A 56,749-nucleotide genomic window follows, 5' to 3' on the forward strand; every position below is an offset into this window, starting at 1 on the left:
GCGTCCAGGTCTCGGTGCCCGAGGGCGCCGGGCTCTCCCAGATCGCGTCCGCGCTGGTGCGCAACGGGGTGGTGGCCAGCTCGACCGCCTTCACCCGGGCGGCCAAGGGCAGCGCCGCGGCCGCCGGGCGGATCCAGCCCGGCACGTACACCCTGAAGCAGAAGATGTCGGCCGCGGCCGCGCTCGCCATCCTGATCGACCCGGCCAACGCCAACGGGCTGACCATTCCCGAGGGCTGGCGCGGCTACCAGATCTACGCGGCCATCGACAAGAAGCTCAACCTGCCCGAGGGCACCACCCAGCGCACCGCCAAGGACCAGGGCGCCGAGCTGGGCCTGCCGGACTTCGCCAACGGCAGCCCCGAGGGCTACCTCTTCCCCGCGACGTACAGCGTCACCGACGGCACCACCGCGGTCGACCTGCTGAAGCAGATGGTCGAACGGGCCGGCAAGGAGTTCAGCCGGGACGACGCGGACGTCGTCGCGCAGACCCTCGGACAGAGCCTCTACGGGCTGGTCACCGTGGCCAGCATGGTCCAGGGCGAGGCCGACAACACCGAGGACATGGGCAAGGTGGCCCGGGTGATCTACAACCGGCTGGCCAAGGGCATGCCGCTGCAGCTGGACTCCACGATCAACTACGCGCTCGGCCGCTCCACCCTGAACACCACGGTCACCGACACCCGCCTGGACTCCCCGTACAACACCTACCTGCACCCCGGACTGCCGCCCACCCCCATCTCCAACCCGGGGCGGCAGGCGATCATGGCCGCGCTGGACCCGGCGCAGGGGGACTGGCTCTACTTCGTGACCGTGAAGCCTGGCGACACCCGCTTCACCGACAGCTTCGACGTGCAGCAGCGCAACGTCGCGGAGTTCAACGCCTACCGCGCGACGGCGAAACCGAGCGCCTCGGCCACGTCCCCGGGCGGCCCGTCGGGCGCCGCCTCCGGCCCGGCGGCGGCCACGCCGGGCGGTGCGCCGGGCAGCGCGCCGGCGGGCGAGGTCGGGCACTGACGCCACGTCCGCCCTGCCGGGGGCGCGTCTGCGGTACGGTAACGTCTCCTCCCAGGCGCTGCGCTAGCACGCCGGTTCGAGAATCATCCGGGACGGCGTCCCGGACGGCCGGTCCGATCCTCCGGCCGTCTTCGTCGGTTAAGGGGATCAATGACCGATCTGGGTCGGGGCTACGGCCCCCAGGGCTCCGAGCCGTGGCACCCCGGTGATCCCGGGTACGGCGGTCAGCAGCCGGTCCCCGGCCAGCAGGACGGCCAGTGGCAGCAGTACCCGCAGGGCCAGCAGGCCTACGGGGACGCGCAGCAGGGGTACCAGCAGCAGCCGATGGACCAGCAGCATCCGGGCCAGCAGGGATACCCACAGGGGTACCAGCAGCAGATGGGGCAGCAGGGGTACCCGCAGCAGCAGATGCCGCAGCAGGGCTACGGCCAGCAGCAGATGGGGCAGCAGGGGTACCCGCAGCAGCAGATGCCGCAGCAGGGCTACGGCCAGCAGCAGTACCCGCAGCAGCAGATGGGGCAGCAGGGGTACCCGCAGCAGCAGATGCCGCCGCAGATGCAGCAGCCGATGGGCCAGCAGCAGATGCCGCAGCAGCAGATGTCGCAGCAGGGGTACGCCCAGCAGCCGGGCATGCCGCAGCAGGCCGACATGCAGCAGCAGGGCGTGCAGCAGCCCGGCATGCCGCAGCAGGGCGCCCAGCCCGGGCAGCCGGGCCAGCCGCAGGGCCGGCGCCGGGCACCCCAGCCGGCCGCCCCCGCCCCGGCCTCCGGGCCCGGTCCGGACGGCATCGACTGGGAGGCCGAGGCCGCCGCGCTGGAGGCGGGCGCCGCCCCGGCCGGGCCCGAACCGGAGACCGACGAGTGGGACGGCCACGAGGACGGCCACCACGAGGACGGCGCGTACGCGGAGGAGGAGGCCGAGGCCGGGCAGTCCGGCTTCCTCGGCGACGAGGACAACTCCCGCGACGCGCAGAAGAAGCGCAAGGAGAAGGGCAAGAAGTCCGGGCGCCGCAACGGCGGGGCCTGCCTGCTGGTCGCGCTGGTGCTGCTCGGCGCCATGGGCGGCGCCGGCTGGTGGGGCTACGGCTTCTACCAGGACCACTTCGGTCCGCCGCCGGACTTCACCGGCGAGGGCACCGGCTCCGTCCAGGTCGAGGTCAAGTCGGGCGCCGTCGGCGGGCAGATCGGCCTGGTGCTGAAGAACGCCGGTGTGGTGAAGAGCGTCGACGCCTTCAGCGCGGCGTGCAACGCCGAACCCAAGTGCGGCACCGTCCAGCCCGGCTTCTACGGGCTGAAGAAGGAGATGCCGGCCGCCGACGCGCTCAAGGAACTGCTCGCGCAGGCGGGCGGCGCGGCGATCGTGATCCCCGAGGGCAAGAACTCCAGCGAGATCTACGCCATGATCGACACCAAGCTGAAGCTCGCCAAGGGCACCACCGCGGGCGTCGCCACGGCCCAGGTCAACGACCTCGGCCTGCCCGCGAACGCCCAGGGCAAGGTCGAGGGCTTCCTCTGGCCGACCCGCTACAACATCGCCGACGGCATGAAGCCCGAGGACCTGCTCAAGGCGATGGTGAAGAACGCCACCGACAAGTACGCGAACCTGGACGCCCAGGCCGCCTCGGTGGGCCTCAAGAACGGCTACGAGGTGCTCATCGAGGCGAGCATCCTGCAGCGCGAGGGCAACAACACCGCCGACTTCGCCAAGATGGCCAAGACCATCCAGAACCGGCTGGCCAACGAGCCCGAGACCCACCACCGCCTCGGCATGGACACCACGCTGCAGTACTCGCTGGGCCGCAAGGAGCTCACCAAGAAGGACATGGACGACGCGTCCAACAAGTACAACACCTACATCAACCAGGGCCTCCCGCCGACGCCGATCTCCAACCCCGGCGACGACGCGATCAACGCGGTGCTGCACCCGGCCGACGGCAAGTGGCTGTACTTCATCGCGATGTCCCCGACCGAGACCCGCTTCGCCGAGACGAGTAAGGAGCACTACGCCAACGTCAAGGAGTACTGCCAGGCGGCCGGGCAGGGCTTCGACGAGGCGCGCGGCCACTGCACCGCGAAGTAGCCCGGGCCGGACGACAGTTCACGGAGACGAAGCGTTGACCAGCAAGCACCGGGCCGCGGTACTCGGTTCCCCGATCGCCCACTCGCTCTCGCCGGACCTGCACCGGGCCGCCTTCGCGGCGCTCGGTCTGGACGGCTGGCGCTACGACCGCTTCGAGGTGGACGAGGCCGGCCTGCCCGGCTTCCTCGCCGGACTGGACGAGGCCGAGTGGGCCGGGCTGTCGCTGACCATGCCGCTGAAGCGGGCGGTCATCCCGCTGCTCGACGAGGTCAGCGCCGCGGCCCGCGCGGTGGACGCGGTGAACACCGTGGTGTTCACCGCGGACGGCCGGCGCACCGGGGACAACACCGACGTCCCCGGCCTCGTCAACGCGCTGCGCGAGCGCGGCATCACCTCGGTGCCGGAGGCGGCCGTGCTGGGCGCCGGGGCCACCGCCTCCTCGGCGCTGGCGGCGCTCGCCCAGGTCTGCACCGGCGAGGTGACCGTCTACGTGCGCAGCCCGGAGCGCGCCCGCGAGATGGCCGAGCTGGGCGAACGGCTCGGCGTGGCCGTGCGCACCGCGGACTGGGAGCGCGGCGCCGAGGCGCTGGCCAGGCCGCTGACCGTCTCCACCACGCCGGCCGGCGCGACCGACGGCTTCGCCGCGGAGCTGCCGGCCGGGCCGGGGGCGCTGTTCGACGTGCTCTACCACCCGTGGCCGACCGCGCTGGCCGCCGCGTGCGCGGCGCGCGGGGCGACCGTCCTCGGCGGGCTGGACCTCCTGGTGCACCAGGCGGTGCTGCAGAGCGAGGCCTTCACCGGGCGCGGCCCGGGTCCGCTGGCCGCGATGCGGGCGGCGGGCGAGCGGGCCCTCGCCGGGCGCTGACGCCGCGGCTGCCCGGTGCCGACGCGGTGCGGGCCGGGTGCCGACGCGGTGCTGCAGGGCGGTGAACCGGTGCGAGCCGGGAGCGGCCGGAGCCCGCTCCTGGCCGGAACCCGTCGTGTACCGTCCCGTCGGTTGGCCGGTTGCCGTCCGGCACGCGGACTGTGCCCACGGGTGCTGCCGGGGCATGAAAGGATTCAGGCACAAGGCACGCCCGGGCGGGCCCCGGCGGTGCCGTGGCCGGTCCGCTGATGAAGGAGCTCCGTTGGGTACGTTGCGCTGGCTGACGGCGGGGGAGTCGCACGGCCCCGCACTCGTCGCGACGCTGGAGGGCCTGCCCGCCGGTGTACCGGTCACCACCGCGGTGGTGGCCGACGCGCTGGCGCGCCGCCGGCTCGGTTACGGTCGCGGCGCACGGATGAAGTTCGAGCAGGACGAGGTGACCTTCCTCGGCGGCGTCCGGCACGGCGAGACCATGGGCAGCCCCGTCGCGATCATGGTCGGCAACACCGAGTGGCCCAAGTGGGACCAGGTCATGTCGGCCGACCCGGTCGACCCGGAGGTGCTGGCCGGACTGGCCCGCAACGAGGCGCTCACCCGCCCCCGGCCCGGCCACGCGGACCTCGCCGGCATGCAGAAGTACTCGATCGACGAGGCCCGCCCGATCCTCGAGCGCGCCAGCGCCCGCGAGACGGCCGCCCGGGTCGCGCTCGGCGCCGTCGCCCGCGCATACCTGAAGGAGACCTGCGGGATCGAGATCGTCAGCCACGTGGTCGAGCTGGCCGCCGCCAAGGCCCCGGCCGGCGTCGTCCCGCAGCCCGCCGACGAGGCCCGGCTGGACGCCGACCCGGTCCGCTGCCTGGACGAGGACGCCTCGAAGGCGATGGTCGCCGAGATCGACCAGGCCCACAAGGACGGCGACACCCTCGGCGGCGTCGTCGAGGTGCTCGCCTACGGCGTGCCGGTGGGCCTCGGCTCGCACGTCCACTGGGACCGCCGGCTGGACGCGCGGCTGGCCGCCGCGCTGATGGGCATCCAGGCGATCAAGGGCGTCGAGGTCGGCGACGGCTTCGAGCTGGCCCGGGTGCCCGGCTCCCAGGCGCACGACGAGATCGTCCCCACCCCCGAGGGCGTCCGGCGCACCTCCGGCCGCTCCGGCGGCACCGAGGGCGGCCTGTCCACCGGCGAGGTCCTGCGGGTGCGCGCCGCGATGAAGCCGATCGCCACCGTGCCGCGCGCCCTGCAGACCCTGGACGTGCGCACCGGCGAGCCGGCCAAGGCGCACCACCAGCGCTCGGACGTCTGCGCCGTGCCGGCCGCCGGCATCGTCGCCGAGGCGATGGTCGCGCTGGTGCTGGCCGACGCGGTCAACGAGAAGTTCGGCGGCGACCACGTCACCGAGACCCGCCGCAACGTGCAGAACTACCTCGACCACCTGATCGTCCGGTAATGGGCACCCCGATCGTGGTGCTGGTCGGCCCGCCCGGCAGTGGCAAGTCCACCGTCGGGCGGGCCCTGGCCGACCGCCTCGGCGTCGCCCTCCGGGACACCGACGCCGACATCGAGGCGCTGGCCGGCAAGCCGATCCCGGAGATCTTCATCGACGAGGGCGAGCCGCACTTCCGCGAGCTGGAGGTCCGGGCCGTGCGCGCCGGCGCCGAGGAGCACGACGGCGTCCTCGCGCTCGGCGGCGGTGCGGTGCTGGCCGAGGCCACCCGCGCCCTGCTGCGCGAACTGCCGGTGGTCTTCCTGGAGGTCCCGCTGGCGGACGCGGTCAAGCGGGTCGGCCTGGACGCGCCGCGCCCGCTGCTGGCCGTCAACCCGCGGGCCCGCTGGCGCGAGCTGATGGAGGCCCGCCGCCCCCTCTACCTGGAGGTGGCCACCGCCGTCGTCGACACCGCCGGCCGCACCCCCGAGCAGGTCGCGGACGCCGTACTGGAAGCACTGGAGCTGAAGACCCCCCATGACTGACCCCATCGTCAGGATTCACGTCGGCGGCAGCGCCGGCCACGACCCGTACGACGTGCTGATCGGGCACCAGCTGCTCGGCGAGCTGGCGCCGCTCATCGGCACCCGCGCCAAGCGGGTCGCGCTCATCCACCCCGAGGCGCTGGCCGCCACCGCCGACGCCATCCGCGAGGACCTGCTCGGCGAGGGCTACGAGGCCATCGCGCTGCAGGTGCCCAACGCGGAGGACGCCAAGAGCGCCGAGGTCGCCGCGTACTGCTGGTCGGTGCTCGGCCAGACCGGCTTCACCCGCAGCGACGTCGTCGTCGGCCTCGGTGGCGGCGCCACCACCGACCTGGCCGGCTTCGTCGCCGCCACCTGGCTGCGCGGCGTCCGCTGGATCTCCATGCCCACCACGCTGCTCGGCATGGTCGACGCGGCCGTCGGCGGCAAGACCGGCATCAACATCGCCGAGGGCAAGAACATGGTCGGCGCCTTCCACCCGCCGGTGGGCGTGCTCGCCGACCTCGACACCCTGGCCACCGTGCCCCGGCACGACTACGTGTCCGGCCTCGCCGAGGTCATCAAGTGCGGCTTCATCGCCGACCCGGCCATCCTCGACCTGATCGAGGCCGACCCGGAGGGCGCCAAGACCCCGGACGGCCCGCACACCGTCGAACTGATCCGCCGCGCCATCCAGGTCAAGGCCGACGTCGTCTCCGGGGACCTCAAGGAGTCCGGCCGCCGCGAGATCCTCAACTACGGCCACACCCTCGGCCACGCCATCGAGCGCAACGAGCGCTACAAGTGGCGGCACGGCGCCGCGATCTCCATCGGCATGGTCTTCGCCGCCGAACTCGGCCGCCTGGCCGGCCGGCTGGACGACGAGACCGCCGACCGGCACCGCACCGTGCTGGCCTCCGTCGGCCTGCCGCTGACCTACCAGGCCGCGGCCTGGCCGAAGCTGCTGGACGCCATGAAGATCGACAAGAAGTCGCGCGGCGACCTGATCCGCTTCATCGTCCTGGACGGCCTCGGCAAGACCTCCGTCCTGGAGGGCCCCGACCCGTCCCTGCTGGTCGCCGCCTACGCGGAGGTCTCGGCGTGACCCGGGTCATGGTGCTCAACGGCCCCAACCTCGGCCGGCTCGGCAGCCGCGAGCCCGACGTCTACGGGGCCACCTCCTACGCCGGGCTGGTCGAGCGCTGCACGGCGCTCGGCGGGGAGCTCGGCTTCGAGGTCGAGGTGCACGAGACCAACTCCGAGCAGCAGATGGTCGAGTGGCTGCACGAGGCGGCCGACGGCAAGGTGCCGGTGGTGATCAACCCGGGCGCGTTCACGCACTACTCGTACGCGATGCGGGACGCCGCCGCCCAGCGCACCGCGCCGCTGATCGAGGTGCACATCTCCAACCCGTACGCCCGGGAGACCTTCCGGCACACCTCGGTGATCGCCGCCGTCGCCTCCGGCACCATCGCCGGATTCGGGCTCGGCTCCTACGAGCTGGCCCTGCGGGCGCTGGCCGAACGGCTCACCACGCGCTGACACCCCGTTGACGGCCGGTCAGCGGCCCGGCGGCGGACTGTGCCCGCCGCCGGGCCGACGTGTATCGTCCCCGCTGAGAGGTGTCGGAGGTGACCGTGACGCAGTACGCCGGGAGTGGGCAGGTCCCGCCGCGACCCGTCGCTCCGCCGGTGCCGCCGGGGCCCGCCGGGCCCGGGGCCGGGCCGTCGCTCCCACCGGGAGCGCAGCCGGCGGGGACGGGCCCGATGAGCCCGACGAACCCCGTGGGTCCGATCGGTCCGACGAGCCCCGCAGGTGCGGCCGGACCGCCGCCGATGCCCCCGGCACCCGTGCCGACGCCCGCGCCGGCCCCGGTGCCCGCCGCGCCGGCCCCGCCGGTGTCCGTACCCGGCGCGCCCCCCGTGGCGAGCGCACCGAGCGCGCCCGTCCCCGCCGGGGCCACCGGCCACTTCGTGCTGCCCTCCGGCATGCCCGTCCAGCTGCCCGCCCACCCGCCGCAGCGGCACGCGCCCACCGGGCCGATCGCCGTCCTGCTGATCGGCCCGGCCGGCGCCGGAAAGACCACCGTCGCCCGGTACTGGGCCGAGCGGCGGCCCACCCCGACCGCGCACATCAGCCTGGACGACGTCCGCGAATGGGTGCAGTCCGGCTTCGCCAACCCGCAGTCCGGCTGGAACAACGCCTCCGAGGCGCAGTACCGGCTCGCCCGCCGCACCTGCGGCTTCGCCTGCCGCAACTACCTCGCCAACGGCATCTCCTGCATCATCGACGACGCCGTCTTCCCGGACCGCCCGGCCATCGGACTCGGCGGCTGGAAGCGCCACATCGGACCGGGCATGATCCCCGTCGTGCTGCTGCCCAGCCTCGACTCGGTGCTGCGCCGCAACGCCCGGCGCAACGGCAACCGGCGGCTCGGCGACGAGGAAGTGGCCCGGATCCACGGCCGGATGGCCGGCTGGTACAACTCCGGGCTGCCGATCATCGACAACTCCTACCTGGACGTGGCCGGCACCGCCGCCGAACTGGACCGGGTGATCCTCGCCCGGCTGATGGGCATGCCGGTCCGCTGACCTCCCCGGCCGGGCCCGGCCGTCGGTGGCGGCTGCGATGATGGACCGGTCCCGTCGGAGCACCGGACCGCCGGGCCACCAGCCCGCCGGAGCACCGGACCGCCGGGGCCCACCAGCCTGTCGAACCACCCGGGGGAGCTGACGCCCGTGCCCGAAGGCCACATCATCCACCGCCTCGCCGCCGAGAACCTGCGCGCCTTCGGCGGCCGACCGGTCGAGGTCTCCAGCCCGCAGGGCCGGTTCGCCGACGAGGCCAAGAGCATCGACGGGCAGCTGCTCACCGCGGCCGAGGCGACGGGCAAGCACCTCTTCCTCGGCTTCGAGGAGGGCGCCTGGGTGCACGTCCACCTCGGCCTCTACGGCGGCTTCACCTTCGCCACCGGCCCCGCCCCCGAACCCGTCGGCCTGGTGAGGCTCCGGCTGGCCAACGACGAGGGCTACGCAGACCTGCGCGGCCCCAACACCTGCGCCCTGGTCACCGGCGCCGAGAAGGCCGGCGTCGCCGCCCGCCTCGGCCCCGACCCGCTGCGCGCCGACGCCGACCCGGAGGCCGCCTGGCGCCGGGTGTCGGCCAGCCGGACGACCGTCGCCGCCCTGCTGATGGACCAGAAGGTGCTGGCCGGGGTCGGCAACGTCTACCGGGCCGAGGTGCTGTTCCGCCACGGCATCAACCCCCACCGGGCCGGCCGCGACCTCACCCGCGCCGAATGGGACGCCGTCTGGGCCGACCTGGTCGCCCTGATGCGCGAGGGCGTCGGCGCCGGCCGGATCGACACCGTCCGCCCCGAGCACACCCCCGAGGCGATGGGCCGCCCGCCGCGCGTCGACGACCACGGCGGCGAGGTTTACGTGTACCGCCGCGCCGCGATGCCCTGCCTGGTCTGCGGCACCGACGTCCGCACCGAGCAGCACGCCTCCCGCAACCTCTTCTGGTGCCCCACCTGCCAGACGACCTGACCGGCCGATCACGCCCCGGCCGGGAGCCCAGCCCGTAGGCTGGGGCCGACCGGCCGGAGGGAGCAGGCGGATGGAGCGGCGGGAGGTGGCCAACACCGTCTCGGGGACGGTGGGGGGCCACGTGGTGCAGGCCCAGAGCATCGGGGCGGTGCACCTGCACCAGGGCCCGCCGCCGCCCGGTACGCCCCGTCAGGTCCGCAGACCGCGGCCCACCTTCGTCAACCGGGAGGGTGAACTCGCCGCCCTGGTCCGGGCGCTCGGCCGGCTCGACGAGAACGGTCCGGCGGTGGTGGCGTTCACCGGCCTCGGCGGCGTGGGGAAGACGGAACTGATCTCCCAGTTCGTCGCGGCGCACCGCGCGCACCTCCCGGACGGCGACCTCTACGCGGACCTCGCGGCCTACCGCCACCTCGGCGGGGTCGACCTCGGTGAGGTGCTGGCCGGGTTCCTGCGCGCCTTCGGGGCCGAGGTGCCGGCCACCCTGGCCGAGCGGGCCGCGGCGTACCGGACGGTGACGACCGGCAAGCGCGTCCTGGTGTTCCTGGACAACGTCGAGCAGGCGGGGGAGGTCCGCACGCTGCTGCCGTCCGACGGGCTCGTCGTGGTCGCGGGGCGGCGACGCCTGCCCGGTCTGGTCCTCGACGGCGCCGAGGTGCGGCGGCTGGACCCGCTGAGCGCCCCGGCCGGTGCGGAGCTGGTGCGCCGCTGGCTCGGGCCCGACCGGGGCACCGACCGGGAGCTGGACGAGCTGGTCGGACTCTGCGGCGGACTGCCGCTGGCACTGAACGCCGTGGGCTTCCAGCTGGTCGACCACGACGAGCTCGACGTCGACCAGGTGGTGGCCGAACTCGCGGACTCGGAGCGGAGGTTGGCCTCGCTGAGCAACGAGGAGGGCGGGGTCGACCGGATGCTCGACCAGGTGTACGGGCGGCTCTCCGGTCCGGCCCGGGCGCTGTACCGGCTGGTCGGTACCGCCCCCGGGCCGTTCGTCTCCGCCGAGCTGGCGGAGGCGGCCGGCGTCGAGCGCGTCCGGGACGGGCTGAGCGAACTGCGCGCGGCCCACCTGCTGGACGAGGTGGTGGACCCGGGGCCGGGGCAGCGGTTCCGCGCACACGACCTGGTGCGCCTGCACGCCCGCCGCACGGCCGGTGAACTCCCCGGCCGCACCGGCCTGCTGGCCCGCGCGGTCGCCTACTACCGGGCCCGGGCCGCCGCGGCCGACGCGCTGGTGCTCGGGGAGCGGTTCCGGCTCCAGGAGCCCCCCGACGCCCCGGGGCGGGAGTTCGCCTCCAAGGCGGAGGCGCTGGAGTGGCTCCGGGCCGAACGGGCCGACCTCCGGGAGGCGGTGCGGGCGGCGGCCGAACAGGGCTGGCACGGTGAGGTGTGGCGGCTGTGCGAATCGCTCTGGGCGCTCTACCACAGCGGCAAGAACTACGGGGACTGGATCGAGACGCACCGGCTCGGCGTCGAGTCGGCGCAGTGGGACAACCGCCCGGACGCGGTGATCCGGATGCGCAACCAGCTGGCCCGCGCCCACTACGAGCTCGGGGACTTCCCCCGCGCGGCCGAGCAGCTGGCGCTGGCCTCGGAGCAGCTGCCGCTGGTCGGGGAGCCGCAGCTGAGCGGTGTGCTGCACGAGACGCACGGGCTGCTCTGCCTGGCCGACGGGCGCCCGGAGCAGGCGGTGGAGCTGTTCCGGCTGGCCCTGGAGGACAACCGCACCGATCCGCACGGCGTGGTGGTGCAGAGCTACAACGTCGCCCAGGCGCTGGTCGCGGCCGGGCGCGCGGCGGAGGCGCTGGACGTCCTGGACGAGGCGACGGCGCGGGCGGAGGAGACCGGCGACCCGATGCTGATGCGGCTGCCGCTGGTCCGGGCCCGGGCCCAGCGCGCGCTGGGGCGGCTTGACCTCGCCGCCCGGGCCGCCGAGGACTGCGCGGGGCGGGCTCGCGAACTCGGCCAGCGGGCCAAGGAGGCCGAGGCCTTCACCCTGCTCGCCGCGCTCGCGGAGGAGCTGGGCGACGCGGCACTCGCCGAGCGGGCGCGGGGCCGGCTGGAGGAGCTGAAGGGCTGAAACCGTCACCGTGCCGGGGGAAAGGCCTCAGGGCGGCGGGGTGAAGGCCACCCGGGTGCGGTGGCGGCCGGTGCGGATGGTGAGGCCGTGGTCGGGCAGGGTGCCGGGGGCGCCGCCCTCGGCGAGCCAGAGCGCGACGGCCGCGCCGAGCAGCAGCGGGTCGAGCCGGGGCTCGGCGCCGGCCCACGGGGCCTCGGCGCGTGCCTCCAGGAGCTCGCCGGTGCGCAGCCGGAGCGCGCAGCGGTCCCGGGCGAGGGCGGCCACCGTCACGGCGAGGCCGGGGATCCCGTCGGCGGCCTCGACGATCCAGCGCCCGGCCGGCTCCTCGGCGTCGACCTCCGTCCTGGCCAGGACCTCGGCCACGGAGCGCAGTTCCACCGTGGTCTCGGCGGCGTCCAGGGCGAAGAAGCCCCGGGGGTGGCCCTGCGGGTCGATCGGGTACCGGCGTACCGAGACCTCGCCGTCCGCGCACTCGCCCTCGACGTCGTAGGCGGTCGGCCGCTCCGCCGGGAGCGGTACCGGGGCCGGGTAGGGCGGCAGGGCGGTGGGGGTGGTGAGGTCGTCGACCTTGTCCGCCAGGAAGCCGAACAGGACGGGGGCCAGGGCCGGGACGGCCCGGTCGCGCTGGCCGAGGGAGCGGTCGGTGACGGGGCGCAGCAGCTCCGGGTCGTACGTCGCGACGGCCGCTTCGAGCTGGGCGTGCAGGTCGCCGTCCGGGTCGAGCGCGGGCGCCGCCTGGCCGAAGGCGTAGGTGGGGGACCCCGGGTCGAGTTCGGCGGCGCCGGTGGCCACCAGCAGGGTGGGGCGGTCCAGTGCCGCGCCGTAGAAGGAGACCGATCCGTGGTCGCCGATCAGCAGGTCGGCGGCGACCAGGGCGGTCTGCCAGCCCTGGTGCGGGGGGATCAGCCTGAGGCCGGAGCCCCGGGCCGTGGCCAGCAGCAGTTCGGGGTCGTGCCGGTCCCAGACGTTGGGGTGCAGGACCACGGCCACGGCGTACTCGTCGGCGGGGAGCGCGGTGACCAGCCGGCGCGGCAGGTCGAGGCAGTGCGCCGCCAGGGAGTGCCTGCTCCAGGTGGAGGTGACGACGACGAGGCGCCGGCCGTCGACGGCCCCGAGGGCGGCGCGGTAGGCGTCCCGCCGGCCGCGGCTGGCCAGCATCCTGGAGAAGGTGAGGTCGCCGACCTCCCGTGCGTGCGGCAGCGCCTCGGGGCAGGTGGCCGCCAGCCGCTCGAACTGCTCCTCGTGGGACAGCCCGATGACCGCGGGGAAGACCCGCCCCCGGTGGGTGAGCTCCTGACGGGACAGGCCGGCGGCACTGACCCCGTCCCCGGTGGACTCGGCGACCAGGCGGTTGTAGCCGGCGCCGTGGGGGAGGACGACGAGCGGGGCGCGCAGCCGGTGCATGGAGGCGTGGACCGCGCAGGACACCGCGAGGTCGAACTCGTACCGGACGGCCTCCTCCCACGGGATGACCGTGACGGCGGGTTGCTGGTCGGCCAGGTAGGGGCCGAGGCCCGCCGTGAACGCCGAGCCCGGGTTGACGGTGAGGTAGCACCGGACGCCGAGCTGCGGGCGGACGAGCAGGGTGAGCACGTCGAGCACCCGGGTGGCCGAGGTGAGCGTGCGGGCGACCGCGAGGACGCGGGCCCGGACGGGCCAGGTCTCCCAGCGGTCTTCGTCGGGCCAGGGCCGGGGCCGGCGCCGCAGGCGGTTCAGCACACGAAGATCGTACTCATCCGGCCCCGCTCCGGCGGGTCCGTCCGGGGCGGGTCAGCCGGTGGCAGCGGTGGGTTCGTGGTGGTCGGCGGCGGCGCAGGGGTCGAGGAGGGGGCGCAGGGCGTCGTCGACGAGCCGGTAGCGCACGACGCGTCCGTCGCGGTCGCCGGTGACCACGCCGGCGGTGCGGAGCAGTCGGAGGGCCTGGGAGACGGCGGGGTCGCGCATACCGGTGGCGACGGCGAGGTCGGTCACGGCGAGCGGGCCGGCGCGGTGCAGGGCGAGCAGGAGGGCGAGCCGGCCCGGGTCGGCGAGCAGGGAGAACCGCTCGGCCCAGGTGCGGACGTGCGCGGTGTCGCCGATGGCGGCGATGGCCTCGCAGACCCGGTGTCCGTCGATGGTGCGGTGGTCCGCGCGGTCGGCCGGTACGAGATGCATGCGGACATTCTCGCAGGCCGGGGCCTGTGATCCTGGACACCTGCGCAGGTGCGCAGCCTTGCATGGGTGGAGCCGGGCCCCCTACGGTGTTGCCCGCCGTGGTGCTCGGGAAGACCGGTGACGGACCCTCAGGGGTCCCAGTCCGGAGCGGCCCTCGCCACTGTGATCGGGGGGAGTCGTCCGTATCCACGACGCCACTGGGCGCTTCGCGCGTCTGGGAAGGCGGGTACGGGTGCCCCGTAAGCCAGGAGACCGGCCACGGCATCTCACGAAGTCTTTCCACGAGGTGCTGGAGCGTGATCCGCGTATGACCCTGCCCGAAACCGCCGCCCCCGGGGCGCCGGCGGCGCCGTCCGCACTGCCGACGTTCCGCTGGAAGCGCGAGGACACCGTCCGCACGGCCGGACTGATGGGCGTGATCCTGGCCATGCACGTGGTCGCGTTCGGGACGCTGTTCTTCCTGGTCGCGCCCCACAACTACGCGGTCGGCACCCAGGTCTTCGGGGTGGGCCTGGGCATCACCGCGTACACCCTCGGCATGCGGCACGCCTTCGACGCCGACCACATCGCGGTGATCGACAACACCACCCGCAAGCTGATGGCGGACGGCAAGCGCCCGGTGTCGGTGGGCTTCTGGTTCGCCCTCGGGCACTCCTCGATGGTGGTCATCATGGCCGCCCTGGTGGCGGGCGGCGCCCAGCTGGCCAACACCCTGATGGACGACGAGTCGACGACCCACCAGTGGCTGGGGATGGTCGGCACGACGGCCTCCGGCGCGTTCCTGTACCTGATCGGCGCGCTCAACCTGGCGGCGCTGGTGGGCATCCTCAAGGTGTTCCGGGCGATGCGGGCCGGGAAGTACGACGAGGCGCAGCTGGAGGAGCACCTGAACTCGCGCGGCTTCCTGGCGAGGGTGCTGAACCGGGCGACGCGGTCGATCACCCGGCCGGGGCAGATGTTCCCGGTGGGCATGGTGCTGGGCCTGGGCTTCGACACCGCGACCGAGGTCACCCTGATGGTGATGGCGGGCTCGGGCGCGGCGGCCGGGCTGCCCTGGTACGCGATCGTCTGCCTGCCGCTGCTCTTCGCGGCCGGGATGAGCCTGTTCGACACGCTGGACGGGACGTTCATGAACTTCGCGTACCAGTGGGCCTTCTCCAACCCGGTGCGCAAGGTGTACTACAACCTGACGATCACGGGGCTGTCGATCGCGGTGGCCTTCGTCATCGGCACGATCGAACTGGTCGGCGTGCTGCACGAGAAGCTCGACCTGACCGACCCGGTGAGCGGCTGGATCGCGGACATCTCGCTGGACAACGTCGGGTACGCGATCGCCGGGCTCTTCGTGGTGGTCTGGGCCGCGGCGATCGGCTACTGGAAGCTGGCCGGGGTCGAGAAGCGCTGGCAGCCGACCGGGCAGTGACAGCCCCGAACCGGTCGGCCCGGGGTGCGAGCCGGGGCGTGCGGGCAGCGGCGACGTGCCCCCTCGGGAGTGCTCGGCGGGCGGAACGGGGTGCGGCTTCGTAGGCTCGACGCATGTCTGATGCGTACGCGGGTCGGCGGGAGCGGGTGAGGGAGCACTGCAGTGCGGCCGGGGCCGATGCGGCGCTGATCACCCGGGCGGCGAACGTGCGGTATCTGACCGGCTGCGCGCCCTGCGGGGCGACGCTGCTGCTCACCAGGGACCGCGCACTGCTGGCGCTGCCGGACGACCTGCCGCCGGACGACACCGGGGAGCACCTGATCGCCCCGGACGTCACCCAGGTGCCGGTGCCGGCCGGGGCGGACACCGCCCTGGCGGCGGCCGAGGCCGCGGCGCGGCTCAGGCTGGCGGCGCTGGCGGTGGAGGAGCACGACCTGACCGTCAGCCGGCACCGGTCGGTGGCCGGCCTGTCCGGCGGTGCCCGGCTGGCCGACCTGGACCGGCTGGTGGAGCGGCTGCGGGTGGTCAAGGACGAGCACGAGATCGCCGACCTGCGGATCGCCGCCGAGATCGCCGACCAGGCGCTCGGCGAGCTCCTGGAGTCGATCCTGGTCGGGCGGACGGAGCGGCACCTGGCGATGGAGCTGGAACGCCGGATGATCGACCACGGTGCGGACCGGGCGGCCTTCCCGGTGTCCGTCGGCACCGGCAGCCACTCCGGGCAGCCCGCCCACCAGCCGACCGACCGCCGGGTGGAGGAGGGTGACTTCCTGACCGTGGTGATGGGCGCCCAGTACCGCGGCTACGGCATCTCGACCGCCCGGACCTTCGTGATCGGCGCCGCCCCCGCGCCCTGGCAGGTCGAGCTGCACCGGCTGGTGTTCCGCGCCCAGCGGGCCGCCCGGGAGGCGCTCGGACCAGGCGTGGAGCAGTACGTGCCCGACCGGGCCGCGCGGCAGATCCTGGAGGCGGCCGGCCACACCGAGGCGTCCCCGCACCCGGTGGGGCACGGCATCGGGCTGGAGATCCGGGAGGCGCCGCGCCTCGGCCCTTCGGACATGGGTAAACTGGACAGCCGCGTACCGGTCACCGTCGGTCCTGGGGTCCACCTCCCGGGCAGGGGCGGTGTCCGGATCGAGGACACGCTCGTGGTGCGCCCCCTCGAGGAGGGCGGGCCCGAGCTGCTCACCATCACCACCAAGGAGCTCCTCGCCCTGTGACCGCGGCCCCCGGGCCGTCGGCGGCAGGACGCACCCCTTGGTTCCTTGACAGCTATATCCAGGAGTAAGTGCGCCCGTGGCTTCCACGAACGATCTCAAGAACGGCATGGTCCTCAAGCTGGAGGGCGGCAAGCTCTGGTCCGTCGTCGAGTTCCAGCACGTCAAGCCCGGCAAGGGCCCGGCCTTCGTGCGTACCAAGCTCAAGGAGGTCCTGACGGGCAAGGTCGTCGACAAGACCTTCAACGCGGGCACCAAGGTCGAGACCGCCAACGTCGACAAGCGCGGCATGCAGTTCTCGTACAAGGACGGCGAGAACTTCGTGTTCATGGACATGGACACCTACGACCAGCTGACCATCGAGCCCGCCGTCGTCGGCGACGCCGCCAAGTACCTGCTGGAGGGCTTCGAGGCCCTGGTCGCGCAGAACGAGGGCGCGGTGCTCTACATCGAGCTCCCGGCCGCCGTCGAGCTGACCATCGCCGAGACCGAGCCGGGCGTCCAGGGCGACCGCTCCACCGGTGGCACCAAGCCGGCGACCCTGGAGACCGGCGCCGAGATCCAGGTGCCGCTCTTCATCACCACCGGTGAGAAGGTCAAGGTCGACACCCGCGACGGCAGCTACCTCGGCCGGGTGAAGTAAGTCCGTGTCGGCCGCACGCAGCAAGGCCCGTACCCGGGCCTTCCAGATCCTCTTCGAGGCCGACCACCGCGGGGTCGACCCGCAGCAGGTCCTCGCCGACTGGGTGGCCCGCGCCCGCGAGCCCAAGCCGGAGGAGGGCACCCCGCAGGTCGGTGAGTACACCATGGAACTCATCGAGGGGTACGTCCAGCACGCCCGTCGGATCGACGACCTGATCTCCCAGTACGCGGTGGGCTGGACGCTCGACCGGATGCCGATAGTGGACCGCAACGTCCTGCGGCTCGGTGCGTACGAGTTGATCTGGGAGGACGGCGTCCCGGACGCGGTCGTCCTGGACGAGGCGGTCGAGATCGCCAAGGAGTTCTCCACGGACGACTCCCCGGCCTTCGTCAACGGCCTGCTCGCGCGCTTCCTGGAGCTGAAGCCGAGCATCCGCCGGTAGGCGGTGGCGCCCCGCAGACGGCCGTCGGACCCGGATCCCGGGTGCGACGGCCGTCGCGCGTTTCACCCGGGCGGCGTAAGGTGGTGATCTACTCGCCAGTAACTTGGCGGGCGCAGCCGCACACGTCCCCGCAGTGAAGGGCAGGCCACCCCCATGACCACCGCGACCCGCAGCGAGTTCGACCGGGGCATCGCCCTGACCAGACACGCCGACGAGCCCGGCCGCTACGAGGCCGAACTCGGCCCCGGCTGGCAGATCGGCGGCGGGGTCAACGGCGGGATGCTGCTCGCCGTCGCCGGACACGCGCTGTCGCTGGAGCACGCCGACCACCCGGACCCGGTGTCGATCAGCGGTTACTACCTGTCCGCCTCCACGCCCGGCCCGGCCACCGTCCGCACCGAGGTGCTGCGCAGCGGCCGCGGCCTCTCCACCGGCACCGCCTCGCTGAGCCAGGACGGCGTCGAACGCCTGCGCGTGGTGGCCAGCCACGGCGACCTCTCCACCGTCGAGGGCGACGTGCGCACCACCGCGCAGCCGCCGCAGCTGCCGCCGCCGGACCAGTGCATCGGCGTCGAGCACGCCCCGCCGCAGCTGATCGAGCAGGCGGCGCTGCTGGAGCGCTTCGACCTGCGGCTCGACCCGTCCACCGTGGGCTGGGCGCTCGGTCAGCCCTCCGGCAACGGGCGGATCCAGGGCTGGTTCCGGCTCGCCGACGGGCGCGAGCCCGACCCGCTGCTGCTCCTGCTGGTCGCCGACGCGCTGCCGCCCGTCACCTTCGACCTGGGCCTGCCCGGCTGGGCCCCGACCGTGGAGCTGACCGTCCACCTGCGGGCCAGGCCGGTCCCGGGCTGGCTCCGGGTCACCCACGCCACCCGCAACGTGGCCGGCGGCTACTTCGAGGAGGACGCCGAGGTCTGGGACGAGTCCGGCCGGCTGGTCGCGCAGTCCAGGCAGCTGGCCCGGGTGCCGCGCGGGGCCTGATTTCCGCGGAGTTCACCGCGACTTACCGTCGGTTACATTCCTGTGACACGCCGTACGTGTGCGGCGCGCGGTGATGGGGAGATAGACGGTCAGCGGCGAGCCCGCCGCTGACCGTCGCCCGGCGGTCGCCGCCGATGCCAGGAGCCACCGATGAGTAGCCGCAAGGGCCGCGCCCGCCGTAACTCCGACTGCACCGCCGCCGGCCCGCGGCCCGTCGCCCGCGCGCCGCACCGCCGGCAGCGGGCCGAGGGCGGCGAGCAGGCGTTCGTCATCGGCGTGCTGACCAGTGCGGCGGACTTCGCCCGGGCCCGTGCCTGGGGGTTGTCGGACGCACCGGACTTCGAGCGCTACCTGGCCGACACGGCCGAACTGCTCGCCGACGCGGTGGAGCGCTTCGAGGTGGTGCGGGCCCGGATGTTCCACCCGCAGGACTTCGAGGAGTTCTGCGTCCTGCACGGGCTGGACCCGGCGGAGCCGGCCGCCCGCGACCGCTACCTGGTCAACCCGCCGCTGCAGACCCAGCTGCTGGCCTATCAGGGGGAGGAGCTGGCCGGGGACTTCGCGCCGCGGCTGGTCCGGGCCCGGGAGAACGGGCTGACGCTCTGCCACGCCGACCTGCTGCTGGACGGCGGTCTGGTCGGGGGCGCGGGGGAGGCCGACGAGGACCACGCCCGCTGGGTGCGCGCCGCCTACCAGCGCGGCGGCGAGGTGTTCCGCCGGATGCTGGTCGGCGCCGGTGCCGGGGTGTACGAGCTGCGGCTGCGGGTGGACGCGCCGGGCGGCCGGCTGACGGCGGCGGCCCGGGTGCTGCAGTGGGAGGACGGCGTGGTCCGGATCAACGACGAGGACCTGGAGCTGGTCTGCGCGGTGCTCTGCGCGGGGCTGGCGCTGGAGCTGCCCGGGGTGGCGGTGCTGCACGGGTCGCAGGGCTCGGCGGCCTCCTGCGGGGAGTACCTGCCGGCCTCCTGGGCCTGGTCGAGCGGCGGGCAGGACTGGGCGCCGTCGGCCCGGCCGGTGCGGCTGGACGGCGTGGCGGCGCAGCCCGGCTACAGCCTGGGGACGGTCTGCTGACCGCCGGGCGGCGGTGGTGCGGCCGGCGCCGGACGCGCGACGGCGCGGCCCCCGGGATCCGGGGAGCCGCGCCGTGACGTTTCTGCTGGTACCTGCGTGCTCGCGCTGGCGGGAGCCGGTGCGGCGAGCGTCAGCTCGCCTCCTCCTCGCGCACCGCGCGGCGCGCGTCGGGGTTGAGCACGCCCCAGGAGATCAGCTGCTCGGTGAGGATCGACGGCGACTGGTCGTAGATGACGGCCAGGGTGCGCAGGTCGTCCTGGCGGATCGAGAGGACCTTGCCGTTGTAGTCGCCGCGCTGGCTCTGGATCGTCGCCGCGTAGCGCTGCAGCGGGCCGGCCTTCTCGGACGGGACCTGGGTCAGTCTCTCCAGGTCGAGGACCAGACGCGGCGGCGGCTCGGCCGCGCCGCCGGGGGTGCCGCCGGGCAGCAGCTCCTGCACGGGCACGCCGTAGAACTCCGCCAGCTCGGCCAGCCGCTGCACGGTGACCGCACGGTCGCCGCGCTCGTACGAGCCGACGACGACTGCCTTCCAGCGCCCCTGGGACTTCTCCTCGACACCGTGCAGGGAGAGCCCCTGCTGAGTGCGGATGGCTCGGAGCTTGCCTCCGAGCTGCTTCGCGTAGTCGCTGGACATTGATCTCCCCGGACGAGATTGCTTCGCGTTCAGTGGTGGGTCACGGGCGATTGCCGACGCCGTTACCGGTGGGTTCGACGTCCGTCTCGTAACTCACTGTGAGGTTACGTAGAGTAAGGTAGCTGCGTCAAGCCGAATGGGGCAGTCGTGCGAATGGCCCGCATCGGGGGTGCGTCCGGGGCGTGAACCGCCGAAGCGGAACGACGGACGTCCGTTTGCCTCCCGGCGCGCTGATACGATGACCGGAAGCCCTCGCCCGGTCGGCGGGGGTCGTCCCAGACATCCTTTAAGGCCCGTCCAGTGAGGCGGGGAAGGAGGTCCGCTTCGGCATGACCACACAGCAGGATTCGACGCCGCGACCGCCGCACCAGGTGCTGGACGGAACGGACATCGCCCGGGTCGTCACCCGGATAGCGCACGAGATCGTCGAGCGCGCCAAGGGCGCGGAGGACGTCGTGCTGCTCGGCATCCACACCAGGGGCGTCCACCTCGCCCGCCGCCTGCACGGCCGGCTGGCCCAGATCACCGGGCGCGAGATCCCGCTGGGCACCCTGGACATCACCATGTACCGGGACGACCTGCGGCTCAAGCCCGCCCGCGCCCTGGAGCACACCGAGATCCCCTCCGGCGGCATCGACGGCAAGCTCGTCATCCTCGTCGACGACGTGCTCTTCTCCGGCCGCACCATCCGGGCCGCGCTCGACGCGCTGAGCGACATCGGCCGCCCGCGCGCCGTGCAGCTCGCCGTCCTGGTCGACCGCGGCCACCGCGAGCTCCCGATCCGGGCCGACTACGTGGGCAAGAACCTCCCCACCTCGCTGCGCGAGGCGGTCCAGGTCCGCCTGGCCGACACCGACGGCGTCGACGCCGTGCTGGTCGGCGACCGCGACCACGCCGCCCGAAGCTCGCAGGCCCTGGCCTCCCAGCCCACCGAACCGCACCTCCCGGAGTAACCCGCGTGAAGCGCCACCTCGTCTCCGCCGCCGATCTCAGCCGCGACGACGCGCTGCTGATCCTGGACACCGCCGAGGAGCTGGCCCAGCTCTCCGGGCGGGCCGTCAAGAAGCTGCCCACGCTGCGCGGCCGCACCGTCGTCAACCTCTTCTTCGAGGACTCGACCCGCACCAAGACCTCCTTCGAGGCCGCCGAGAAGCGGCTCTCCGCCGACGTCATCAACTTCTCCGCCAAGGGCTCCTCGGTCTCCAAGGGCGAGAGCCTCAAGGACACCGCGCTCACCCTGCAGGCGATGGGCGCCGACGCTGTCGTCATCCGCCACCACGCCTCGGGCGCGCCGTCCCGGCTCGCCCAGTCGGACTGGCTGCACGGCAGCGTGATCAACGCCGGTGACGGCACCCACGAGCACCCCACCCAGGCCCTGCTCGACGCGTTCACCATGCGCCGCCACCTCAACCCGGGCCTGGGGCACGACCTGGCCGGGCGCCGGATCACCATCGTCGGCGACGTGCTGCACAGCCGGGTCGCCCGCTCCAACGTCCACCTGCTGACCACCCTCGGCGCCCACGTCACCTTCGTCGCCCCGCCGACGCTGCTGCCGATCGGCATCGAGAACTGGCCGTGCGACATCAGCTACGACCTGGAGAGCGTGCTCCCCAAGACGGACGCGCTGATGATGCTCCGGGTGCAGCGCGAGCGGATGAACGCCGCGTTCTTCCCCACCGAGCGCGAGTACAGCCGCCGCTACGGCCTCAACGGCACCCGGATGGCCCAGCTGCCCGAGCACGCCATCGTGATGCACCCCGGCCCGATGGTCCGCGGCATGGAGATCACCGCCGAGGTCGCCGACTCGCCGCGCTGCACCGTGGTCGAGCAGGTCGCCAACGGCGTCTCCGTCCGGATGGCCGTCCTGTACCTGCTGCTCGGCGGTGCCACCCCCGCCGACGCACCCCGCACCGACACCGTGGAGACCGCCCAGTGACGACCTACCTGATCCGCAACGCCCAGATCCTCGGCGGCGCCCCGCAGGACCTCCACCTGGCCGACGGCGTCATCAAGGCCATCGGCACCGGCCTGGCCGTCGAGGCCGACATCGAGATCGACGCCACCGGGCTGATCGCCCTGCCCGGCCTCGTCGACCTGCACACCCACCTGCGCGAGCCCGGCCGCGAGGACGCCGAGACCGTGCTCACCGGCACCCAGGCCGCGGCGATGGGCGGCTTCACCGCCGTGCACGCGATGGCCAACACCACCCCGGTGGCCGACACCGCGGGCGTCGTCGAGCAGGTCTGGCGGCTCGGCCAGGAGGCCGGCTACTGCGACGTGCAGCCGGTCGGCGCCGTCACCGTCGGCCTGGAGGGCAAGAAGCTCGCCGAGCTCGGTGCGATGCACGAGTCCGCGGCCGGCGTGCGGGTCTTCTCCGACGACGGCAAGTGCGTGGACGACGCGGTGCTGATGCGCCGCGCCCTGGAGTACGTCAAGGCCTTCGACGGCGTCGTCGCCCAGCACGCCCAGGAGCCGCGGCTGACCGAGGGCGCCCAGATGAACGAGGGCCAGGTCTCCGGCGAGCTCGGGCTCGGCGGCTGGCCGGCCGTCGCCGAGGAGTCGATCATCGCCCGCGACGTGCTGCTCGCCGCGCACGTCGGCTCCCGGCTGCACGTCTGCCACGTCTCCACCGCCGGCTCGGTCGAGATCATCCGCTGGGCCAAGGCCAAGGGCTGGGACGTCACCGCCGAGGTCACCCCGCACCACCTGCTGCTCACCGACGAGCTGGTCCGCTCCTACGACCCGGTGTACAAGGTGAACCCGCCGCTGCGCACCGCCGAGGACGTCCAGGCGCTGCGCAAGGCGCTCGCCGACGGCACCATCGACGCCGTCGCCACCGACCACGCGCCGCACCCGGCCGAGGACAAGGACTGCGAGTGGGCCGTCGCCGCGATGGGCATGGTCGGCCTGGAGACCGCCCTGTCGGTCGTGCAGCAGACCATGGTCGAGACCGGCCTGCTGAACTGGGAGGGCGTCGCCGACCGGATGTCGCACCGCCCGGCCCGGATCGGCCGTCTCACCGGCCAGGGCCGGTCCGTCTCGGTCGGTGAGCCGGCGAACCTGGTGCTGTTCGATCCCGCGTACCGTGGTGCCGTGAACCCGGACAGCTTCGCCACCCGCAGCCGCAACACCCCCTACAAGGGCCTTGACCTGCCCGGACGGGTGCACGCCACCTTCCTGCGCGGGCGCGCCACCGTGCTGGCCGGCGAGCTCGCCGAGCAGGGCGGCCTCGCGTGACCGCGCTGCTCCTCGCCCAGGAGCAGGCCAAGGTCACCAACTGGCCCGGGTACATCGGCTGGGCCGTCGGCCTGCTGGTGCTGATCGCCCTCGTGTACTGGCTGATGCGGCAGGGCTGGAACTGGCGGCGCACCCTCCAGTCCGGCATCCCGCCGCTGCCCGCCGTGCCGGACCGGGCCGGCCGGACCATCCTGGAGACCAGCGGCCGGTACCACGGCACCACCACCGCCGGGAACTGGCTCGACCGGGTCGTCGCGCACGGCCTGGGCAACCGCAGCCGGGCCGACCTCACCCTCGGCGAGGACGGCCTGCTGGTACGGCGCCCCGGCGACGTCGACCTCTGGATCCCGGCCGGGCACCTCACCGGTGCCCGCACGGACTCCGGGATCGCCGGGAAGGTAGTCCCGGCCGGTCTGCTCGTCGTCACCTGGACGCACGGGGAGACCGAGCTGGACTCCGGCTTCCGGGCCGACCACCCCGATGAGCACGCCGCCTGGGTCGAGGCGGTCACTCACCTCGCAACACGTACGACGACGAAGACGGAAGAGGCTTCCCGATGACCGCACCTGCCCCCACCACGCAGCGCCAACGGCGGGAACGCGTCCCCGCCGTGCTCGTCCTGGAGGACGGCCGGACCTTCCGCGGCGAGGCCTACGGCGCGACCGGCGAGACCTTCGGCGAGGCGGTCTTCAACACCGGCATGTCCGGTTACCAGGAGACCCTCACCGACCCGTCGTACCACCGCCAGGTGGTCGTGATGACCGCCCCGCAGATCGGCAACACCGGCTGGAACGACGAGGACGACGAGTCCAAGCAGATCTGGGTCGCCGGCTACGTCGTGCGCGACCCCGCCCGGGTGGCCTCCAACTGGCGCTCCACCCGCTCGCTGGACGAGGAGCTGGTCCGCCAGGGCGTCGTCGGCATCAGCGGCATCGACACCCGGGCGCTGACCCGGCACCTGCGCGAGCGCGGCGCGATGCGCTGCGGCATCTTCTCCGGTGAGGCGCTGGCCGACCAGGCCGCCCTGCTCGCCCGGGTGCAGCAGTCGCCCGAGATGAAGGGCGCCGACCTGTGCGCCGAGGTGGCCACCACCGAGGCGTACGTCGTCCCGGCGATCGGCGAGAAGCGCTTCACCGTCGCCGCGCTGGACCTCGGCATCAAGGGGATGACCCCGCACCGGATGGCCGAGCGCGGCATCGAGGTGCACGTGCTGCCGGCCAACTCGACCCTGGAGGACCTCTACGCGGTCCGGCCGGACGGCGTCTTCTTCTCCAACGGCCCGGGTGACCCGGCCACCGCCGACCACCAGGTCGCCGTGGCGCAGGGCGTGCTGGAGCGCAGGACCCCGTTCTTCGGGATCTGCTTCGGCAACCAGATCCTCGGCCGCGCGCTGGGCTTCGGCACCTACAAGCTCAAGTACGGCCACCGCGGCATCAACCAGCCGGTGCAGGACCGCACCACCGGCAAGGTCGAGGTCACCGCGCACAACCACGGCTTCGCCGTGAACGCGCCGCTGGACAAGGTGAGCGAGACCCCCTACGGGCGGGTCGAGGTCTCCCACGTCTGCCTCAACGACGACGTGGTCGAGGGCCTCCAGGCACTGGACGTCCCCGCCTTCAGCGTGCAGTACCACCCCGAAGCAGCTGCCGGCCCGCACGACGCGGCCTACCTCTTCGACCGTTTCGTGAAGCTCATGGAGGGCCAGCGTGCCTAAGCGCACTGACATCAAGTCCGTCCTGGTGATCGGCTCCGGCCCGATCGTGATCGGCCAGGCCGCCGAGTTCGACTACTCGGGCACGCAGGCCTGCCGGGTCCTCAAGGCCGAGGGCCTGCGGGTCGTGCTGGTCAACTCCAACCCGGCCACGATCATGACCGACCCGGAGATCGCCGACGCCACCTACGTCGAGCCGATCACCCCGGAGTTCGTCGAGCGGATCATCGCCAAGGAGCGCCCCGACGCGCTGCTGCCGACCCTCGGCGGGCAGACCGCGCTCAACACCGCGATCGCGCTGGACGCCAACGGCGTGCTCGCCAAGTACAACGTCGAACTCATCGGCGCCAAGGTCGACTCGATCCACAAGGGCGAGGACCGCGAGCTCTTCAAGGGCGTCGTCGAGGCCGTCAACGCCAAGATCGGCCACGGCGAGTCCGCCCGCTCGGTCATCTGCCACACCATGGACGAGGTGCTCGCCGGCGTCGACACGCTCGGCGGGTACCCGGTCGTCGTCCGCCCCTCCTTCACCATGGGCGGCGCCGGCTCCGGCTTCGCCCACGACGAGGAGGACCTGCGCCGCATCGCCGGCCAGGGCCTGGCCCTCTCGCCGACCACCGAGGTGCTCCTGGAGGAGTCCATCCTCGGCTGGAAGGAGTACGAGCTGGAGCTGATGCGCGACAAGAACGACAACGTCGTGGTCGTCTGCTCCATCGAGAACTTCGACCCGATGGGCGTGCACACCGGCGACTCGATCACCGTCGCCCCGGCGATGACGCTCACCGACCGCGAGTACCAGATCCTGCGCGACGTCGGCATCGCCGTGATCCGCGAGGTCGGCGTGGACACCGGCGGCTGCAACATCCAGTTCGCCGTCAACCCCGACGACGGCCGGGTCATCGTCATCGAGATGAACCCGCGCGTCTCCCGCTCCTCGGCGCTCGCCTCCAAGGCCACCGGCTTCCCGATCGCCAAGATCGCCGCCAAGCTGGCCGTCGGGTACACCCTGGACGAGATCCCCAACGACATCACCGAGCAGACCCCGGCCTCCTTCGAGCCGACCCTCGACTACGTCGTGGTGAAGGTCCCGCGCTTCGCGTTCGAGAAGTTCCCGAGCGCCGACGCCACGCTGACCACCACCATGAAGTCGGTCGGCGAGGCCATGGCCATGGGCCGCAACTTCCCCGAGGCGCTGCAGAAGGCGCTGCGCTCGCTGGAGAAGAAGGGCTCTCAGTTCAGCTGGGTCGGCCCGGTGGGCGACAAGGCCGAGCTGCTGACCAAGGCGGTCGTGCCGACCGACGGCCGGATCAACACCGTCATGGAGGCGATCCGGGCCGGCGCCACCCCGGAGGAGGTCTTCGAGGCCACCAGGATCGACCCGTGGTTCGTCGACCAGCTCTTCCTGCTGGACGAGATCGCCGGCGAGCTGGCCGAGGCCGAGAAGCTCAACCCCGAGCTGCTGCGCCACGCCAAGCGGCACGGCTTCTCCGACCTGCAGATCGGCGAGATCCGCGGCCTGAAGGCGGACGTGGTCCGCGAGGTGCGGCACGCGCTCGGCATCCGCCCGGTGTTCAAGACCGTCGACACCTGCGCCGCCGAGTTCGCCGCCAGGACCCCGTACTTCTACTCGTCCTACGACGAGGAGAACGAGGTCGCCCCGCGCACCAAGCCCGCCGTGATCATCCTCGGCTCCGGCCCGAACCGCATCGGCCAGGGCATCGAGTTCGACTACTCCTGCGTGCACGCCTCCTTCGCGCTGGCCGACGCCGGGTACGAGACCGTGATGGTCAACTGCAACCCGGAGACCGTCTCCACCGACTACGACACCTCCGACCGGCTCTACTTCGAGCCGCTCACCCTGGAGGACGTGCTCGAGATCGTCCACGCCGAGCAGCAGGCCGGCCCGCTGGCCGGCGTGATCGTCCAGCTCGGCGGCCAGACCCCGCTCGGCCTGGCCCAGGCGCTCAAGGACAACGGCGTGCCGATCGTCGGCACCCAGCCCGAGGCGATCGACCTCGCCGAGGAGCGCGGTGCCTTCGGCCGCGTCCTGCGCGACGCCGGCCTGCCGGCCCCCAAGCACGGCACCGCCTTCTCCTTCGCGGAGGCCAAGGCGATCGCCGACGAGATCGGCTACCCGGTGCTCGCCCGCCCGTCCTACGTGCTCGGCGGCCGCGGCATGGAGATCGTCTACGACGAGGCCTCGCTCGCCTCCTACCTGGAGCGCCACGCCGGCCTGATCTCCGAGCACCCGGTGCTCATCGACCGCTTCCTCGACGACGCGGTGGAGATCGACGTCGACGCGCTCTTCGACGGCACCGAGCTCTACCTCGGCGGCGTCATGGAGCACATCGAGGAGGCCGGCATCCACTCCGGCGACTCCGCCTGCGCGCTGCCTCCGATCACCCTCGGCGGCTACGACATCAAGCGCCTGCGCACCTCCACCGAGGCCATCGCGCGCGGCGTCGGCGTCCGCGGTCTGATCAACATCCAGTTCGCGATGGCCGGCGACATCCTCTACGTGCTGGAGGCCAACCCGCGCGCCTCCCGGACCGTCCCGTTCACCTCCAAGGCGACGGCGGTGCCGCTGGCCAAGGCCGCCGCCCGGATCTCGCTCGGCGCCACCATCGCCGAGCTGCGCGCCGAGGGCCTGCTCCCGGCCGAGGGCGACGGCGGCACGCTGCCCGCCGACTGCCCGATCTCGGTCAAGGAGGCCGTGCTGCCCTGGAGCCGCTTCCGCGACGTCCACGGCCGCGGCGTGGACACCGTCCTCGGCCCGGAGATGCGCTCGACCGGTGAGGTCATGGGCATCGACAAGGTCTTCGGCACGGCCTACGCCAAGGCCCAGGCCGGCGCCTACGGCGCGCTGCCGACCAAGGGCAAGGTCTTCGTCTCGGTCGCCAACCGCGACAAGCGCAACCTGGTCTTCCCGGCCCGGGCGCTGGTCAGCCTCGGCTTCGAGGTGCTCGCCACGGCCGGCACCGCCGAGGTGCTGCAGCGCGGGGGCATCCCGTCCACGCTGGTGCGCAAGCACAGCGAGGGCGAGGGCCCGAACGGCGAGAAGACGATCGTGCAGCTGATCCACGACGGCGAGGTCGACCTGATCATCAACACGCCGTACGGCACCGGCGGCCGCCTCGACGGCTACGAGATCCGCACCGCCGCGGTCTCCCGCGGCGTGCCCTGCCTGACCACCATCCAGGCGATGGGCGCGGCCGTCCAGGGCATCGACCGGCTGCTGCGCGACGAGGTCGGCGTGATGTCGCTCCAGGAGCACGCCGAGCTGATCAACGCGGGCCGCAAGTAGCACCACCGCTGTGGGGGGCACCGACGCCAGACGGGTGCCCCCCACTTCCATGCCCTGATCCGGGTGCTCACGGCCGGATCCGGGCCCTGATCCGGGAGTTGGGTTTTGTACAAGCTGCTGTTCGACCTCGTCTTCAAGAAGATGGACCCCGAGAAGGCCCACCACCTCGCCTTCTTCTGGATCCGGCTCGCCTCCTCGGTGCCCGGCCTGCGCACGCTCGTCCGGCTGGTGCTCGCCCCGCGCGACCGCGCCCTGCACACCACCGCCCTCGGCCTCGACCTGCCGGGCCCGTTCGGCCTGGCGGCCGGCTTCGACAAGAACGGCGTCGGCATCGACGGCCTGGCCATGCTCGGTTTCGACTACGTCGAGATCGGCACCATCACCGGCGAGCCCCAGCCGGGCAACCCGACGCCCCGGCTGTTCCGCCTGGTCGAGGACCGCGCGCTGATCAACCGGATGGGCTTCAACAACCAGGGCTCGGCCCGGGTCGCCGCGCGCCTGGCCGCCCGCCCGCACACCAGCTCCACCCCGGTGATCGGCGTCAACATCGGCAAGACCAAGGTCGTCGAGGAGGCCGACGCCGTCGCCGACTACGTCAAGTCCACCGAGCGGCTCGCCAGGTACGCGGACTACCTGGTGGTCAACGTCAGCTCGCCGAACACCCCCGGCCTGCGCAACCTGCAGGCCGTGGACCACCTGCGCCCGCTGCTCGCCGCCGTCCGCGAGGCGGCCGACCGCACCACCGCGCACCACGTCCCGCTGCTGGTCAAGATCGCCCCCGACCTGGCCGACGAGGACGTCGACGCCGTCGCCGACCTCGCCCTCGAACTGGGCCTGGACGGCATCATCGCCACCAACACCACGATCGGGCGCGGGGGCCTGCGGGCCGACGCCGCCCGGGTCGAGGAGATCGGCATGGGCGGCCTCTCCGGCGCCCCGCTCAAGGCCCGCGCCCTGGAGGTCCTCCAGCGGCTGCGCGCCCGCACCGGGGGCCGGCTGACGCTGGTCTCGGTCGGCGGCGTGGAGACCGCCGAGGACGCCTGGCAGCGGATCATCCACGGCGCCGACCTCGTCCAGGGCTACAGCGCCTTCATCTACGAGGGCCCGTTCTGGTGCCGCCGGATCCACCGGGGCCTCTCCGCCCGGATCCGCGCCGCGGGCTTCCGCGACCTGGCCGCGGCCGTCGGCAGCGCCGTCGACGGCGCGAAGACCGCCTCCTGAACCCCCGTACCACCTTCGGAAAGGACGACATGACCCTCGCCCCGTTCGGCGCCCGGCTGCGCCAGGCGCTCGACACCCGCGGCCAGCTCTGCGTCGGCATCGACCCGCACGCCTCCCTGCTCGCCGCCTGGGGGCTCGGCGACGACCTCGCCGGCCTGGAGACCTTCAGCCGCACCGTCGTCGAGGCGCTCGCCGACCGGGTCGCCGTGCTCAAGCCGCAGGCGGCGTTCTTCGAGCGCTTCGGCAGCAAGGGCGTCGCGGTGCTGGAGAAGTCCGTCGAGGAGGCCCGGGCGGCCGGCGCGCTGGTCCTGATGGACGCCAAGCGCGGCGACATCGGCTCCACCATGGCCGCCTACGCGGAGGCCTTCCTGTCGCCCGCCAGCCCGCTGTTCTCGGACGCCGTCACGGTCAGCCCGTACCTGGGCTTCGGCTCGCTGCGCCCGGCGCTCGACCTGGCCCGCGCGCAGGGCTGCGGCGTGTTCGCGCTGGCGCTCACCTCCAACCCGGAGGGCGCCGAGGTGCAGCGCGCCGTCGGTGCGGACGGCGAGCCGGTCGCGGCCGCGGTGCTGCGCCAGCTGGCGGCCGAGAACGCGGGTGCCGCGCCGCTCGGCTCCTTCGGCGCCGTGGTCGGCGCCACGCTCGCCGACGCGGGCGTGGAGCTGGCCATCAACGGCCCGCTGCTGGCTCCCGGCATCGGCGCCCAGGGGGCCACCATGGCGGACCTGCCGCGGGTGTTCGGCGCCTCGGTGATCAACGTGGTGCCGAGCGTCAGCCGGGACGTGCTCAGGCACGGCCCCTCGGTGGCGGCCCTGCGGTCGGCGGCCGAGCGGTTCGTGGGCGAGTACGCGGACGCGGTGAAGTAGGCCCGGCCGGGCCCGCGGACGCGCCCCGGTAGCCGCCCGGTGACCCTGCGCAGTGTCCGCAGGACGGCGGGGCGGCGGGGCGGTTGACGTGAGCGCCGTCACATTGGCGGTGTCAAAGTTTCGCAATCGCGGTCATTTTGCCCTGGAAAGTCCTGGTCGGCCTTGGCTGACCAGGACTTTTCGTGTTCTTTTCCTGACGTGGCGCCGCAATACGGGTAGTGTCCGGCGATAGGTCATCGGAGAGCCGCGAACTCGTAGCTCCCGCAGGTCAAGGGCCCTGTGATTCCACTTGGGTTCGATCTGTGGACGGTGTCCTGGGAACCAAACCAGTCATAGCTCAATCCCTTCCTTCCACACCCTGAGGTGAACGGCGTGGCTCTTCCGCCCCTTACCCCTGAACAGCGCACCGCCGCGCTCGCCAAGGCCGCCGAGGCTCGCCGGGAGCGCGCCGAGGTCAAGAACCGGCTCAAGCACTCCGGCGCCTCCCTGCACGAGGTGATCAAGGCCGGCAAGGCCGACAACGACGTGATCGGCAAGATGAAGGTCTCGGCCCTGCTGGAGTCGCTTCCGGGCGTCGGCAAGGTCCGTGCCAAGCAGATCATGGAGCGCCTCGGCATCAGCGAGAGCCGTCGTGTCCGCGGCCTCGGCACGAACCAGATCGCCTCCCTGGAGCGGGAGTTCGGCGGCGGTGCCGCCTGACCGTGCCCCCGTGGTCCCGGGATCGTCCGCGATCCGGGATAATCGGTGCATGAGTGAGCGTCCGCGGCTGACCGTGCTCTCCGGCCCTTCGGGGGTCGGCAAGAGCACGGTCGTCGCTCATATGAGGAAGCAGCACCCCGAGGTCTGGCTCTCGGTGTCGGCGACGACCCGCCACCCGAGGCCGGGCGAGCAGAACGGGGTCCAGTACCACTTCGTCGACAACGACGAGTTCGACAAGCTGATCGCCAACGGCGAACTGCTGGAGTGGGCCGTCTTCGCCGGCAACCGCTACGGCACCCCGCGCTCGGCGGTGCTGGAGAAGCTGGAGCGCGGCGAGCCCGTCCTGCTGGAGATCGACCTGCAGGGCGCCCGTCAGGTCCGCGAGTCGATGCCCGAGGCGCAGCTGGTCTTCCTGGCCCCGCCGAGCTGGGACGAGCTGGTCCGCCGGCTGACCGGCCGGGGCACCGAGCCGCAGGACGTGATCGAGAAGCGGCTGGAGGCGGCGAAGGTCGAGCTCGCGGCCGAGCCCGAGTTCGACACGACCCTTGTCAACACCTCGGTCGAGCAGGTAGCGGCCGAACTGCTAGCCTTGCTCGGTGTAGCCTGACCTGTCTGTCTTTTCCACCCTTTCGGAAGGTTTTAGCGTGTCCTCTTCCATGACCGCGCCCGAGGGCATCATCAACCCGCCGATCGACGAGCTGCTCGAGGCCACCGACTCCAAGTACAGCCTCGTGATCTACGCCGCCAAGCGCGCGCGCCAGATCAACGCGTACTACTCCCAGCTCGGTGAGGGCCTGCTGGAGTACGTCGGCCCGCTGGTCGACACCCACGTCCACGAGAAGCCGCTGTCGATCGCGCTGCGCGAGATCAACGCGGGCATGCTGACCGCCGAGGCGATCGAGGCCGCCTGAGGCGGGTTCCGGAGCTCTCTGCTCGAAGGGTCCGGCGGAATCGTTTCCGCCGGGCCCTTCGGCGTGTCCGGGGGGCCGTCGGTGCCGTGCCCGCGGGGGCCGGGGCCCGGTGCCGCCGGGGGTGCGGCGGGGTGCCGTGGAGTGTCGTGGGGGTGCCGGCGGGCTGTGCCGGGCACCACAGTGCGCGTCGCAGCTGAGGGGTCGTAGGGTGTGCACGTCCCAGGAGTGGAGGAGAGCGGGAGCATGAGCGCGACTTCGGATCCGGCCGGGGTGGAGGCGCCGCGCGTCGTCCTCGGCGTCAGCGGCGGCATCGCCGCCTACAAGGCGTGCGAGCTGCTCCGCAGGTTCACCGAGTCCGGCCACCAGGTCACCGTGGTGCCCACCGCGGCCGCGCTGCACTTCGTCGGCGAGGCCACCTGGGCCGCGCTGTCCGGCCGCCCGGCCGCCACCGAGACCTGGGAGCGCGTGCACGAGGTGCCGCACGTGCGGATCGGCCAGCAGGCCGACCTGGTCGTCGTCGCCCCCGCCACCGCGGACCTGATCGCCAAGGCCGCCCACGGCCTGGCCGACGACCTCCTCACCAACACCCTGCTCACCGCCCGCTGCCCGGTCGTGGTCGCGCCCGCCATGCACACCGAGATGTGGGAGCACCCGGCCACCCGGGAGAACGTCGCCACGCTGCGGCGCCGCGGCGTGATCGTGCTGGAGCCGGCCGTCGGGCGGCTCACCGGCAAGGACACCGGCAAGGGGCGGCTGCCCGAGCCGTCCGCGATCTTCGACGCCTGCCGGTCGGTGCTGCGCCGCGGCGGCGCGGTGCCGACCGACCTGGCCGGCCGGCACGTGGTGGTCTCGGCCGGTGGCACCCGCGAGCCGCTGGACCCGGTGCGCTTCCTCGGCAACCGCTCCTCCGGCAAGCAGGGGTACGCGCTCGCCGTGACGGCAGCGGCGCGCGGGGCGCGCGTGACGTTGGTCTCGGCCAACGCGGAGCTGCCCGACCCGGCTGGGGTCGACGTGGTGCACGTGTCGACCGCGCTGGAGCTGCGGGAGGCGGCGCTGAAGGCGGCCGGGGACGCGGACGCCGTGGTCATGGCCGCGGCCGTGGCGGACTTCCGGCCCGCCGAGTACGCCACCGGCAAGATCAAGAAGGTCGAGGGGGTCGAGCCGGCGCCCGTCGCCCTCGTCCGCAACCCCGACGTCCTGGCCGAGCTGTCGGCGCACCGCCCCCGTTCGGGCCAACTGGTCGTGGGTTTCGCGGCGGAGACCGACGACGTGCTCGCGAACGGCCGCGCGAAGCTCGCCCGCAAGGGCTGCGACCTCCTCGTCGTCAACGAGGTGGGCAACGGCAAGGCCTTCGGCACGGACGTCAACGAGGCCGTGGTTCTGGGCTCGGACGGCAGCGAGACCCCCGTTCCGGTCGGTCCGAAGGAGGCCCTCGCGGACGTCGTCTGGGACCTCGTCGCGCGGCGGCTGGAAACCGGCGGGAGCCGATTGAGCCCTGCTTGAGAACGGTCTTGATTTGTGGAAGCGGGTGACGTTCCGCAGAACCGGCCCGTTACACTCCAGGAATCAAGTCTTTCCGGAAGTCCCCGGTCACCGGGGGCCTTCAGTCAGCAGCCGCTGCAACCCCAGGGAGCGCTGTGTCTCGCCGCCTGTTCACCTCGGAGTCCGTCACCGAGGGCCACCCCGACAAGATCGCTGACCAGATCAGCGACACCATCCTTGACGCTCTCCTGCGGGAGGACCCGACCTCCCGGGTCGCCGTGGAGACGCTGATCACCACCGGCCAGGTGCACGTGGCCGGCGAGGTGACCACCAAGGCGTACGCGCCGATCGCCCAGCTCGTCCGGGACAAGATCCTGGAGATCGGCTACGACAGCTCCAAGAAGGGCTTCGACGGCGCCTCCTGCGGCGTCTCGGTGTCCATCGGGGCCCAGTCGCCCGACATCGCCCAGGGCGTCGACACGGCGTACGAGGCTCGGGTCGAGGGCGACGAGGACGACCTGGACAAGCAGGGTGCCGGCGACCAGGGCCTGATGTTCGGCTACGCGTCCGACGAGACGCCCGAGCTCATGCCGCTGCCGATCACCCTGGCGCACCGCCTCTCCCGCCGGCTGACCGAGGTCCGCAAGAACGGGACCATCCCGTACCTGCGCCCCGACGGCAAGACCCAGGTCACCATCGAGTACGACGGCGACAAGGCCGTCCGCCTCGACACCGTGGTGGTCTCCACCCAGCACGCCAGTGACATCGACCTGGAGTCGCTGCTCACCCCGGACATCCGCGAGTTCGTGGTCGAGCCGGAGCTGAAGGCGCTGGCCGAGCAGGGCATCAAGCTCGTCACCGAGGGCTACCGCCTGCTGGTCAACCCGACCGGCCGCTTCGAGATCGGCGGCCCGATGGGCGACGCCGGCCTCACCGGCCGCAAGATCATCATCGACACCTACGGCGGCATGGCCCGCCACGGTGGCGGCGCCTTCTCCGGCAAGGACCCGTCCAAGGTCGACCGCTCGGCCGCGTACGCGATGCGCTGGGTGGCGAAGAACATCGTCGCCGCCGGCCTCGCCCGCCGCGCCGAGGTGCAGGTCGCGTACGCGATCGGCAAGGCCGAGCCGGTCGGTCTCTTCGTCGAGACCTTCGGCACCGAGTCCGTGCCCGTGCTGTCCATCCAGAAGGCCGTCAGCGAGGTCTTCGACCTGCGTCCCGCCGCGATCATCCGCGACCTGGACCTGCTGCGCCCGATCTACTCCCAGACCGCCGCGTACGGCCACTTCGGCCGTGAGCTGCCGGACTTCACCTGGGAGCGCACCGACCGGGTCGAGCAGCTGAAGGCCGCCGTCAAGGACTGACCCCGCGCTCCGCGAAAGGCGGCGCCCGCCCCGACCGGGGCGGGCGCCGCCTTTCGTGCGCACTGTCGGTGTGACCTGGTAGTACTTGGGAGCGATGAGCAGCACAGGGGAGAACGGGGCCGCCGAGCCGGAGCAGCTGGCGTTCATCCGGGAGACGGTCAAGCGGGCCAAGCCCCGGACGTGGCGCGGCGCCAAGCGCGCCGAGCACCTGCCGGTGGCCCGGGTCGTGGTGGACAAGGGCGTGCTCACCATCGACAAGTTCTTCGACTACGAGGTGCCGGCCGCGATGGCCGAGGAGGCCCGGCCCGGCGTCCGGGTCCGGGTGCGCTTCGGCGCGCGCGTGGTCAAGGGCCAGCGCGAGGGCGGCGAACTGCACGACGGCTTCATCGTCGCCCGGCTGGAGAAGAGCGACTTCCCCGGCCCGCTCGCGCCGCTCGCCCAGGTCCTCTCGCCCGAGCCCGTGCTCACCCCGCACCTCCTCCGGCTCTGCCGGACCGTCGCCGACCGCTACGCCGGCACCCTCGCCGACGTCCTCCAGCTGGCCGTCCCGCCCCGGCACGCCAAGGCCGAGGCCGAACCCTCGCCGCCCCCGCTGCCGCGCCCACCCGCCCCCGCCCCCGGCGGCTGGCAGCGCTACCCGGCCGGGCCCGACTTCCTCGCCTCGCTCGCCGCCGGCGGCTCGCCGCGCGCCGTCTGGGCGGCGCTGCCCGGCCCCGGCTGGCCGTACGAGATCGCCCGGGCCGTGGCGGCGACGCTCTCCGGCGGGCGCGGCGCGCTCGTCGTGCTGCCCGAGGGGCGGTCCGTCGCCCGGGTCGACCGGGCGCTGACCGAGCTGCTCGGGCCGGGCCGGCACGTCGCGCTGGAGGCCGACCTCGGCCCGCGCGAACGCTACCGGCGCTGGCTCGCGGTGAGCCGCGGCTCGGTGCACGCCGTGATCGGCACCCGCGCCACCATGTTCGCGCCGGTGCGCGACCTCGGCCTGGTCGTCGTCTGGTCCGACGGCGACAACAGCCACAGCGACCCGCGCGCCCCGCACCCGCACGTGCGCGAGGTCGCCCTGCTGCGCGCCGCGGAGGAGGGCGCGGCCGTGCTGCTCGGCGGTCACGCCGTCACGGTGGAGGGCGCGCAGCTGGTCAGCACCGGCTGGGCCCGCCCGCTCGCCGCCGACCGGGAGACCGTGCGGCGGGTCGCACCGAGGGTGCGGACCGTCACGGACCAGGACCAGCACCGCGACGCCGCCGCCCAGGCCGCCCGACTGCCCTCGGTGGCCTGGGAGGCCGCCCGGGAGGCCCTGGCCGCCGGGCACCCGGTGCTCATCCAGGTGCCCCGGCGCGGCTACGTGCCCCGGCTGGCCTGCGGCCGGTGCCGGACCCCGGCCCGCTGCCGGCGCTGCGAGGGCCCGCTGGAGGCGCCCTCCGCCGACGAGGCGCTGAGCTGCGGCTGGTGCGGGCAGGCGGAGACGGACTGGCACTGCCCCGAGTGCGGCTCGTTCCGGCTGCGGGCCCAGGTGATCGGCGCCCGGCGCACCGCGGAGGAGCTCGGCAAGGCCTTCCCACGGGTCCCGGTGCGCACCTCCGGGCGGGACGCGGTCCTGGCCACCGTCCCCGACGAGCCCTCGCTGGTGATCTCCACCCCCGGCGCGGAGCCGGTCGTCGAGGGCGGCACCGGGTACGGCGCCGCGCTGCTGCTGGACGGCTGGGCCCTGCTGAGCCGGCCCGACCTGCGCGCGGGGGAGGAGACGCTGCGGCTCTGGCTGGCGGCCGCCGCACTGGTCCGGCCGGCCGAGGAGGGCGGGACGGTCGTCGTGGTCGCCGAGCCCTCGGCCCGGCCGGTGCAGGCGCTGGTCCGCTGGGACCCGCTCGGGCACGCCGGGCTGGAGCGCGACGAACGGGCACAGCTGCACTTCCCGCCGGTGTCGCGGATGGCCTCGGTGAGCGGGAGCCCGGCGGCGGTGGCCGACCTGCTGGGGCTGATCCGGCTGCCGTCGGAGGCGGACGTCCTCGGGCCGGTGCCGGCGCCGGCGCTGCGGGGGGAGGAACAGGAACGCGCGCTGCTGCGGGTGCCGCCCGGGCAGGGGGCGGCGCTGGCGGCGGCGCTCAAGGCGGCGCAGATCGCGCGGATCGCGCTGCGGACGCCGGAGGCGGTGCGGGTGCGGGTGGACCCGACCGACATCGGGTAGCCGTGGCGGGGCCGGGGTGCCGGCCGGGGGTACGGGGGCCGGGGTGCCGGCCGGGGACGCGGTGGGGTGCGGGCCGTGGCGGGGGCGGGCGCGAGGCGCGGGAGCGAGGGGCGGGGTGAGTGGGCCACCCCGCCCCGGGTGGCCCGGGCCGGAAGGGTCAGCCGCGCAGCGGGATGCCGGTGCGGTCGACCGGGGCGCGGTCCGGCGCGGTGCGGTCCCCGGTGGTGCGCTCCAGCGCGGTGCGCTCGAGAGCGGTGCGCTCGAGAGCGGTGCGCTCGAGAGCGGTGCGCTCCAGGGCGTTGCGTTCGAGGGCGGTGCGGTCCAGCCCGCCCTGGCGGGCCGCCGGGACGGTGACGGCCAGGCCGCCGGACGGCGCCGCCGGCAGCTCCTCGGAACGGTCCGGGCGGCCCGGGCCCGGGACGGCGCCGCTGGCGGCGAGGAGTTCGCTGGTGGGGCGGCGCATCCCGTACCGGCGGTGCACCGCCTGCTTGGTGACCCCGAGGGCCGAGCCCACCGAGTCCCAGGAGAAGCCCAGCGCCCGGTCGAACTCGACCGCCGCCGCCACCAGGGTCTCCACGCTCTCCCGCAGCTCCTGCGCCAGCCGCACCGTCGGCGCGGGCGCCCGCCCGTACACCACGAAGCCGGCCGAGGTGCTCGGGCGGCGCGGCCGGTAGACGTTGCCCAGTTGGGCGGTGAGCGTCCGCAGCGCGTCGACCTGCCGCCTCACCCGCTCGATGTCCCGCACCAGCAGGTGAAGGCTCGCCCGCGCCCGGGCGTCGTGGTTGATCTGCTCGGCCATGGCCTACGTGCCACCTTCCGTACGGTTCGGCTCGGCCGGGGCGCGGTGTCCCGTGCGCCCCGACCCCGGTCAATCTCACTTGACCAACGCCGGAGCGGGGGCCGGGGTAACGCCGCGCGACAGACTCGGGATATGCCAGTAGCCGGTGCCGGGGGTGCGGGAGGGGTGCGTGGCGGGTGCGTCCGCGGGGTCGGGGGCGCGGGCGGAGGCCCCCGCGCGTTGCATAGACTTGGCGGGACCCCAATGCTGCGGATTTCTACGGACAGGAGCCCGTTCCTCGTGGCGATCCAGCCGATCCGTCTCTTCGGAGACCCCGTCCTGCGGGCCACCGCTCAGCCGGTGACCACCTTCGACAAGGAACTGCGCACCCTCGTCCGGGACCTCACCGACACCATGCTCGACGCCCCCGGCGCCGGCCTCGCCGCGCCCCAACTCGGCGTCTCCCTGAGGGTGTTCACCTACCACGTGGACGGCGTCACCGGGCACCTGATCAACCCGGACCTGTCGCTCACCGAGGAGGAGCAGGACGGCCCCGAGGGCTGCCTGTCCCTGCCCGGCCTGCGCTACGACACCAAGCGCGCGTACGGCGTCGTCGCCAAGGGCTTCACCATGTACGGCGACCCGGTCACCCTGGAGGGCACCCGGCTGCTCGCCCGCTGCATCCAGCACGAGACCGACCACCTCGACGGCATCGTCTTCATCGACCGGCTCGACCGCGAGCAGCGCAAGGCCGCCCTGAAGGCGATCCGGGACACCGACTGGGGCGGCGGCCCCGCCCCCGTCGTCAAGGTCTCCCCGCACAGCACCTTCGGCTCCGCGCGCTGACTCCGGCGTCGTCCGCTCCCCCTCTGCAGAAAGGCACTTGATGCGCCTCGTGTTCGCCGGCACCCCCGAGGTCGCCGTTCCCGCCCTGGACGCCCTGCTCGCCTCCGACCGGCACGAGGTCGTCGCGGTGGTCACCCGCCCCGACGCCCCCGCCGGCCGCGGCCGCAAGCTCGTCGCCAGCCCCGTCGCCCAGCGCGCCGAGGAGGCCGGGATCGAGGTCCTCAAGCCGGCGAAGCCGAGCGACCCGGACTTCGTCGCCCGGCTCACCGAACTCGCCCCCGACTGCTGCCCGGTGGTCGCCTACGGCGCACTGCTGCGCCCCGGCACGCTGGAGATCCCCGAGCACGGCTGGGTCAACCTGCACTTCTCGCTGCTGCCCGCCTGGCGCGGCGCGGCGCCCGTCCAGCACTCGGTGCTGGCCGGCGACGAGGTCACCGGCGCGTCCACCTTCCTGATCGAGCAGGGCCTGGACTCCGGCCCGGTCTACGGCGTGATCACCGAGGAGGTCCGCCCCACCGACACCAGCGGCGAACTCCTCACCCGGCTCTCGCTGTCCGGCGCACGGCTGCTCGCGGCCACCATGGACGGCATCGCGGACGGCTCGCTGCACGCCGTCCCGCAGCCGGCCGAGGGGATCACCCTCGCGCCGAAGATCACCGTCGAGGACGCGCGGATCGAGTGGGCCCACCCCGCGCTGCGGATCGACCGGGTGGTGCGCGGCTGCGCCCCCGCGCCGGGCGCCTGGACGGAGTTCCGCGGCGAGCGGCTGAAGGTCACCGGTCCGGTCCGGCTGCTGCCGGAGTCGGCCGACCTGGCGCCCGGCGAGCTGGCCGTGGTCGGCAAGAACAGCGTGCGGGTCGGCACCGGCAGCCACGACGTCGAGCTCGGCGAGGTCCGCCCGCAGGGCAAGAAGGCGATGCGGGCGGCGGACTGGGCGCGCGGCGCGCGGCTGGAGTCCGGCGAGCGCTTCGCAGCCGGGGCCTGATCCGGCCGGGCCGGCGCTTTGGCGTTACTGTTCGTGGACCGGACCGTTCGGTCCACGAGCACCAGGACGGCGGCAGCCCGACAGCAGCACCCCTGAACGACCAGTACCCGATAGCCACCGCAGCACCTTGAGGCACCGATGACCACTCCCAGCGCCAACCGCGCCCCCCGCCCGCACCGCCGCCCGAAGAAGGACCCGGCCCGGATCGTCGCGTTCCGCGCGCTGCGTGCCGTCGACGAGCGCGACGCCTACGCCAACCTGATCCTGCCGTCGCTGCTGCGCGAGGCCGAGCAGAAGGGCATGGACCGGCGCGACGCCGCCCTCGCCACCGAGCTCGTCTACGGCACCCTGCGCCTGCAGGGCACCTACGACGCGGTCATCGCCGCCTGCATCGACCGGCCGCTCAGCAAGGTCGACCCGCCGGTGCTGGACGTCCTCTCGCTCGGCGCCCACCAGCTGCTCACCACCCGCATCCCCAGCCACGCGGCCGTCTCGGCCACCGTCGAGCTGGCCCGGGTGGTGCTCGGTGACGGCAAGGCCAAGTTCGTCAACGCCGTCCTGCGCCGGATCAGCGCCCACGACCTGGACACCTGGATCGAGCAGGTCGCCCCGCCGTACGACCGGGACGCCGAGGACCACCTCGCCGTCGTCCACTCGCACCCGCGCTGGGTCGTCTCGGCCCTCTGGGACTCGCTCGGGCGCTGGCAGCCCGACGCGTCCGGGCGCACCGCGATCGAGGAGCTGCTGCGGGCCGACAACGAGCGGCCCGAGGTGACGCTCGTCGCCCGGCCCGGCCGGGCCACCGTCGGCGAACTGGCCGAGGCGCTGCCCGAGGCGCTGCCCGGCCGGTGGTCCCCGGTCGCGCTGCGGCTCGCCGAGGGCGGTGACCCGGGTGCGCTGACCGCCGTGCAGGAGAACCGGGCCGGCGTCCAGGACGAGGGCAGCCAGCTCGTCGCCCTCGCCCTCGCGAACGCGCCGCTGGACGGCCCCGACCGGCTCTGGCTCGACGGCTGCGCCGGCCCCGGCGGCAAGGCCGCGCTGCTCGGCGCCCTCGCCGCCGAGCGCGGCGCCGGGCTGGTCGCCAGCGAGAAGCAGCCGCACCGGGCGCGCCTGGTGGCGCGGGCCCTCGACGGCAACCCCGGGCCCTACACCGTGATCGCCGCGGACGGCACCCGCCCGGCCTGGCGCTCCGGCGGCTTCGACCGGGTGCTGGTCGACGTGCCCTGCTCCGGCCTGGGCGCGCTGCGCCGCCGGCCGGAGGCGCGCTGGCGGCGCCGGCCGGCCGACGTCGCGGCCTTCGGCCCGCTCCAGCGGGACCTGCTGCGCTCGGCGGTCGAGGCCACCCGGATCGGTGGCGTGGTCGGCTACGCGACCTGCTCGCCGCACCTCGCCGAGACCCGGGCCGTCGTCGACGACGTGCTGCGCGCCGAGGGCGGCCGTGTCGAGTGGATCGACGCCCGCCCGCTGCTGCCCGGTGTCCCGGCGCTCGGGGAGGGGCCGGACGTGCAGCTCTGGCCGCACCTGCACGGGACGGACGCGATGTACCTGGCGCTGCTGCGGCGGACCGCCTGACCCGGTAGCGGCGGCCGACCCCTCCCGGCGGGGAGGGGCGGCGTGCCGTTGCGGTGCGCGTCGGCGGCGGCGGAGCTTCCGGCGCCGCCGTCGGCGGTCGGCGGGTGGCCGACAGGTGCTCAACGGGTTGGCGGCGTCGGGGAGTTCGGCAGTCGCACCGGAGCGGTCGGCGCGGGCCGACGCGCCCGGGGCCGGCCCGGCCGCCGGTGTGTGCCGGTGGCCCTCACGGCCGGCGCGGCGGGTCGTCCCGCAGACCGGCGAGGAAGGCCCGGGCCTGGGCGCGCAGCTGGTCGACCGGCGGGTCCTCGCAGATCACCTCCAGGCCGAGCGCGGCACCGTGACCCCGGTGGTAGTAGGACTGGTAGGCGAGGTACGGGCGGTGGTCGTCGGTGGGGTCGAGCCCGACGGCGAAGGTCGCGTAGTGGGTGTGCTCGCCCTCGGAGCCGTCGGACTCCGAACGGGAGAGGTGCCATTCGCACTCGTACGGCTCGGGGTCGGCGGGCAGGTCCAGCAGGGCCTGGGCGAGCCGGCGGACCTCGTCCCGGTCCGTGAAGGGGAGCGACTCGGACCAGTGCGGTGCGGCGGCGACCAGCTCCCAGCCGTCGTCGTGATGGCTGACGGTCAGTGCCCACTCGCCGTCCTGGTCCTGCCAGAGGCAACTGAGGATCGGATCCACGGCGGTCAACCTCCCTGTGGTGCCCGGCTGTTCGGCTCCCTTCATCGTGGCACACCGGGTCGGCGGAGGGGCCGGGGCCCGGCTGCGGGCGGGCGTGCTGTGCTCGCCCCGGCGCCTGCCGGGAGCCGGCGCGGCGTCAGTCGGCGGCCGGGGCGGTGTGCCAGGGGCGGTCGGCACGGGTGGGGCGGGCGGCGGCCGTGAGGCGCAGGGCGTAGACCTCCCGGTCGGTGGCCGGGTGGGGGACCGGGCCGAGGTAGTCGTGGCCGGTCAGGTGGCACCAGGCGGGCAGGTCGAGCGGGGCGGCGGGGTCCGTGGTGTGGATGTGGACCACCGCGCCGGCCGGCAGGTCCGCGATCCGGGCGCGCAGGCGCAGCAGCAGTTGGACGCAGAGCAGGCCGGTGCCGTCGACGGTCAGGTCGGGGGTGGTGGTGTCGGGCGCCTGGGGCATGGTCCCGTCCTTCCTGGTGGTGGGGCTGCTGGGGCTGCTGGGGGTGGTGCTCGTGGTGCGGGTTCAGCCTAGGTCGGGGGGCGGCCGGGGCGTTGGTCGGGGGCGGTGCCGCCGAGGCGGGTGAGCAGGGTGGAGAGCCGGCCCAGGTCGTCGGCGCCCCACTGGTCGGCCGTGAACAGGTCGTCGGCGGTCCGGCGGGCGGTGTGCAGCATCTCGGCGAGCCGTTCGCGTCCGGTGGGCGTCAGTGCGGCGTAGGCGACCCGGGCGTCGCGCGCCGCCGCCTCCCGGGAGACCAGGCCGATCCGTTCCAGGGGTGCCAGCCCGCGGGTGACGCCGGAGGCGGTGAGGCCGAGGGCCTCGGCGAGGTCGACGCGGCGCATCCGGCCGCCGGGGGCGGCGCCGAGGTGCAGCAGCAGGGTGAAGTCGGAGAGGCTCACGCCGTGCAGGCCGCTGAGGGTGGCGTCGAAGCGCCTGATCACGGCGGCCTGGGCTCGGACGAGGCGCAGGGCGGTGTCGAGCGGGTCCGGCCGGGTGGGCTCGGACGGTACGGGGCCCGGGTCGGGCTGAGCCGGGTCGGGCCGGTCGGCCTGCGGGGTCATCATTGCTACCTCCTTGACTGCTCAAGCATATCGCCGTGCTCGGCCGTCAAGGAGGTAGCGGAGGGGGGAGGGGGTCAGTCGGCCCGGGCGGCGCGGCGCTGCCGCTTGCCGAGCGGAGCCTGGGAGAGGTCCTCCGCCAGCGAGCGCAGGTTCTTGTAGCCGTAGCCGCGCGTGGTCAGCCACTCCTGCGCCGCCAGCTCGGCGCGCTCGGTGGCCGCCAGGACGTCCTCCTCCGCCTCGCCCGAGTCCAGGAAGCGGAAGGTGAAGGCGGTGCGGGCGGCGAGGTCGTAACTGAGGTGGCCCTCGGGGGTGAAGGCGGCGCGCAGCACGTCGTGCTCGGGCGCCCGGGCGAGGAGTTCGGCACGCTGCTCGGCACTGAGGCCGTCGAAGACGCCGCGCACCGTGATGCGGAAGGTTCGAGTGGTCATCCCCCGACCATAGGCGGCCCGGCCGCCCGGCCGCCAACACGATTCCGGCGTGCGGACGTGCGCGGCCGGGCGGGCGCGACGCCCGGCGGGGCGCTGCCCGGCCGGGCGCCCGGTGCCCGGGGCGCGGCTACGAACGGGCCGCCGGGAGACGGGTGCAGACGGTGCCCGGAGCGGGCGGGGCCGGTTCGGCGTCGAGCGCGGCGAGGCTGAAGGAGGTGGTGATGGCGCTGATGTCGGCCGCCTCGCGGATCAGGTAGTGGTTGGCGCCGGGTGCCTCGTACCGGGCGAGGTCCGCGCTGACGGGCCGGGCCCGGAGGGCGTACTCGAGCGACTGGACGGCGTTGGCGGCACTGCGGTCACCGGTGCCGTGGACGATCAGGACGCGGCGGCCGGCGAGCTGTTCGACCGGGTCGCCGCTCGGCAGCCAGGGGGCGATTCCGGCGACTCCGACGACGTTGCGGTGGCCGGCGCACCAGAAGGCGGCGCGTCCGCCGAGGGAGTTGCCGACGAGGACGACGGGGACGTCGCCGTAACGGCGGGCGAGTTCGTCCAGCGCCCAGCGGGTGTCCACGGCGGTGTCGGCGTCGGCGCCGTTCCAGCCGCTGTAGCGGTAGCGCAGGAGGTGGACGGCGATCCCGTGCGGGCGGCCGCGGGCGGTGAGTTCGGCCGCGAGGTCGCGCAGTCCCAGCTCGGCGACCTTCAGGGGGCCGCGCCGGCTGCGCAGGAAGCCGCCGGGCAGGAGCAGGACGACGCCGGTGACCCGGCCGGTCGCGCCGTCGCCTCCTGGTGGCGGGGTCAGCTGGGCGGCGCGCGGCCGTCGTGCTCGGAACACTCGATCCCTCCCTGGTGCGTACCCGCGGATTCTACGGTTCCGCGGGCGGGTCGTGGTGGTCGAGCGGGGACCGCCGGACCCGGCCGGTGACGCGGGTACGGGTGAGCCGTGCGTGCGCCCGGCCGACCGGGCGACTGCCGCCCCGGCGCGGGTGGTCGGCGCGGGTGGTCGGGGCGGCCGCGGTCAGGCCCGGCCGCCCTGCTCCTGCTCGCCGTCGGCCGCCTTCCGGCCGGGGAGCAGCCGGGACAGGTTGCGGCGCTGGGCCCCGGGCGGCGGGGCGATCGCGTGCCGGGGCTCCGGGGAGGGCCCGAGCCCGGCCTTGGCGGCCGCGTCGGCGAGGAAGTCGGAGGCCTGCCGGCGGGCGTTGTCGACGCTGCGGCGCAGGCTGTCGGCGTCGGCGCGCAGCTTGTCGGTCTGACGGCGCAGCAGGTCGGTGCGCTGCTCCGCCTCGGAGAGCTGCTTGAGGCTGGCGGCGGCCCGGGCGGCGGCCTCGCGTTCGATCTCCTCGCCGCGGCGCTGCGCGTCGGCGATGATCTGCCGCGCGGTGGCCTCGCCGCGGGCCCGGACGGCGGCGATGTCCTGCTCCGCCTCGAGGCGCTGCCGGGCGATGCCGGCCTCGAACTGGAGGGCGGCCTGGGCGGCTTGGTCGCGGGTCTGCGCGAACAGCCGGTCGGCCTCCTGGCGGCGGGCCAGGACGTACGGGTCCTCCTGGGCGGCGGGGACGTCCCGGACGGTGGCGTGGTGGCCGGCCGGGGCCCGTCCGGCCTGCTCGGCGATGTGCAGCAGGCGGTCGGCGACCTGTTCGGCGTGCGGGGGGCGTCGTCCGGGGTCCTTGGCGAGCAGCTCCAGGACGAGGGCGTCGACCTCGGCGGGGAGTCCGGGCCGCAGGGTGCCGGGCGCGGGCGGGTGGACCTCGCCGTGCTGGCGGATCAGTTCGTACAGGGTGCCGCGGAAGGGGGTGCGGCCGGTGAGGAGCTCGTACAGCAGGCAGCCGAAGGCGTAGAGGTCGGAGCGGGCGTCGAGGCCGCCGCCGTCGAAGCGCTCGGGGGCCATGTAGGCGGGGGTGCCGACGATGACGTTGGTGCTGGTCAGGCCGTCGTCGGCGGCGCCGACCCGGGCGATGCCGAAGTCGACGACCTTGACCGCCCCGGAGGACTGGATCATCACGTTGGCCGGCTTGACGTCGCGGTGGACGACGCCGGCCCGGTGGGCGGTGGCGAGCGCCTGGGAGATCTCGACGGCCCAGGCGAGCGCCTGGTGCAGCGGCAGTGGCCCCTCGCCGAGGTGGCGGCTGAGCGGGGCGCCGTCGAGCAGTTCCATGACCAGGAAGTACAGCGGCCGGCCCGATCCGTCGTGCTGGCCGAAGTCGTGCACGGTGACGATCGACGGGTGGTTGAGCGCGCCGGCGGTGGCGACCTCGCGGACGAACCGGGCGGCGTCCTTCGGGGTGTTGCCGGTGCCCGGGAGCATCACCTTGACGGCGACGAGTCGTTGGATCCGCGCGTCGCGCGCCTTCCAGACCGCGCCGAACGCGCCCTCGCCGATCTGCTCGACCAGCTCGTACCGTCCGTCCAGTACGTCGCCAGGCTGCATCCCCCGCCCCTTTCACGCCCCGGTGCCGCGCCCCGGCCCCGGTTCAACCTACCGCCCCGCGGGGGCGGGCCGTCACCGGTGCCGGGCCCTCGGGGCGGGGCCGGGGTCCGGTCCGGCGCGGCCCGCGCGGCGGGCGTGGGCGGAGGCCGGCGGGGGTGCCGGCCGGCCCGCCGGGCGGAGCGGGAAGTCGGCCCGGCCGACCTCCCACTCCGGCCGGCCCGGAGCGCTACGCGGCGACCAGGGCGCGAAACTGTGCCGTGTGGGCGGGCAGTTCGACGTCGGCGAGGCCGGTGAGCAGGTCCCGCAGCGGGAGCGGCCGGTCGACCAGGACCGTGCCGTTCGAGAGCAGCAGGGTGGGCACCGGGGTGTCGAGCTCGGCCTCGCTCAGGCCCGGGCCGGCGAGGGCGCAGAGGGCCTCGCCCTGCACCCGGATGCGTTCCCGGAGGCCGGCGGTGCCGCCGCCCGCGAGGGCGATCGTCCGGTCGATCGTCCAGGTGTCCAGGGCGTGGCGGTTGTCGTAGCCGGTGTTCGCACCCGCGGTGACGGCCGAGACGGCGGCCAGCGTGGTGGCGGTGACCAGGGAGACGTGGGCGAGCACCTGGTCGGCCGTCCACTCGCCGTCCGGCGGGGCGGCCGGGGTGCCGGGGGCCGCGGCGGCGTCGAGGAGGGCGCGGTAGGCCGCGCGGAGCCGGGTGGTGTCGAGCATGTCGTCCGCCCCCTCAGGCCTGCGGGCGGGACATCGCCCAGGGGGCCTGCGGGAGCGCCTCGCCGGTTTCGAGCAGGGACTTGAGGTTGGCCAGCACGGCCGCCCAGCCGTGCGAGATGCCCCGGTACATCTCCAGGTTGGGCAGGTTCTCGTGGGTCACGGTGAGCCGGACGATCGACTCGTGCGGCTCGACGAGGAAGGTCACCACGGACGCGTCCTCGGCGGGCCGCGGGTCGTCGCCGCCCTTCGGCGCGTCGTCGAAGGTGAGCACCAGCCGGGTCGGCGGTTCGGCCTCCAGGACGCGGCCCACGACGTCGAGGGTGCCGGAGCCGTCCGTCCGGCGGTGCTCCCAGCGGGAGCCGGGCCGCCAGTCGGAGACGTTGGCGTGCGCCCAGTAGCGGGCGGTGAGGTCGGCGTCCGTCAGGGCCTGCCAGACCTGCTCGGCGGTGGCGCGGATGTAGGTGACGTAGACGTAGCTGGGCACGGGGGTGCTGGTGGCGGTCATGGCGTAGTCCTCTGCCTGGTTCTTGACGGCGCTGATCAATTGCAGGTTGGGCTTCTCGAAGCCGGCGATCCAGCGTTCCTCGATCTCGTGGATCGGGACCGGGTTGAGGTAGTGCAGCCGCTCCCGGCCCCGGCGCACGATGGTGACGAGGTTGGCCCGCTGGAGCACGTCCAGGTGCTGGGTGGCGGACTGGCGGGCCATGGCGAGGTGCTCGCACAGCTCGCGCAGGGTCTGGCCGTTCTGCTCGCGCAGGCGGTCGAGGAGGAGGCGGCGGGTGGGGTCGGCCAGTGCTTTGAAGACCGAGTCCATCGCTGATGCTTCGAGGCTCACGTTTCGATTATGCAGGTGTTTGACTGCCTATTGTCAACCGGGGGACGCGCGGGTGGCGGGTGGCGGGTGGCGGGTGGCGGGTGGCGGGTGGCGGGCCGGGGCTGGGCCGGGGGCCGGGGCTGGGCCGGGTTTTCCACGCTCTTGGTTTTGGATCTTTCCTTGTCCTGAAATCATCCGATGATCGGCGCTCGTGTGGCGGGCGGCGCTTCACGGAGAGGGACCGGCATGGCCGACGTGCCCGGGGACAAGGACGTCCGAACGGGGCGGGCCGGCGCGAGGCGGTTCGGGCCGTCCGGGCCCGCCCTGGACCGGGACACCTGGATGGTGGTCTCCGGGGGCCTGCTCGGCGCCTTCTTCGCGAGCATGGGCCTGGCGGTGCTGCTCGGGCCGTCCCAGGGCTTCGGCGGCGACAGCCTCGGATCCATGGGCATCGTCAGCATCCTCGGCCTGATGCCGTGTGCAGCCGGCCTGCTCTGGGCCCTGCTCCACCCCCGGCGCGGCGTCCCCGCCATCGCGGGCGGCGCGGCGCTGGGCGTCGGCGCGTTCGCGCTGTTCGCCGGGACGGGCCTCAACGACGACTGGAAGGCGCCGCCCGACCGGCCGGCCACCGCCCGCGCCGTCGGCAGCTGGACCAGCGGGAACCTCGTCGTCCGGGTCCGGCCCGACCAGGTGGTGGCCTACCGCAGCGGCACCGGCACCGTCGCCTGGCGGTGGACGCCCCCCGGCGACGACTCCGTGTGCGCCATGAGCCGCGGCACCGGCCGCGGCCTCGGACTGCTCGGCCACTCCCCGCACGACCAGCCCTGCGGATCCGTGACCGCGCTCGACCTCTCCGACGGCACGGCCCGGTGGACGGCCGTGGCCGACGCCCCCGCCCGGTTCGGCGACACCGCCGAACCGGACCTGCTCGCCGTCGCCGACGACGAGGCCGTCCTCCAGGAACGGACCGACTGGCGGGCCCTGCGCCTCGCCGACGGCGCCGCCGCCTGGCGCAGCGACCCGGACACCGGCTGCGCGCCGCTCCAGGTGGCCGGAGGAGCGGCGGCGGTCGTCACCGTCGCCCAGTGCGGGGCGGCCGAACCCGTGCTGCGCTCGCTCTCCCCGGCCGACGGCCGGGAGCAGACGCGGGTCGCGCTCCCCGGCGCGGGCGGACTGCGGAACCTGGCCGTCGTCTCCGTCGAGCCGCTCGCGGTGTGGGTGGACACCCAGGGCGAGCGCGGCACGCACGCCGTCCTCAGCTACGACCGGGCCGGCCGGCAGCGGGCCGCGATACCGGTCACCGGTGACGAGTACGACCTCGACGTGATGCTCGGCGGGGTCCACGCCTTCGACGAGTTCGACGCCCGGCCGCTGTACGGCGGCGTGGTCGTCGGCGACCTGCTGATCGTCCCCGGCAAACGGCCCGACGACGTGCGGATCACCGGTGGCAAGAACCCCAGCCGCACCGCCACCGGGCGGCTGGTCGCCTACTCCCTCGCGGACGGCGCCAAGCGCTGGACGGCCGGGCTGGACGACCAGGTCATCGGCGTGGCGGTCGACGGCCCCTCGGTGTGGGCGCTCACCCGGGACAAGCTCACCAGCGTCGACGCGGCCACCGGGCGGCAGCGCAGCGAACTGGACGTCAACGACACGGTGTCGGTCAACCCCGTCACCCTGTCCGTCACCGGCCGGGAGCGGTTCACCGTGGTGGCGGAGGACGGGACCCGGGACGAGCCCCCGGCGCGCGGTCTCGGCTGAGGGGCGGGGCGGGGGCGGTGACGGAGCGTCGGGGTCAGTCCGGCGGAGCCTGGCCCCGCTCCGCAGCCTGCGCACGGTTGGCCAGGGCCCTGGCCTCGTTGTGGCGGTCGTCGAGCTCTCGGAAGATGGTGGCGGCCCGGGACAACGAATCGAGGGCCTCGTCGAACCTGCCCGCCCGGCTCTGAGCGAGGCCGAGGTTGTTCAGCGCACCGCCCCTGCGGTGGTGGTCGTGGAGTTCGGCGTAGGTCGCGGCGGCCCGGGTGTGGGCATCGATGGCTTCGTCGAACCTGCGGGCCTTCCGCAGCGCGATACCGAGGTTGTTCAGGGTGCTGGCCTGGCTGTGGGGGTCGTGGAGGTCACGGAAGACGGTGCCCGCCCAGGTGAGGAGGTCGATGGCCTCCTCCAACTTGCCCACCTTCACCAGAGCCTCGCTGAGGGTGGCCAGGGTCATGGCCTCCCGGTGGCGGTCGTGGAGTTCGGCGTAGGTCGCGGCGGCCCGGTCGTGGGCGGCGATGGCTTCCTCGAACCTGTGGACCGCCGTGTGTGCGGCACCGAGGTTGTTCAGCAAGGAGGCTTGGCTCTCGAGGTCGTGGAGGTCACGGAACACGGTGCCGATCCGGGAGAGGACCTCGATGGCTTCCTCGAACCTGCGGGCCTCCCTCAGGGCGAGGCTCAGGTTGTTCAGGGCCTTGGCTTCGCCATGACGGTCGTGGAGCTCGGCGAAGATCGCGGCTGCCCGGGTCTGGACGTCGATGGACTGCTCGAACCTGCGGACGTCCCGGAGCGCGACCCCGAGGTTGACCAGCGCCACGGCCTCACCACTGCGGTCTCCCAGTCGGCGGCGTAGGGCGACGACCCGGGTGTGGGCGTCGATGGCCTCCTCGAACCTGCGCTTCTTCCGCAGGGTGACGCCGAGGTTGTTCAGGGCCCCGGCTTCGCCCGCGTGGTCGCCTCGCTCGCGGAACGTCCTCAAGGCGGCGGCGGTGACGTCGAGCAGGTCGTCGAGATGACGACGGCGGCTCAGGAAGTGGGACAGGTTCAGGGCGAGGGAGGTCGTCGCGCGCGGCCGCCCGAGGGGCGGGGCGGCGGTGACGAGGGCGATGAGGTTGGGCCGCTCTGCGTCCAGCCAGGCCAGGGCCGCCGCGAGGTCGGCGAAGCGGGGCGAGGGCGGATCGAGGAGGGCGGCGAGATGGGTGTTGGCGGCCCGGAGGGTGGCGGTGAAGTGCTCGTGCAGCCGGTCCTGGGCGGCGTCGCGGTGGTCGGCGGCGGCGTGGGCGGGCAGGTTCCCCTGCTCTCCCGCGTAGAGGCGGACGAGGTCGTGCATGCGCCAGCGCCCCCACCCGCCGGCCTGCTCGACGAGGTGGGCGCGGGAGAGGTCGCAGAGCAGCTCCTCGGCCTCGACGTCGTCGACCCCGGCCAGTGCGGCGGCGGCCTCGGTGGCCAGGTCGGGGCCCGGGTTGAGGGAGAGCAGACGGAAGAGGCGGGCGTGGGTGGCGTCCAGGCGCCGGTAGGAGAGGTCGAACGCGGCGCGGACGGCGAAGTCCTCGTAGTGGAGCCGCCTCAGCCGGGTGTGGTCCGCCTCCAGGGCCCTCGCCAGGGAGGACAGCGGCCGGCCTGGGCTGTCGGCGAGCAGCGCGCCCGCGATGCGCAGGGCCAGCGGCAGACCGGCGCAGAGCCGGACGACCGTCGCCGCGTCCTCGGGGGCGTCGGACACCCGGGTGTCGCCCCCGCCGCGGGCCTCGCGCAGGGCGTGGTCGAGGAGGTCGACGGAGGCCCGGGGGCCGAGGGCCGTGAGGTCGTGCAACCGGGCGTCGACGGCGAGGCCGTCACGGGAGGTGACGAGGGCGGCGGTGACGCCGTCGCCCGGCAGCAGGGGGCGGACCTGGTCGGAGCCGGCGGCGTTGTCGATGACGAGCAGGACGGGGCGGCCCGCCCGGGCGAGGGCGGCCAGGGCACTGCGGAAGAGCCGGGACCGGTCCTGGACGCCGGGCGGGATGTGCTCGGCCGGGATGCCCAGGGCGCGCAGCCAGCCGTCGAGGGCGTGGTCGGGGGAGAGGTGGTGGTCCGGGTCGTAGCCGAGCAGGTCGACGAAGAGGGCTCCGCCGGGGAACCACGACTCCTCGCGGAGCGCCGCATGGGCCGTCTGGACGGCGAGTTCGGTCTTCCCGATGCCCGCGAGGCCGGCCACCACCTGGACGCGCGGCGACTGCCCGGCGGCCCCGGGGGCGAGCCCCGCGAGGAGGGTCGCCAGCTCGGCGTCGCGGCCGGTGAAGGTGGAGGAGCACGGGGGGAGGCCGGAGAGCGCCCGGTCGATCTCCCGGGGAAGGCGGAGGTTGACGTGCCTGCCCTGGACCACGGTGTTGAGGAACACCCCGTCACGGATCTCGTTGTGCACACCCGGTGCTGCCTCGGCCGACACTCCGGCGCCTCCCCCTCGCGATCTGTTCCGTCACACCCTAGGGAAGGCCGGGCGATCGTGGGCCGGGAACGCCGACGAGCTCTCGGTGGCCCGGGCTACATCACCCTCGGTGACACCGACGCCCCGGCCGGGGCTGTGACCGGCCGCCTCCCCGCCGGGTCGGGCCCGCGCCCCCGGCGGCCGCGTCGGCGACCACCGGTTCCGTCACTGATCTGAGCCTTCCGACCGGTTGTGTCAGGCTGGTGGGGGAGCACCGCCGAGATCGGGAGGCTCGTGATGTCCGAGGTCAGGGTCAACGGGGTGTCGCTGCACTACGAGGTCCGTGGCGAGGGCCCGGGGATCGTCCTGGTGCACGGCTCGTGGAGCGACGCCGACGGCTGGGCGCGGGTGCTGCCGGGCCTGGCCGAGTCCACCACCGCCGTCGCCTACGACCGCCGGGGGCACAGCCGCAGCGAGGACCCGCTGACCCAGGGGTCGGTCCACGAGGACGCCGCCGACCTGGCCGGCCTGATCCAGGCCCTCGGCTTCGCCCCCGCCTTCGTCTACGGCGACTCCTACGGCGCCCTGGTGGCCCTCCGGCTGGCGGCCGCCCGTCCCGACCTGATGCGGGGCATCGCCGTCCACGAGCCGCCCGGCACCGGCATCCTGCTCGCCGACCCGGACCTGCGCCCGATCGGCACCGCCTTCGCCGACCGGATCGCCGCCGTCCGGGCGCTGCTGGAGCAGGCGGAGTCGGCGGCCGCCGCCGAGCTGTACGTGGAGACCCTGGCCTTCGGCCCCGGCGCGTGGGAGCAGCTGCCCGCGCCGATACGGCACACGTACATCCGCAACGCGCCGACCTACCTGGACGAGCTGCGGGACCCGGACGCGCTGGACCTCGACCTGGCCGGCCTGGCGCACTTCACCGATCCCGTGCTGCTGACGCAGAGCGACGACAGCGCCCCGATGTTCGGCGAGGTGCTGGACCTGATCGACCTCACGCTGCCGAAGGCCGAACGGCACCTGTACGCCGGCGCCGGTCACGCTCCGCACCTGTCGCAGCCGGAGGAATGGGTGCAGGCGGTCCTGCCGCGCGCGTTGGTGTGACGCGTACCCAGGGGGCGTGGGACGGGCGTACGCGCCGGTTCACGAGCCGCCCTCGCCGCCGTCCTCCTGGGCCTCCACCAGTTCCTCGCCGCGCGGCGTCCGCCGGTACAAGACCTCGCGCCCGCTGCGCACCCGGCTCACCAGGCCCGCGCGGTGCAGAACCCCGAGGTGGTACGAGACCGTGCCCGCGCTGAGGAAGTGCCGGGCGGCCAGGGCCGCCGTGGTGGCCGGACCTACCAGTGCGGACAGCAGGTCCGCCCGGGTCGGCCCGAGCAGCTGGGCCAGCGAGGGAGCGGGGGCGTGCGGCACGGTCGACGGCACCCGCGGGACCGGGTACATCACCGTCGGCGCGCGGTGCACGCCGTCGACCGGGTCCAGGATGAGGTGGATCTCGTGGCTCACCAGCGTCGGCACCAGCAGGACCATCCGGGCTGGCAGCGCCACCTCGAAGCGGCTCTCCAACTCGATCCGCCCCTCGGCCCAGCACATCTGCGGGGCCAGCGAGTTGAACAGCGCGCCCGAGCCGTGCCGGGCCAGGAACCGGCCCCGCTGGTCGATCTCGGCGTCCAGCACGGCCCGGGCGTCCGCCCAGTACGGGGCGAGCGCCACGTCCCAGTAGCGGCCCAGCTCGTCCGCGACCCGCTCGGCGAAGTAGCGGGGCCCGCGCGCCAGCGTGCGCAGCACGACGTCGGGCACCGGACGGCCGTTCAGCCGGGCCGCGGGCACGCCGTGCTGCACCGTGTCCAGCTCCGCCCGCACCCGCTCCGGCGGCGTCCGGCGGACGGCCTCCAGCTGCTCCGCGACGGTCGGGGCCGGGCCGGTCGGGTGGGGGGAGAGGAAGTCGGGCAGGTAGCCGCCGGCCTGGTCCAGCGCCAGTCCGGACAGCAGCTCCAGCCGCTCCCGCCGCAGCACCCGGCGGGTCCGGCCCACCCAGGCGTACGGGCCGGTGCGGGTGTTCAGCCCGGACGCCATCAGGGTGTTCACCGCCTCGTGCAGCGGTGACACCGCGAAACGGGTGCGGGCGAGCCCGGTCGAGTCGATGGTGAGCCGGATCACGGCCGCCGTCCTTCCCCCTGCGTCCTGCCCTGCGTGCGCCGCCGGACCGGGGCGCACCGCCCGTGTCACCGACGCCGTCCGATGGGCCGTTCGGGTCCTCGACCCTTCGAAGCTGGTCGAATCCTGGCCCTAATCCTCGCGTCCGGAGCGGCCCAGGGCACAGGCTTTTCCGTGACCGCGTCAGTACGGCACGCGGTCCGACCGGAAGGACGAACATGACGAGCACGCGCGGCCGCATCGCCGCCCTGCTGGGCGCCGTCGCGGTGGTCGCCGGCACCACGCTGGCCACTCCCGCCGCCGCGGCCCCGGCGGGCCCCGACCGGCCCGCCCCCGGCAGCGGACTCACCGGACAGGCCCCCTGCCCGGACCTGCCGGACTTCACCTGCGCGACCCTCACCGTCCCGCTCGACCACAGCGGCTCCGACCCCGGCGCCCTCGGGCTGAAGGTCGCCGTCGGCGGCAACACCCACGCCCCCAAGGGCGATCTGCTCTTCCTCACCGGTGGGCCGGGCCAGCCCGGCGTGCCGCTGGTGAAGCGGGTCGCGGACGGTCTGGCGCCCGTCCTCAAGGACTACCGCCTGGTCATGTTCGACCAGCGGGGCACCGGCGGCGGCGCGCTGCAGTGCCCCGCCCTCCAGGAGCAGATGGGCGCCTCCGACCTCACCCCGCCCACCCCGCAGGCCGTCCGGGACTGCGCGGCCGCGCTCGGCCCCGACCGGCGCCACTACGCCACCGCGGACACCGTCGACGACATCGACCTGCTGCGCCGCGCCCTCGGCGCCCACCGCCTCACGCTGGACGGCGTCTCCTACGGCACCTTCGTCGCCGAGCGGTACGCGCTCGCCCACCCCGGCCACGTGAACCGGCTGGTGCTCGACTCCGTGGTCCCGCAACAGGGTTACGACCCCTTGGACCTCGCCGCCCTGCCCGCCGGTGCCCGGGTGCTGCGGGCCGCCTGCCAGGCCACCGGCTGCACCACCGACCCGGGCGCCGACCTCGCCGAGACCGTCCGCCGCTACCACGACGGGCCGGCCGTGCTGGACACGCTCACCAGCTACGAGTTCGTCGACCCGAACTACGGCGGGATCCCGGAGGCCCTGCACGAGGCCGCCGCCGGACACCCCGAGAAGCTCCAGGGCTTCATCGAGGGAGCGCACGAGGGCGACGCGGTGCCGGCCGAATTCCTCAGCCAGGGCCTGCACGCCAGCACCCTGTGCGCCGACGGCCACTACCCGTGGGGCACCTCGGACACCCCGGTGGAGGGCCGGGCGGCGGCGCTGGAGCGCACCCGGCAGCGGCTCACCGCCGAGCAGACCTGGCCGTTCGACCCGGCCACCGCCACCGGGCTCGGCAGCCTGCTGACCTGCCTGGACTGGCCGCGCGAGAAGGTCCCGCCGACCCCGCCCGCGCACCGGAAGCTGCCCGACGTGCCGGTGCTGCTGCTCGGCGGGGACCGTGACCTCTCCACCCCGCTGGAGTGGCTGCACCAGGAGGCCGCCATGGCGCACGACCCGCAGGTCGTGATCGTGCCGGGTGCGGCGCACTCGGTGCAGTCCCGGGACCGCAGCGGCGTCGGGCGCAAGGCGGTGTTCGACTTCCTGCTCGCGTAGCAGGGAAACCCCGCCCGTGCGGCGGGAGGGGACGGACCGTTCGGGACGGGGGTCTGAACGGTCCGTCCGCACGTCGTACGGGGGACGGGATCCTGCCGGTGGGGACGGGGCCCGCGGTGGGCGGGCGGGCGTCAGTCCTTCGCCAGGCCCCAGCCGTCGTCCGGGACGGAGCGGTCCGGCTCGGGGCAGTCGGTGTGCTCGTAGCCCCAGAGCAGGGCCTTGTGCAGCAGCCAGTCGTCGAGCGGGGGCGCGTCGCGCTCCTCGCGGTCGACGAGGACGAACACCGCCCGGACCTCCCCGGCCACCGGCACCTCCAGGGTGCGCTGGTCGGGGAGGTTCTCGTACGTCACCGTGTTCCAGGAGCAGCCGGCGGCGGTCAGCGCGGCGACCAGGGACGACTCCGTGACCCGGGTGTCGAGGGTCTGCAACGCGCCCCCGGGAAGCGGCAGTTCGAGGTCTCCGTGCCAGACCGGAAGCGAGAGCGACTGGAGCCGGCGGCAGTGGCAGAACACCGTCACCACGTCGCCCCAGCCGAAGCCGTGCGGCCAGCGGGACGCGCGGTGGATCCGCCCGCCGTCCCAGGGATCCCCGTAGCGGGCGGCGAGTGCGGGCAGCGAGGCGTTGTAACGGAAGTCGCCGAGGCCGCCGGTGGCGGCCATCGCGGTCAGCCGGGCCAGGAAGTCCGTCACGCCAGGCACCCGCGCAGCGCCTCGATCAGCCTGGTCGCCCGGGCGTCGCCGTGGCCGATCATCCGGTTCGCGACGTACCCGAAGCCGACGCCGAACTCGTCGTCCCCGAAGGCGAACTGGCCGCCGGCGCCGTCGTTGCCGAAGCTGCGGGCGCCGAGCAGTCCGCGGAAGCCGGGGGAGTCGAGCAGCACGCCCGAGCCCCAGCGGGCGCCCATGTCGAAGCCCAGGAAGCCCTGGCCGGAAGAGAGTTCGCGCACCACGTCGGTGACGGTCGCCGCCGCCAGCAGTCGCTCGCCGCCGTCCAGGCCGGTCACGGCCGCCGCGTACAGGCCCGCCAGGCCGGTCGCGGAGGCGACGGCGCCCGCCCCGGGCAGCTCGATCGCGTGCAGGGCCGGGTCGTTCCAGCCGTGCGGGGCATCCAGCCCGGGGAAGACCAGGGCGCCGTTCATGGTGACGATCCGGGTGAGCAGGTGCTCCGGGCCGGGCATCGGGCGGCGGCCCTCCGACTCCACCAGCCTTGCCAGATCGCCGAGTTCGCTCTCCGGGAGGCCGATCCGGACCGGCAGGCCGAGCGGATCCGCGATCTCCTCGCGGAGGAACGCGCCCGGGGTCAGCCCGGTGATCCGGCGGATCACCTCGCCCACGGCGAAGCCGAACACGTGCCCGTGGTACTCGTGGCCGGTGCCGGGCTCCCAGAGCGGCGGCTGCTCCTCGATCGCCCGCACGACGGGCTCCCAGGCGGCGATCTCCTCGAAGGAGAGCACCGCGTCCAGCGCCGGGATGCCGGCG

At 74.1% G+C, this 56,749-nt stretch carries 52 protein-coding genes and 1 riboswitch (1 of these 53 cut by a window edge); of the genes, 36 read left to right on the forward strand and 16 right to left on the reverse strand.

The window, feature by feature from the left end; genetic code table 11:
• From mltG (AB0N04_RS01925) to AB0N04_RS01970, 10 genes are all read left to right on the forward strand, one after another.
• A partial coding sequence (gene mltG / locus AB0N04_RS01925; RefSeq protein WP_363363006.1) for an endolytic transglycosylase MltG occupies positions 1-1,016 on the forward strand: 1,016 nt, incomplete at its 5' end.
• A gap of 150 nt (positions 1,017-1,166) precedes the next feature.
• Positions 1,167-3,095: an endolytic transglycosylase MltG gene (gene mltG, locus AB0N04_RS01930; protein ID WP_360214382.1), complete on the forward strand. Its 1,929-nt coding sequence runs from the start codon at positions 1,167-1,169 to the stop codon at positions 3,093-3,095.
• A 34-nt stretch (positions 3,096-3,129) separates the two neighbouring features.
• The gene (locus tag AB0N04_RS01935) at positions 3,130-3,960 is read left to right on the forward strand and encodes a shikimate dehydrogenase (protein ID WP_360214380.1); all 831 of its coding nucleotides are present in this window, start codon (positions 3,130-3,132) and stop codon (positions 3,958-3,960) included.
• A 262-nt stretch (positions 3,961-4,222) separates the two neighbouring features.
• On the forward strand, positions 4,223-5,407 hold the full coding sequence (gene aroC / locus AB0N04_RS01940) for a chorismate synthase (RefSeq protein WP_360214378.1): 1,185 nt from the start codon (positions 4,223-4,225) through the stop codon (positions 5,405-5,407).
• Positions 5,407-5,928: a shikimate kinase gene (locus AB0N04_RS01945; protein ID WP_360214376.1), complete on the forward strand. Its 522-nt coding sequence runs from the start codon at positions 5,407-5,409 to the stop codon at positions 5,926-5,928. The genes aroC and AB0N04_RS01945 overlap by 1 nt, the downstream gene beginning before the upstream one ends.
• On the forward strand, positions 5,921-7,012 hold the full coding sequence (aroB, locus tag AB0N04_RS01950) for a 3-dehydroquinate synthase (protein WP_360214374.1): 1,092 nt from the start codon (positions 5,921-5,923) through the stop codon (positions 7,010-7,012). The genes AB0N04_RS01945 and aroB overlap by 8 nt, the downstream gene beginning before the upstream one ends.
• An 8-nt stretch (positions 7,013-7,020) precedes the next feature.
• Complete coding sequence (gene aroQ, locus AB0N04_RS01955) at positions 7,021-7,449, forward strand: type II 3-dehydroquinate dehydratase (RefSeq protein ID WP_360214388.1); 429 nt, start codon at positions 7,021-7,023, stop codon at positions 7,447-7,449.
• 224 nt (positions 7,450-7,673) lie between these two features.
• Complete coding sequence (locus AB0N04_RS01960) at positions 7,674-8,498, forward strand: AAA family ATPase (protein WP_360214372.1); 825 nt, start codon at positions 7,674-7,676, stop codon at positions 8,496-8,498.
• 147 nt (positions 8,499-8,645) lie between these two features.
• Complete coding sequence (locus tag AB0N04_RS01965) at positions 8,646-9,455, forward strand: DNA-formamidopyrimidine glycosylase family protein (protein ID WP_360214370.1); 810 nt, start codon at positions 8,646-8,648, stop codon at positions 9,453-9,455.
• A 70-nt stretch (positions 9,456-9,525) separates the two neighbouring features.
• Positions 9,526-11,529: a hypothetical protein gene (locus AB0N04_RS01970; protein WP_360214368.1), complete on the forward strand. Its 2,004-nt coding sequence runs from the start codon at positions 9,526-9,528 to the stop codon at positions 11,527-11,529.
• A gap of 27 nt (positions 11,530-11,556) precedes the next feature.
• On the opposite strand, the gene AB0N04_RS01975 is transcribed toward AB0N04_RS01970, so the two are convergent.
• Together AB0N04_RS01975 and AB0N04_RS01980 are read right to left on the reverse strand one after the other, a co-directional pair.
• Positions 11,557-13,248, reverse strand: coding sequence for a hypothetical protein (locus AB0N04_RS01975; RefSeq protein ID WP_360214366.1), 1,692 nt, complete (start codon positions 13,246-13,248; stop codon positions 11,557-11,559).
• A gap of 51 nt (positions 13,249-13,299) precedes the next feature.
• Positions 13,300-13,683: a metalloregulator ArsR/SmtB family transcription factor gene (locus tag AB0N04_RS01980; RefSeq protein ID WP_360214364.1), complete on the reverse strand. Its 384-nt coding sequence runs from the start codon at positions 13,681-13,683 to the stop codon at positions 13,300-13,302.
• Between the two features lie 82 nt (positions 13,684-13,765).
• Positions 13,766-13,959, forward strand: a riboswitch (cobalamin riboswitch).
• A 31-nt stretch (positions 13,960-13,990) separates the two neighbouring features.
• Here AB0N04_RS01980 and AB0N04_RS01985 point away from each other — a divergent pair.
• The 6 genes from AB0N04_RS01985 to AB0N04_RS02010 all read left to right on the forward strand — a co-directional run bounded on the left by AB0N04_RS01985 (position 13,991) and on the right by AB0N04_RS02010 (position 19,460).
• Complete coding sequence (locus tag AB0N04_RS01985; RefSeq protein ID WP_360214362.1) at positions 13,991-15,106, forward strand: HoxN/HupN/NixA family nickel/cobalt transporter; 1,116 nt, start codon at positions 13,991-13,993, stop codon at positions 15,104-15,106.
• A 113-nt stretch (positions 15,107-15,219) separates the two neighbouring features.
• Positions 15,220-16,326 (forward strand): aminopeptidase P family protein, encoded by a 1,107-nt coding sequence (locus tag AB0N04_RS01990; protein ID WP_360214360.1) that lies wholly within the window; start codon positions 15,220-15,222, stop codon positions 16,324-16,326.
• A 76-nt stretch (positions 16,327-16,402) separates the two neighbouring features.
• On the forward strand, positions 16,403-16,966 hold the full coding sequence (gene efp / locus AB0N04_RS01995; RefSeq protein WP_350629439.1) for an elongation factor P: 564 nt from the start codon (positions 16,403-16,405) through the stop codon (positions 16,964-16,966).
• A gap of 4 nt (positions 16,967-16,970) precedes the next feature.
• A complete protein-coding gene (nusB, locus tag AB0N04_RS02000) occupies positions 16,971-17,408 on the forward strand; it encodes a transcription antitermination factor NusB (protein ID WP_360214358.1) in 438 nt (145 codons plus the stop codon).
• A 153-nt stretch (positions 17,409-17,561) separates the two neighbouring features.
• Complete coding sequence (locus AB0N04_RS02005; RefSeq protein WP_360214356.1) at positions 17,562-18,389, forward strand: thioesterase family protein; 828 nt, start codon at positions 17,562-17,564, stop codon at positions 18,387-18,389.
• Between the two features lie 150 nt (positions 18,390-18,539).
• Complete coding sequence (locus AB0N04_RS02010) at positions 18,540-19,460, forward strand: hypothetical protein (protein ID WP_360214354.1); 921 nt, start codon at positions 18,540-18,542, stop codon at positions 19,458-19,460.
• Between the two features lie 130 nt (positions 19,461-19,590).
• On the opposite strand, the gene AB0N04_RS02015 is transcribed toward AB0N04_RS02010, so the two are convergent.
• Positions 19,591-20,094 carry a transcriptional regulator gene (locus AB0N04_RS02015; protein ID WP_031072501.1) on the reverse strand — a complete coding sequence of 168 codons (504 nt, stop codon included), beginning with the start codon at positions 20,092-20,094 and terminating at the stop codon, positions 19,591-19,593.
• Positions 20,095-20,423: 329 nt separating this feature from the next.
• On the opposite strand from AB0N04_RS02015, the gene pyrR reads away from it, so the two are divergent.
• From pyrR to AB0N04_RS02085, 14 genes are all read left to right on the forward strand, one after another.
• Entirely contained in the window at positions 20,424-21,047 is a 624-nt protein-coding gene (gene pyrR, locus AB0N04_RS02020; protein WP_360214352.1) for a bifunctional pyr operon transcriptional regulator/uracil phosphoribosyltransferase PyrR, read from the forward strand.
• A gap of 5 nt (positions 21,048-21,052) precedes the next feature.
• Positions 21,053-22,030: an aspartate carbamoyltransferase catalytic subunit gene (locus AB0N04_RS02025; RefSeq protein WP_360214350.1), complete on the forward strand. Its 978-nt coding sequence runs from the start codon at positions 21,053-21,055 to the stop codon at positions 22,028-22,030.
• On the forward strand, positions 22,027-23,331 hold the full coding sequence (locus AB0N04_RS02030; protein WP_360214348.1) for a dihydroorotase: 1,305 nt from the start codon (positions 22,027-22,029) through the stop codon (positions 23,329-23,331). The genes AB0N04_RS02025 and AB0N04_RS02030 overlap by 4 nt, the downstream gene beginning before the upstream one ends.
• On the forward strand, positions 23,328-23,891 hold the full coding sequence (locus AB0N04_RS02035) for a hypothetical protein (RefSeq protein ID WP_360214346.1): 564 nt from the start codon (positions 23,328-23,330) through the stop codon (positions 23,889-23,891). Before AB0N04_RS02030 ends, AB0N04_RS02035 begins: the two co-directional genes overlap by 4 nt.
• Positions 23,888-25,045, forward strand: coding sequence for a glutamine-hydrolyzing carbamoyl-phosphate synthase small subunit (gene carA / locus AB0N04_RS02040; protein WP_360214344.1), 1,158 nt, complete (start codon positions 23,888-23,890; stop codon positions 25,043-25,045). The genes AB0N04_RS02035 and carA overlap by 4 nt, the downstream gene beginning before the upstream one ends.
• Positions 25,038-28,346, forward strand: a complete 3,309-nt coding sequence (gene carB, locus AB0N04_RS02045; protein ID WP_360214342.1) for a carbamoyl-phosphate synthase large subunit — start codon at positions 25,038-25,040, stop codon at positions 28,344-28,346. Before carA ends, carB begins: the two co-directional genes overlap by 8 nt.
• A 105-nt stretch (positions 28,347-28,451) precedes the next feature.
• Positions 28,452-29,567, forward strand: coding sequence for a quinone-dependent dihydroorotate dehydrogenase (locus AB0N04_RS02050; RefSeq protein ID WP_360214340.1), 1,116 nt, complete (start codon positions 28,452-28,454; stop codon positions 29,565-29,567).
• 29 nt (positions 29,568-29,596) lie between these two features.
• Positions 29,597-30,430: an orotidine-5'-phosphate decarboxylase gene (pyrF, locus tag AB0N04_RS02055; protein ID WP_360214338.1), complete on the forward strand. Its 834-nt coding sequence runs from the start codon at positions 29,597-29,599 to the stop codon at positions 30,428-30,430.
• Between the two features lie 372 nt (positions 30,431-30,802).
• Positions 30,803-31,129: an integration host factor, actinobacterial type gene (gene mihF / locus AB0N04_RS02060; RefSeq protein WP_030056187.1), complete on the forward strand. Its 327-nt coding sequence runs from the start codon at positions 30,803-30,805 to the stop codon at positions 31,127-31,129.
• A 49-nt stretch (positions 31,130-31,178) separates the two neighbouring features.
• Positions 31,179-31,736: a guanylate kinase gene (gene gmk / locus AB0N04_RS02065; protein WP_350601852.1), complete on the forward strand. Its 558-nt coding sequence runs from the start codon at positions 31,179-31,181 to the stop codon at positions 31,734-31,736.
• Positions 31,737-31,773: 37 nt separating this feature from the next.
• A complete protein-coding gene (gene rpoZ, locus AB0N04_RS02070) occupies positions 31,774-32,040 on the forward strand; it encodes a DNA-directed RNA polymerase subunit omega (RefSeq protein ID WP_030240625.1) in 267 nt (88 codons plus the stop codon).
• Positions 32,041-32,283: 243 nt separating this feature from the next.
• On the forward strand, positions 32,284-33,543 hold the full coding sequence (gene coaBC, locus AB0N04_RS02075; RefSeq protein WP_360214336.1) for a bifunctional phosphopantothenoylcysteine decarboxylase/phosphopantothenate--cysteine ligase CoaBC: 1,260 nt from the start codon (positions 32,284-32,286) through the stop codon (positions 33,541-33,543).
• Between the two features lie 134 nt (positions 33,544-33,677).
• Positions 33,678-34,886 carry a methionine adenosyltransferase gene (metK, locus tag AB0N04_RS02080; RefSeq protein WP_360214334.1) on the forward strand — a complete coding sequence of 403 codons (1,209 nt, stop codon included), beginning with the start codon at positions 33,678-33,680 and terminating at the stop codon, positions 34,884-34,886.
• A gap of 94 nt (positions 34,887-34,980) precedes the next feature.
• Positions 34,981-37,065 (forward strand): primosomal protein N', encoded by a 2,085-nt coding sequence (locus AB0N04_RS02085; protein ID WP_360214332.1) that lies wholly within the window; start codon positions 34,981-34,983, stop codon positions 37,063-37,065.
• A 157-nt stretch (positions 37,066-37,222) separates the two neighbouring features.
• Here the strand turns inward: AB0N04_RS02085 and AB0N04_RS02090 are convergent, their stop codons facing one another.
• On the reverse strand, positions 37,223-37,864 hold the full coding sequence (locus AB0N04_RS02090; RefSeq protein ID WP_360214330.1) for a hypothetical protein: 642 nt from the start codon (positions 37,862-37,864) through the stop codon (positions 37,223-37,225).
• Between the two features lie 279 nt (positions 37,865-38,143).
• Between AB0N04_RS02090 and def the strand changes: the two genes are divergently transcribed.
• The 3 genes from def to AB0N04_RS02105 all read left to right on the forward strand — a co-directional run bounded on the left by def (position 38,144) and on the right by AB0N04_RS02105 (position 41,246).
• Positions 38,144-38,689, forward strand: a complete 546-nt coding sequence (def, locus tag AB0N04_RS02095) for a peptide deformylase (protein ID WP_360214328.1) — start codon at positions 38,144-38,146, stop codon at positions 38,687-38,689.
• 40 nt (positions 38,690-38,729) lie between these two features.
• Positions 38,730-39,674: a methionyl-tRNA formyltransferase gene (fmt, locus tag AB0N04_RS02100; protein ID WP_360214326.1), complete on the forward strand. Its 945-nt coding sequence runs from the start codon at positions 38,730-38,732 to the stop codon at positions 39,672-39,674.
• A gap of 138 nt (positions 39,675-39,812) precedes the next feature.
• Positions 39,813-41,246, forward strand: a complete 1,434-nt coding sequence (locus tag AB0N04_RS02105) for a transcription antitermination factor NusB (RefSeq protein WP_360214324.1) — start codon at positions 39,813-39,815, stop codon at positions 41,244-41,246.
• Between the two features lie 223 nt (positions 41,247-41,469).
• Here the strand turns inward: AB0N04_RS02105 and AB0N04_RS02110 are convergent, their stop codons facing one another.
• From AB0N04_RS02110 to AB0N04_RS02145, 8 genes are all read right to left on the reverse strand, one after another.
• Positions 41,470-41,922, reverse strand: a complete 453-nt coding sequence (locus AB0N04_RS02110; RefSeq protein WP_360214322.1) for a hypothetical protein — start codon at positions 41,920-41,922, stop codon at positions 41,470-41,472.
• A gap of 136 nt (positions 41,923-42,058) precedes the next feature.
• Complete coding sequence (locus AB0N04_RS02115; RefSeq protein WP_360214320.1) at positions 42,059-42,370, reverse strand: sulfurtransferase TusA family protein; 312 nt, start codon at positions 42,368-42,370, stop codon at positions 42,059-42,061.
• Between the two features lie 68 nt (positions 42,371-42,438).
• Complete coding sequence (locus AB0N04_RS02120; protein WP_360214318.1) at positions 42,439-42,972, reverse strand: MarR family winged helix-turn-helix transcriptional regulator; 534 nt, start codon at positions 42,970-42,972, stop codon at positions 42,439-42,441.
• Between the two features lie 71 nt (positions 42,973-43,043).
• Positions 43,044-43,397 carry a DUF6204 family protein gene (locus AB0N04_RS02125; protein ID WP_360214316.1) on the reverse strand — a complete coding sequence of 118 codons (354 nt, stop codon included), beginning with the start codon at positions 43,395-43,397 and terminating at the stop codon, positions 43,044-43,046.
• A 127-nt stretch (positions 43,398-43,524) separates the two neighbouring features.
• Positions 43,525-44,229, reverse strand: coding sequence for an alpha/beta hydrolase (locus AB0N04_RS02130; protein WP_360214314.1), 705 nt, complete (start codon positions 44,227-44,229; stop codon positions 43,525-43,527).
• 183 nt (positions 44,230-44,412) lie between these two features.
• Positions 44,413-45,822: a serine/threonine-protein kinase gene (locus AB0N04_RS02135; protein WP_360214312.1), complete on the reverse strand. Its 1,410-nt coding sequence runs from the start codon at positions 45,820-45,822 to the stop codon at positions 44,413-44,415.
• Between the two features lie 226 nt (positions 45,823-46,048).
• Positions 46,049-46,528, reverse strand: coding sequence for a hypothetical protein (locus AB0N04_RS02140; RefSeq protein ID WP_360214310.1), 480 nt, complete (start codon positions 46,526-46,528; stop codon positions 46,049-46,051).
• 13 nt (positions 46,529-46,541) lie between these two features.
• Positions 46,542-47,342 carry a metalloregulator ArsR/SmtB family transcription factor gene (locus AB0N04_RS02145; RefSeq protein WP_360214386.1) on the reverse strand — a complete coding sequence of 267 codons (801 nt, stop codon included), beginning with the start codon at positions 47,340-47,342 and terminating at the stop codon, positions 46,542-46,544.
• Positions 47,343-47,588: 246 nt separating this feature from the next.
• On the opposite strand from AB0N04_RS02145, the gene AB0N04_RS02150 reads away from it, so the two are divergent.
• Positions 47,589-49,100: a PQQ-binding-like beta-propeller repeat protein gene (locus AB0N04_RS02150; RefSeq protein ID WP_360214308.1), complete on the forward strand. Its 1,512-nt coding sequence runs from the start codon at positions 47,589-47,591 to the stop codon at positions 49,098-49,100.
• A 34-nt stretch (positions 49,101-49,134) separates the two neighbouring features.
• Here the strand turns inward: AB0N04_RS02150 and AB0N04_RS02155 are convergent, their stop codons facing one another.
• Positions 49,135-51,519, reverse strand: coding sequence for a tetratricopeptide repeat protein (locus AB0N04_RS02155; RefSeq protein WP_360214306.1), 2,385 nt, complete (start codon positions 51,517-51,519; stop codon positions 49,135-49,137).
• A 276-nt stretch (positions 51,520-51,795) separates the two neighbouring features.
• On the opposite strand from AB0N04_RS02155, the gene AB0N04_RS02160 reads away from it, so the two are divergent.
• Positions 51,796-52,605 carry an alpha/beta hydrolase gene (locus tag AB0N04_RS02160; RefSeq protein WP_360214304.1) on the forward strand — a complete coding sequence of 270 codons (810 nt, stop codon included), beginning with the start codon at positions 51,796-51,798 and terminating at the stop codon, positions 52,603-52,605.
• Between the two features lie 39 nt (positions 52,606-52,644).
• Here the strand turns inward: AB0N04_RS02160 and AB0N04_RS02165 are convergent, their stop codons facing one another.
• Positions 52,645-53,661: a helix-turn-helix domain-containing protein gene (locus AB0N04_RS02165; RefSeq protein WP_360214302.1), complete on the reverse strand. Its 1,017-nt coding sequence runs from the start codon at positions 53,659-53,661 to the stop codon at positions 52,645-52,647.
• Between the two features lie 215 nt (positions 53,662-53,876).
• Between AB0N04_RS02165 and AB0N04_RS02170 the strand changes: the two genes are divergently transcribed.
• Complete coding sequence (locus tag AB0N04_RS02170; protein ID WP_360214300.1) at positions 53,877-55,271, forward strand: alpha/beta fold hydrolase; 1,395 nt, start codon at positions 53,877-53,879, stop codon at positions 55,269-55,271.
• Positions 55,272-55,402: 131 nt separating this feature from the next.
• On the opposite strand, the gene AB0N04_RS02175 is transcribed toward AB0N04_RS02170, so the two are convergent.
• Both AB0N04_RS02175 and AB0N04_RS02180 read right to left on the reverse strand, forming a co-directional pair.
• Positions 55,403-55,960 carry a hypothetical protein gene (locus AB0N04_RS02175; protein ID WP_360214298.1) on the reverse strand — a complete coding sequence of 186 codons (558 nt, stop codon included), beginning with the start codon at positions 55,958-55,960 and terminating at the stop codon, positions 55,403-55,405.
• Positions 55,957-56,749, reverse strand: partial view of a serine hydrolase domain-containing protein gene (locus AB0N04_RS02180; protein ID WP_360214296.1) — the 3' portion only. The gene runs 350 nt beyond the window's last position; only the last 793 of its 1,143 coding nucleotides appear in the window; its start codon lies off the right edge, out of view; it ends in the stop codon at positions 55,957-55,959. Before AB0N04_RS02180 ends, AB0N04_RS02175 begins: the two co-directional genes overlap by 4 nt.

Origin of the sequence: Kitasatospora sp. NPDC051702 (assembly GCF_040681575.1) — a bacterium.
In the GTDB taxonomy this organism is placed as follows: domain Bacteria; phylum Actinomycetota; class Actinomycetes; order Streptomycetales; family Streptomycetaceae; genus Kitasatospora.

Bases quoted from the DNA above. Each gene is read 5' to 3' on its own strand.
- mltG (WP_360214382.1), top strand. From the start codon at position 1,167: ATGACCGATCTGGGTCGGGGCTACGGCCCCCAGGGCTCCGAGCCGTGG.
- AB0N04_RS01945 (WP_360214376.1), top strand. From the start codon at position 5,407: ATGGGCACCCCGATCGTGGTGCTGGTCGGCCCGCCCGGCAGTGGCAAG.
- aroB (WP_360214374.1), top strand. From the start codon at position 5,921: ATGACTGACCCCATCGTCAGGATTCACGTCGGCGGCAGCGCCGGCCAC.
- aroQ (WP_360214388.1), top strand. From the start codon at position 7,021: ATGGTGCTCAACGGCCCCAACCTCGGCCGGCTCGGCAGCCGCGAGCCC.
- AB0N04_RS01960 (WP_360214372.1), top strand. From the start codon at position 7,674: ATGAGCCCGACGAACCCCGTGGGTCCGATCGGTCCGACGAGCCCCGCA.
- AB0N04_RS01970 (WP_360214368.1), top strand. From the start codon at position 9,526: ATGGAGCGGCGGGAGGTGGCCAACACCGTCTCGGGGACGGTGGGGGGC.
- AB0N04_RS01980 (WP_360214364.1), bottom strand. From the start codon at position 13,683: ATGCATCTCGTACCGGCCGACCGCGCGGACCACCGCACCATCGACGGA.
- AB0N04_RS01985 (WP_360214362.1), top strand. From the start codon at position 13,991: ATGACCCTGCCCGAAACCGCCGCCCCCGGGGCGCCGGCGGCGCCGTCC.
- AB0N04_RS01990 (WP_360214360.1), top strand. From the start codon at position 15,220: ATGTCTGATGCGTACGCGGGTCGGCGGGAGCGGGTGAGGGAGCACTGC.
- AB0N04_RS02005 (WP_360214356.1), top strand. From the start codon at position 17,562: ATGACCACCGCGACCCGCAGCGAGTTCGACCGGGGCATCGCCCTGACC.
- AB0N04_RS02010 (WP_360214354.1), top strand. From the start codon at position 18,540: ATGAGTAGCCGCAAGGGCCGCGCCCGCCGTAACTCCGACTGCACCGCC.
- AB0N04_RS02015 (WP_031072501.1), bottom strand. From the start codon at position 20,094: ATGTCCAGCGACTACGCGAAGCAGCTCGGAGGCAAGCTCCGAGCCATC.
- pyrR (WP_360214352.1), top strand. From the start codon at position 20,424: ATGACCACACAGCAGGATTCGACGCCGCGACCGCCGCACCAGGTGCTG.
- carA (WP_360214344.1), top strand. From the start codon at position 23,888: ATGACCGCACCTGCCCCCACCACGCAGCGCCAACGGCGGGAACGCGTC.
- pyrF (WP_360214338.1), top strand. From the start codon at position 29,597: ATGACCCTCGCCCCGTTCGGCGCCCGGCTGCGCCAGGCGCTCGACACC.
- gmk (WP_350601852.1), top strand. From the start codon at position 31,179: ATGAGTGAGCGTCCGCGGCTGACCGTGCTCTCCGGCCCTTCGGGGGTC.
- coaBC (WP_360214336.1), top strand. From the start codon at position 32,284: ATGAGCGCGACTTCGGATCCGGCCGGGGTGGAGGCGCCGCGCGTCGTC.
- AB0N04_RS02085 (WP_360214332.1), top strand. From the start codon at position 34,981: ATGAGCAGCACAGGGGAGAACGGGGCCGCCGAGCCGGAGCAGCTGGCG.
- AB0N04_RS02090 (WP_360214330.1), bottom strand. From the start codon at position 37,864: ATGGCCGAGCAGATCAACCACGACGCCCGGGCGCGGGCGAGCCTTCAC.
- fmt (WP_360214326.1), top strand. From the start codon at position 38,730: ATGCGCCTCGTGTTCGCCGGCACCCCCGAGGTCGCCGTTCCCGCCCTG.
- AB0N04_RS02105 (WP_360214324.1), top strand. From the start codon at position 39,813: ATGACCACTCCCAGCGCCAACCGCGCCCCCCGCCCGCACCGCCGCCCG.
- AB0N04_RS02115 (WP_360214320.1), bottom strand. From the start codon at position 42,370: ATGCCCCAGGCGCCCGACACCACCACCCCCGACCTGACCGTCGACGGC.
- AB0N04_RS02120 (WP_360214318.1), bottom strand. From the start codon at position 42,972: ATGATGACCCCGCAGGCCGACCGGCCCGACCCGGCTCAGCCCGACCCG.
- AB0N04_RS02125 (WP_360214316.1), bottom strand. From the start codon at position 43,397: ATGACCACTCGAACCTTCCGCATCACGGTGCGCGGCGTCTTCGACGGC.
- AB0N04_RS02135 (WP_360214312.1), bottom strand. From the start codon at position 45,822: ATGCAGCCTGGCGACGTACTGGACGGACGGTACGAGCTGGTCGAGCAG.
- AB0N04_RS02140 (WP_360214310.1), bottom strand. From the start codon at position 46,528: ATGCTCGACACCACCCGGCTCCGCGCGGCCTACCGCGCCCTCCTCGAC.
- AB0N04_RS02145 (WP_360214386.1), bottom strand. From the start codon at position 47,342: ATGGACTCGGTCTTCAAAGCACTGGCCGACCCCACCCGCCGCCTCCTC.
- AB0N04_RS02150 (WP_360214308.1), top strand. From the start codon at position 47,589: ATGGCCGACGTGCCCGGGGACAAGGACGTCCGAACGGGGCGGGCCGGC.
- AB0N04_RS02160 (WP_360214304.1), top strand. From the start codon at position 51,796: ATGTCCGAGGTCAGGGTCAACGGGGTGTCGCTGCACTACGAGGTCCGT.
- AB0N04_RS02170 (WP_360214300.1), top strand. From the start codon at position 53,877: ATGACGAGCACGCGCGGCCGCATCGCCGCCCTGCTGGGCGCCGTCGCG.